This window comes from Nocardioides sp. NPDC101246, assembly GCF_044767415.1.
Lineage (GTDB): Bacteria > Actinomycetota > Actinomycetes > Propionibacteriales > Nocardioidaceae > Nocardioides.
On sequence record NZ_JBIWNX010000003.1, the window covers coordinates 54,679 to 109,474 of the forward strand.

The 54,796-nt window shown below is 69.6% G+C and carries 58 protein-coding genes, 1 other RNA gene, 2 pseudogenes and 1 riboswitch (1 of these 62 cut by a window edge); of the genes and pseudogenes, 21 read left to right on the top strand and 40 right to left on the bottom strand.

Annotation, left to right across the window (positions count from 1 at the left end; translation table 11 throughout):
• Positions 1-101: 101 nt before the first annotated feature.
• Positions 102-408 (bottom strand): annotated as a pseudogene (cas2e, locus tag ACIRON_RS05670) (type I-E CRISPR-associated endoribonuclease Cas2e).
• Between the two features lie 68 nt (positions 409-476).
• Between cas2e and ACIRON_RS05675 the strand changes: the two are divergent.
• On the top strand, positions 477-689 hold the full coding sequence (locus ACIRON_RS05675) for a hypothetical protein (protein ID WP_402990092.1): 213 nt from the start codon (positions 477-479) through the stop codon (positions 687-689).
• A 29-nt stretch (positions 690-718) separates the two neighbouring features.
• Here the strand turns inward: ACIRON_RS05675 and cas1e are convergent.
• The 8 genes and pseudogenes from cas1e to ACIRON_RS05715 all read right to left on the bottom strand — a co-directional run.
• Positions 719-1,258, bottom strand: a pseudogene (cas1e, locus tag ACIRON_RS05680) (type I-E CRISPR-associated endonuclease Cas1e); the annotation flags it as partial.
• A 93-nt stretch (positions 1,259-1,351) separates the two neighbouring features.
• Entirely contained in the window at positions 1,352-2,008 is a 657-nt protein-coding gene (cas6e, locus tag ACIRON_RS05685; RefSeq protein WP_402990095.1) for a type I-E CRISPR-associated protein Cas6/Cse3/CasE, read from the bottom strand.
• Positions 2,008-2,709 (bottom strand): type I-E CRISPR-associated protein Cas5/CasD, encoded by a 702-nt coding sequence (cas5e, locus tag ACIRON_RS05690; protein ID WP_402990098.1) that lies wholly within the window; start codon positions 2,707-2,709, stop codon positions 2,008-2,010. Before cas5e ends, cas6e begins: the two co-directional genes overlap by 1 nt.
• Positions 2,706-3,842 carry a type I-E CRISPR-associated protein Cas7/Cse4/CasC gene (gene cas7e, locus ACIRON_RS05695; RefSeq protein WP_402990101.1) on the bottom strand — a complete coding sequence of 379 codons (1,137 nt, stop codon included), beginning with the start codon at positions 3,840-3,842 and terminating at the stop codon, positions 2,706-2,708. The genes cas5e and cas7e overlap by 4 nt, the downstream gene beginning before the upstream one ends.
• Entirely contained in the window at positions 3,839-4,483 is a 645-nt protein-coding gene (gene casB / locus ACIRON_RS05700) for a type I-E CRISPR-associated protein Cse2/CasB (protein WP_402990104.1), read from the bottom strand. Before casB ends, cas7e begins: the two co-directional genes overlap by 4 nt.
• Positions 4,480-6,072 (bottom strand): type I-E CRISPR-associated protein Cse1/CasA, encoded by a 1,593-nt coding sequence (gene casA / locus ACIRON_RS05705; RefSeq protein WP_402990107.1) that lies wholly within the window; start codon positions 6,070-6,072, stop codon positions 4,480-4,482. Before casA ends, casB begins: the two co-directional genes overlap by 4 nt.
• The gene (cas3, locus tag ACIRON_RS05710) at positions 6,065-8,833 is read right to left on the bottom strand and encodes a CRISPR-associated helicase Cas3' (RefSeq protein ID WP_402990110.1); all 2,769 of its coding nucleotides are present in this window, start codon (positions 8,831-8,833) and stop codon (positions 6,065-6,067) included. The genes casA and cas3 overlap by 8 nt, the downstream gene beginning before the upstream one ends.
• A 103-nt stretch (positions 8,834-8,936) precedes the next feature.
• Positions 8,937-9,884 (bottom strand): PLP-dependent cysteine synthase family protein, encoded by a 948-nt coding sequence (locus ACIRON_RS05715; RefSeq protein ID WP_402990113.1) that lies wholly within the window; start codon positions 9,882-9,884, stop codon positions 8,937-8,939.
• Between the two features lie 90 nt (positions 9,885-9,974).
• Here ACIRON_RS05715 and ACIRON_RS05720 point away from each other — a divergent pair, with 90 nt between their 5' ends.
• The 4 genes from ACIRON_RS05720 (at position 9,975) to ACIRON_RS05735 (ending at position 13,590) form a co-directional block, all read left to right on the top strand.
• Positions 9,975-10,919, top strand: coding sequence for an ABC transporter ATP-binding protein (locus ACIRON_RS05720; RefSeq protein WP_402990116.1), 945 nt, complete (start codon positions 9,975-9,977; stop codon positions 10,917-10,919).
• On the top strand, positions 10,916-11,659 hold the full coding sequence (locus ACIRON_RS05725) for an ABC transporter permease (RefSeq protein WP_402990119.1): 744 nt from the start codon (positions 10,916-10,918) through the stop codon (positions 11,657-11,659). The genes ACIRON_RS05720 and ACIRON_RS05725 overlap by 4 nt, the downstream gene beginning before the upstream one ends.
• Before the next feature lie 13 nt (positions 11,660-11,672).
• Complete coding sequence (locus tag ACIRON_RS05730; protein WP_402990122.1) at positions 11,673-12,887, top strand: sensor histidine kinase; 1,215 nt, start codon at positions 11,673-11,675, stop codon at positions 12,885-12,887.
• A gap of 79 nt (positions 12,888-12,966) precedes the next feature.
• Entirely contained in the window at positions 12,967-13,590 is a 624-nt protein-coding gene (locus tag ACIRON_RS05735; RefSeq protein ID WP_402990125.1) for a response regulator, read from the top strand.
• 110 nt (positions 13,591-13,700) lie between these two features.
• On the opposite strand, the gene ACIRON_RS05740 is transcribed toward ACIRON_RS05735, so the two are convergent.
• From ACIRON_RS05740 to ACIRON_RS05750, 3 genes are all read right to left on the bottom strand, one after another.
• On the bottom strand, positions 13,701-13,976 hold the full coding sequence (locus ACIRON_RS05740; protein WP_008358635.1) for a MoaD family protein: 276 nt from the start codon (positions 13,974-13,976) through the stop codon (positions 13,701-13,703).
• Between the two features lie 32 nt (positions 13,977-14,008).
• Entirely contained in the window at positions 14,009-14,437 is a 429-nt protein-coding gene (locus ACIRON_RS05745; protein ID WP_402990128.1) for a Mov34/MPN/PAD-1 family protein, read from the bottom strand.
• A gap of 82 nt (positions 14,438-14,519) precedes the next feature.
• Complete coding sequence (locus ACIRON_RS05750; protein WP_402990131.1) at positions 14,520-16,352, bottom strand: ABC transporter ATP-binding protein; 1,833 nt, start codon at positions 16,350-16,352, stop codon at positions 14,520-14,522.
• 73 nt (positions 16,353-16,425) lie between these two features.
• Here ACIRON_RS05750 and ACIRON_RS05755 point away from each other — a divergent pair, with 73 nt between their 5' ends.
• Positions 16,426-16,848: a MarR family winged helix-turn-helix transcriptional regulator gene (locus ACIRON_RS05755; protein WP_402990134.1), complete on the top strand. Its 423-nt coding sequence runs from the start codon at positions 16,426-16,428 to the stop codon at positions 16,846-16,848.
• A 10-nt stretch (positions 16,849-16,858) separates the two neighbouring features.
• On the opposite strand, the gene ACIRON_RS05760 is transcribed toward ACIRON_RS05755, so the two are convergent.
• Positions 16,859-17,449: a DUF2017 domain-containing protein gene (locus ACIRON_RS05760; RefSeq protein ID WP_402990137.1), complete on the bottom strand. Its 591-nt coding sequence runs from the start codon at positions 17,447-17,449 to the stop codon at positions 16,859-16,861.
• Positions 17,449-17,742 (bottom strand): ATP-dependent Clp protease adapter ClpS, encoded by a 294-nt coding sequence (clpS, locus tag ACIRON_RS05765; RefSeq protein WP_091049192.1) that lies wholly within the window; start codon positions 17,740-17,742, stop codon positions 17,449-17,451. The genes ACIRON_RS05760 and clpS overlap by 1 nt, the downstream gene beginning before the upstream one ends.
• Positions 17,743-17,768: 26 nt before the next feature.
• Here clpS and ACIRON_RS05770 point away from each other — a divergent pair, with 26 nt between their 5' ends.
• From ACIRON_RS05770 to ACIRON_RS05780, 3 genes are all read left to right on the top strand, one after another.
• Complete coding sequence (locus ACIRON_RS05770) at positions 17,769-19,073, top strand: nicotinate phosphoribosyltransferase (protein ID WP_402990140.1); 1,305 nt, start codon at positions 17,769-17,771, stop codon at positions 19,071-19,073.
• 184 nt (positions 19,074-19,257) lie between these two features.
• Positions 19,258-19,833 (top strand): nicotinamidase, encoded by a 576-nt coding sequence (locus tag ACIRON_RS05775; RefSeq protein WP_402990142.1) that lies wholly within the window; start codon positions 19,258-19,260, stop codon positions 19,831-19,833.
• A gap of 55 nt (positions 19,834-19,888) precedes the next feature.
• Positions 19,889-21,133 (top strand): MFS transporter, encoded by a 1,245-nt coding sequence (locus ACIRON_RS05780; protein WP_402990145.1) that lies wholly within the window; start codon positions 19,889-19,891, stop codon positions 21,131-21,133.
• Between the two features lie 10 nt (positions 21,134-21,143).
• On the opposite strand, the gene ACIRON_RS05785 is transcribed toward ACIRON_RS05780, so the two are convergent.
• Positions 21,144-21,746 carry a TetR/AcrR family transcriptional regulator gene (locus ACIRON_RS05785; RefSeq protein WP_402990148.1) on the bottom strand — a complete coding sequence of 201 codons (603 nt, stop codon included), beginning with the start codon at positions 21,744-21,746 and terminating at the stop codon, positions 21,144-21,146.
• Positions 21,747-21,805: 59 nt separating this feature from the next.
• Here ACIRON_RS05785 and ACIRON_RS05790 point away from each other — a divergent pair, with 59 nt between their 5' ends.
• From ACIRON_RS05790 to ACIRON_RS05800, 3 genes are read left to right on the top strand one after another with little or no spacing between them, the layout of a single operon-like run.
• On the top strand, positions 21,806-22,744 hold the full coding sequence (locus tag ACIRON_RS05790; RefSeq protein ID WP_402990149.1) for a patatin-like phospholipase family protein: 939 nt from the start codon (positions 21,806-21,808) through the stop codon (positions 22,742-22,744).
• A complete protein-coding gene (locus ACIRON_RS05795; protein ID WP_402990151.1) occupies positions 22,741-24,222 on the top strand; it encodes a flavin-containing monooxygenase in 1,482 nt (493 codons plus the stop codon). The genes ACIRON_RS05790 and ACIRON_RS05795 overlap by 4 nt, the downstream gene beginning before the upstream one ends.
• Entirely contained in the window at positions 24,219-25,058 is an 840-nt protein-coding gene (locus tag ACIRON_RS05800) for an SDR family oxidoreductase (protein WP_402990153.1), read from the top strand. Before ACIRON_RS05795 ends, ACIRON_RS05800 begins: the two co-directional genes overlap by 4 nt.
• Before the next feature lie 3 nt (positions 25,059-25,061).
• Here the strand turns inward: ACIRON_RS05800 and ACIRON_RS05805 are convergent, their stop codons facing one another.
• The gene (locus ACIRON_RS05805) at positions 25,062-25,601 is read right to left on the bottom strand and encodes a DUF1697 domain-containing protein (RefSeq protein ID WP_402990155.1); all 540 of its coding nucleotides are present in this window, start codon (positions 25,599-25,601) and stop codon (positions 25,062-25,064) included.
• Between the two features lie 58 nt (positions 25,602-25,659).
• Here ACIRON_RS05805 and ACIRON_RS05810 point away from each other — a divergent pair, with 58 nt between their 5' ends.
• Positions 25,660-26,103 carry a MarR family winged helix-turn-helix transcriptional regulator gene (locus tag ACIRON_RS05810; RefSeq protein WP_402990158.1) on the top strand — a complete coding sequence of 148 codons (444 nt, stop codon included), beginning with the start codon at positions 25,660-25,662 and terminating at the stop codon, positions 26,101-26,103.
• Between the two features lie 2 nt (positions 26,104-26,105).
• Here the strand turns inward: ACIRON_RS05810 and ACIRON_RS05815 are convergent, their stop codons facing one another.
• From ACIRON_RS05815 to ACIRON_RS05835, 5 genes are all read right to left on the bottom strand, one after another.
• Positions 26,106-26,840, bottom strand: a complete 735-nt coding sequence (locus ACIRON_RS05815) for a copper homeostasis protein CutC (RefSeq protein WP_402990161.1) — start codon at positions 26,838-26,840, stop codon at positions 26,106-26,108.
• A 28-nt stretch (positions 26,841-26,868) separates the two neighbouring features.
• The gene (locus ACIRON_RS05820; protein ID WP_402990164.1) at positions 26,869-28,650 is read right to left on the bottom strand and encodes a DEAD/DEAH box helicase; all 1,782 of its coding nucleotides are present in this window, start codon (positions 28,648-28,650) and stop codon (positions 26,869-26,871) included.
• On the bottom strand, positions 28,647-28,925 hold the full coding sequence (locus tag ACIRON_RS05825; RefSeq protein WP_091049166.1) for a DUF3039 domain-containing protein: 279 nt from the start codon (positions 28,923-28,925) through the stop codon (positions 28,647-28,649). Before ACIRON_RS05825 ends, ACIRON_RS05820 begins: the two co-directional genes overlap by 4 nt.
• A gap of 21 nt (positions 28,926-28,946) precedes the next feature.
• Positions 28,947-29,513, bottom strand: a complete 567-nt coding sequence (locus ACIRON_RS05830) for a YqgE/AlgH family protein (protein ID WP_402990167.1) — start codon at positions 29,511-29,513, stop codon at positions 28,947-28,949.
• Between the two features lie 153 nt (positions 29,514-29,666).
• Positions 29,667-30,197 (bottom strand): hypothetical protein, encoded by a 531-nt coding sequence (locus ACIRON_RS05835; RefSeq protein ID WP_402990170.1) that lies wholly within the window; start codon positions 30,195-30,197, stop codon positions 29,667-29,669.
• 125 nt (positions 30,198-30,322) lie between these two features.
• Between ACIRON_RS05835 and ACIRON_RS05840 the strand changes: the two genes are divergently transcribed.
• A complete protein-coding gene (locus ACIRON_RS05840; RefSeq protein WP_256328676.1) occupies positions 30,323-31,012 on the top strand; it encodes a TetR/AcrR family transcriptional regulator in 690 nt (229 codons plus the stop codon).
• A gap of 9 nt (positions 31,013-31,021) precedes the next feature.
• Here ACIRON_RS05840 and ACIRON_RS05845 read toward each other — a convergent pair whose 3' ends face one another.
• From ACIRON_RS05845 to ftsE, 13 genes are all read right to left on the bottom strand, one after another.
• On the bottom strand, positions 31,022-32,062 hold the full coding sequence (locus tag ACIRON_RS05845; RefSeq protein ID WP_402990173.1) for a DUF3048 domain-containing protein: 1,041 nt from the start codon (positions 32,060-32,062) through the stop codon (positions 31,022-31,024).
• A 99-nt stretch (positions 32,063-32,161) separates the two neighbouring features.
• Positions 32,162-32,929 carry an SDR family NAD(P)-dependent oxidoreductase gene (locus ACIRON_RS05850; protein ID WP_091049154.1) on the bottom strand — a complete coding sequence of 256 codons (768 nt, stop codon included), beginning with the start codon at positions 32,927-32,929 and terminating at the stop codon, positions 32,162-32,164.
• Between the two features lie 107 nt (positions 32,930-33,036).
• Complete coding sequence (locus ACIRON_RS05855; protein ID WP_402990176.1) at positions 33,037-34,188, bottom strand: glycerophosphodiester phosphodiesterase; 1,152 nt, start codon at positions 34,186-34,188, stop codon at positions 33,037-33,039.
• 76 nt (positions 34,189-34,264) lie between these two features.
• Positions 34,265-35,176, bottom strand: coding sequence for a glycerophosphodiester phosphodiesterase (locus tag ACIRON_RS05860; protein ID WP_402990179.1), 912 nt, complete (start codon positions 35,174-35,176; stop codon positions 34,265-34,267).
• A 115-nt stretch (positions 35,177-35,291) separates the two neighbouring features.
• Entirely contained in the window at positions 35,292-35,699 is a 408-nt protein-coding gene (locus ACIRON_RS05865) for an HIT family protein (protein ID WP_402990181.1), read from the bottom strand.
• A complete protein-coding gene (locus ACIRON_RS05870; protein ID WP_402990184.1) occupies positions 35,696-36,523 on the bottom strand; it encodes a hypothetical protein in 828 nt (275 codons plus the stop codon). Before ACIRON_RS05870 ends, ACIRON_RS05865 begins: the two co-directional genes overlap by 4 nt.
• A 37-nt stretch (positions 36,524-36,560) precedes the next feature.
• A complete protein-coding gene (locus ACIRON_RS05875) occupies positions 36,561-37,442 on the bottom strand; it encodes a phenylalanine 4-monooxygenase (protein WP_176884048.1) in 882 nt (293 codons plus the stop codon).
• 325 nt (positions 37,443-37,767) lie between these two features.
• Positions 37,768-38,139: a transfer-messenger RNA gene (ssrA, locus tag ACIRON_RS05880) on the bottom strand.
• A gap of 73 nt (positions 38,140-38,212) precedes the next feature.
• Positions 38,213-38,692 (bottom strand): SsrA-binding protein SmpB, encoded by a 480-nt coding sequence (gene smpB, locus ACIRON_RS05885; RefSeq protein WP_091049138.1) that lies wholly within the window; start codon positions 38,690-38,692, stop codon positions 38,213-38,215.
• Between the two features lie 53 nt (positions 38,693-38,745).
• Positions 38,746-40,017: a peptidoglycan DD-metalloendopeptidase family protein gene (locus tag ACIRON_RS05890; RefSeq protein ID WP_402990188.1), complete on the bottom strand. Its 1,272-nt coding sequence runs from the start codon at positions 40,015-40,017 to the stop codon at positions 38,746-38,748.
• A gap of 102 nt (positions 40,018-40,119) precedes the next feature.
• A complete protein-coding gene (locus tag ACIRON_RS05895; protein ID WP_402990191.1) occupies positions 40,120-41,385 on the bottom strand; it encodes a murein hydrolase activator EnvC family protein in 1,266 nt (421 codons plus the stop codon).
• A gap of 24 nt (positions 41,386-41,409) precedes the next feature.
• Positions 41,410-42,318, bottom strand: coding sequence for a permease-like cell division protein FtsX (gene ftsX, locus ACIRON_RS05900; RefSeq protein ID WP_402990194.1), 909 nt, complete (start codon positions 42,316-42,318; stop codon positions 41,410-41,412).
• Positions 42,319-42,373: 55 nt separating this feature from the next.
• Positions 42,374-43,063: a cell division ATP-binding protein FtsE gene (gene ftsE / locus ACIRON_RS05905; RefSeq protein ID WP_008358693.1), complete on the bottom strand. Its 690-nt coding sequence runs from the start codon at positions 43,061-43,063 to the stop codon at positions 42,374-42,376.
• A 74-nt stretch (positions 43,064-43,137) separates the two neighbouring features.
• Between ftsE and ACIRON_RS05910 the strand changes: the two genes are divergently transcribed.
• Complete coding sequence (locus tag ACIRON_RS05910; protein WP_402990197.1) at positions 43,138-43,755, top strand: hypothetical protein; 618 nt, start codon at positions 43,138-43,140, stop codon at positions 43,753-43,755.
• A gap of 231 nt (positions 43,756-43,986) precedes the next feature.
• On the opposite strand, the gene ACIRON_RS05915 is transcribed toward ACIRON_RS05910, so the two are convergent.
• The 6 genes from ACIRON_RS05915 to ACIRON_RS05940 all read right to left on the bottom strand — a co-directional run bounded on the left by ACIRON_RS05915 (position 43,987) and on the right by ACIRON_RS05940 (position 49,739).
• Positions 43,987-44,688: an alpha/beta fold hydrolase gene (locus tag ACIRON_RS05915; protein WP_402990200.1), complete on the bottom strand. Its 702-nt coding sequence runs from the start codon at positions 44,686-44,688 to the stop codon at positions 43,987-43,989.
• 4 nt (positions 44,689-44,692) lie between these two features.
• Positions 44,693-45,811: a peptide chain release factor 2 gene (gene prfB, locus ACIRON_RS05920; RefSeq protein ID WP_091049124.1), complete on the bottom strand. Its 1,119-nt coding sequence runs from the start codon at positions 45,809-45,811 to the stop codon at positions 44,693-44,695.
• 152 nt (positions 45,812-45,963) lie between these two features.
• On the bottom strand, positions 45,964-46,767 hold the full coding sequence (locus tag ACIRON_RS05925; RefSeq protein ID WP_402990203.1) for a C40 family peptidase: 804 nt from the start codon (positions 46,765-46,767) through the stop codon (positions 45,964-45,966).
• A 5-nt stretch (positions 46,768-46,772) separates the two neighbouring features.
• A riboswitch (cyclic di-AMP (ydaO/yuaA leader) is annotated at positions 46,773-46,945 on the bottom strand.
• Between the two features lie 213 nt (positions 46,946-47,158).
• Positions 47,159-47,839 (bottom strand): response regulator transcription factor, encoded by a 681-nt coding sequence (locus ACIRON_RS05930; RefSeq protein ID WP_176884042.1) that lies wholly within the window; start codon positions 47,837-47,839, stop codon positions 47,159-47,161.
• 14 nt (positions 47,840-47,853) lie between these two features.
• Positions 47,854-48,771, bottom strand: a complete 918-nt coding sequence (ligD, locus tag ACIRON_RS05935) for a non-homologous end-joining DNA ligase (protein WP_402990206.1) — start codon at positions 48,769-48,771, stop codon at positions 47,854-47,856.
• On the bottom strand, positions 48,771-49,739 hold the full coding sequence (locus ACIRON_RS05940) for a DNA ligase (RefSeq protein WP_402990209.1): 969 nt from the start codon (positions 49,737-49,739) through the stop codon (positions 48,771-48,773). The genes ligD and ACIRON_RS05940 overlap by 1 nt, the downstream gene beginning before the upstream one ends.
• 294 nt (positions 49,740-50,033) lie before the next feature.
• Here ACIRON_RS05940 and ACIRON_RS05945 point away from each other — a divergent pair, with 294 nt between their 5' ends.
• The 6 genes from ACIRON_RS05945 to kynB all read left to right on the top strand — a co-directional run.
• Positions 50,034-50,282, top strand: a complete 249-nt coding sequence (locus ACIRON_RS05945; protein WP_402990212.1) for a hypothetical protein — start codon at positions 50,034-50,036, stop codon at positions 50,280-50,282.
• 239 nt (positions 50,283-50,521) lie between these two features.
• The gene (locus tag ACIRON_RS05950; RefSeq protein ID WP_091049112.1) at positions 50,522-51,364 is read left to right on the top strand and encodes a Ku protein; all 843 of its coding nucleotides are present in this window, start codon (positions 50,522-50,524) and stop codon (positions 51,362-51,364) included.
• A gap of 119 nt (positions 51,365-51,483) precedes the next feature.
• Entirely contained in the window at positions 51,484-51,843 is a 360-nt protein-coding gene (locus ACIRON_RS05955; protein WP_402990215.1) for a YciI family protein, read from the top strand.
• The gene (locus ACIRON_RS05960) at positions 51,840-53,114 is read left to right on the top strand and encodes an RNA polymerase sigma factor (protein ID WP_402990218.1); all 1,275 of its coding nucleotides are present in this window, start codon (positions 51,840-51,842) and stop codon (positions 53,112-53,114) included. The genes ACIRON_RS05955 and ACIRON_RS05960 overlap by 4 nt, the downstream gene beginning before the upstream one ends.
• A 30-nt stretch (positions 53,115-53,144) precedes the next feature.
• The gene (locus ACIRON_RS05965) at positions 53,145-53,960 is read left to right on the top strand and encodes an alpha/beta fold hydrolase (RefSeq protein WP_402990221.1); all 816 of its coding nucleotides are present in this window, start codon (positions 53,145-53,147) and stop codon (positions 53,958-53,960) included.
• A gap of 221 nt (positions 53,961-54,181) precedes the next feature.
• Positions 54,182-54,796, top strand: partial view of an arylformamidase gene (gene kynB, locus ACIRON_RS05970; RefSeq protein WP_402990224.1) — the 5' portion only. Its footprint extends 33 nt past the window's final position; 615 of the gene's 648 nt are visible here — the first part of the coding sequence; its start codon is at positions 54,182-54,184; its stop codon lies off the right edge, out of view.

Genomic DNA, 54,796 nt, shown 5'->3' on the forward strand with positions numbered 1-54,796 from the left:
CGCGGGGAGCACACTTGATGACCTGGGAGAATAGCGCAGCGGTGGGGTGAACAGAGTTACTTTCGCCCCCGAGCCCGACGCATGCGGCCCACGCTGCTCCATCATTTCCGCAGCGCTGGCGGACGGTCACCTTCTTCCTGGGGGCGCCGCATGAGCATGAGGCCGTCGTGGTCCTCCGGGACCCAGTCATGACGGTGGACCTTGAAAGCTCAGGCCCTGCTCGTTGTCTCCGGAGTAGATCAGGATCGCGCGGCCGCCCTTGCAGAGCTCGAGGACGCGAAGCCACATCAGCTCCCGCACCCGCGCGGAGATCCGACCGACGAACACACCTGGACTGATCTCCAGGAGCCATCGGCTCAGATGGCCGCGGAGTCCGGCGGGGCACGCGGTGACCACGAGGACTACCACGGCATGTCTTCGACATCGTCGCCGTAGGAGACCCCGCCGGCGACCGTTCGGTCGCCGCCGTCCCAGAGGTGAACCACGTTCCACTCCTGCTCGGCATCGTCGGAGTCGGGCAGGAGGAGCCGCCGGATGTCCCGTACGCAACGCTCGAGCAGGCGACCGTCGCGGAGCTTGTCTCGGACCCGGTGCCGGGTCTCGCTGGCAACGTCTTCGGGGTTGTCGGCGGCGACGTCGAACGCGACCGGGATCGCGATCTCTGCCTTGAGAGGTCGGCGAAGTCATAGACGAACGACCGGGCGTGACCCGTGTGCACGAAGCCGGGGCCCGGGGAGCATCCGAGAGCGACGATCACCGCATGCGTGACACCGTAGAGGCAGGTCGTAGCGGCCGAGAGTGCTTGGTTGACGGGTGTGCCGGTGTCGAACTCTTCACGGTCGTACTCCCGTCGCGTCCACTTCACTCCCGTCCGTTCCGCGTGTGCCTTGTAGAGGCGGCGCACCCGGGCTCCTTCACGGCCACGAAGCTGCTGCATCGTCGACGTGCCGACGTCCTCCTCAGGAAACCGCAACGCGTACATCTCGCGGGCCACCCGCAGCCGTGCCGACTGGTTCGAGACGGCCATCGCCTGCGCCTCGAGCAGGTGCGAGGACTGCGACAGGCCACGCCCGTGGGCGTAGTACCTCACACCGCGCTCACCGACCCAGCTCGCCGATGCACCGCTCTCGACGAGCAGCGCCATCGCTTGATGACTGACGGCGGCCCCGGGGCCGAAGAGGAGAGCTCCGATCGTCGCCGCGGGGATGTGGACGACTCCCCCGCTGATCGGCAGCAGTGATCGCGTTGTCCTTCCGATGTACGACGCACCGCTCCAGGTAGATGAAGCTCAACCGGTCCTGCGCACGAACCAGCTCGGAGATGTCCACCGGCGCCGGACCGGGGAACTCCTTCATCGGGCCGGCGCCAATGTCATCAGGCCGCAGCCGTATCCCTTGGCCCGGCCAGCACCGCTGACCAGCATCGCGCGCAGCGCGTCGGGATCGGTGACCCGCAACAAACCGTCGAACGTCGCCGTCGCGAGGGTGACCGACCGAGAGCGGTCGCCCGTACGCCGCTCGAAGCTGAGGTGGCGTCGGTTGGTGACCGAGACGGCAAGGGTGTCGAAACCCCAGCCGGCGCTGCGCGAACGCAGCCACTCCTCCTGCTGCCCGACGGTGACATGCCCGTAGCGCTTGCCGCGGCCACCGTTCGGCGCCGGCTCGCTGCGCACCGGGTTGGCGGTGAGCCGGAAGACCCACTGCTGCTCCTTCTCGAGCCGCCCCAGGAACGCACCGGTGGCGACGGTCCGCCAGCCGGCCGCGGCCGCCGCCGGCCATCCCGCCTGCTCGACCAGATGGGTGAGCTCCGGCTCGTGCGGGCTGCTGATGAACAGCGTGCAGGTCGTCTCGTGTCGATCCACCCGCCACAGCACCCGACCGGCGTCGGAGGCGGCCGCGGTTCCCGGGACGAAGGCCGACATCACGGCCGCATGCATCCGTTGTGGGGAGGCGAGCAGGTGCCGCGTACCTCGGCGGGCGGGGTTGAGGTGCATCTGGGTCAGATACATCAGGCACCTCCGTACGCAGCGAAGAAGTCGGGCTCCGCCCGGCCCTCGGGGTTCGAGACGATGACGGGTTGCGGTCGCACCACGCTGCGCCAGCCGTACTCCCGTCTCACCGGGTCGAAGCTGACCGGGACGTCTCGCTGGGTCTCGGCGAGCGGGGCGGTCGCATCCCCGTCCAGGACGAGCTCCAGATAGACGTTCTCGCCCTGCTGCCGCCGATACCAGGCCGCGGCCTGCCACTCGACCTCTCGGAGGACCTGATCCAGATCGCCCTCGTGCACCCCCATGCTGATCTCCCCCGTCGGCACGCACGAACGCCGGCCGAGGTAGAGCGGGAACCGAGGCGCGCGAACGGCCTCGTGGAGTCCCTCGAGCAGCATCCGGTCACCGGCCACCGCTGCGACGAAGACCGCATCCGTGAGGTAGTAGCGGTGCGAGAGCGGCATCGGATCCAGCCGTGTTCCGGTGCGCCGGATCGCCGTATGGAAGTCCCGTTCGATGCGTCCCCGCTGATCGACCCGGACACCGAATTCCAGACCGGCGAGATCCTCGATGGCGTCGGTACGCCGCCTCCCTTCCGCTGCCGCGAGCAGGCCGATCACGCCGCTCTTCGTCGGTTCCGTGCGGGTGCTCCGCCTGGTGAACCGGCTGGCGTCGCCCCAGGCCTGCAGCGGTCCGGCCAGGTGGAGGAGCAGGACACTCACACCCGCTCCAGGAGCGCCTCGACCGTTCGCTCGCCCACCTGCTCGACGAGCCCGGCGAGGTCGACCCGCTCGCCGCAGCCCGCGAAGACGTCGCCGACGTCGGAGCCGCGAGCCACGACGTACGCCGCGGACGGCTCCGTCCCGTAGGCGGCGTCGGTCTCCCGCGCGACCCGGGCGAGCTCGGCGGCCGACTGCAAGGAGATGGACGAACCGGGCTTGGCGGCGACCGGCGTCTCGAAGGCACCGACCAGGTTCACCGGACGACGGGTGCGCACCTGGGCGAGCACGGCGTCGGGCAAGGTGTTGTTCGCGAACGTGTTGAGCTTCCCGGTCGGCATGCTGACGACGAACGAGCGTACGAACGCCTTGACGGCACGCGCGGTGTTCTCCGCGTCGCCGACGTTCTCGAGGAACTGGTCGAGGTTGATCGTCGCGTAGCGGTAGAGCGTGCTCGAGTTGAACTCGATGACGCCGATCATCCCGGCGCCGGCGTCATCCTCGTCGGGCTTGGCGTCGTCTACGGCGGTGAAGTAGTCGTACTCGGTCTCCACCGCGTGGGTGCTGATCGCGTGGGCGACCTGGACCGCGGCATCGACGTTGTAGCTGGTGTCGTCTGCCACCATCCGACCGAAGAGGGCGACCTCGATGCCGTTGCCGCCCTTGAGAGCCGCCTTCGCCGCGGCCTTGTCGATGTCGCCCCCGCGACCGTCGACCGCGACCCTGGCGAGGGCATCGAGCTGCTGGTTGCTGGCGAAGACCAGATAGCCGCTCAGATCCATGTCGATCCTGCCGTCGTCCTCCCCCTTCTTGCGGGTGGGCTTGGCGAGCTTGATCCCCGACGGGGCGAACGCCTTCCGAGCCAGCTCCAGGGCCTCCTCGGTGCTGATGGTGTCGTCGATGCCCTTGATCCGCTTGACCAGATCCTCGGCGATGTGACGGGTGCGGACGCCCCGATCGGAATCCTCGAGGTAGGCCTCGAAGTCCCTCCGGGTCGCGCGCTTCCACGCCTGAGAGCTCACCCGGGCCCGCTTGACGCCTCCGAAGGTGGCGCTCTTGGGGCTGCCCGTGTCGTCTCGGTTGAGGTTGCTGGACGGCACGGTCTGGAGCACGTGAACGTCGATGAAGGTGGTCACTGCTGGTCTCCTGTCTCGGTGGGTGTGTCGGCCTGGTCGCCGATCGGTCGATGGAAGTCGCGGGTCCAGCGCAGGCGCACGCCGGGCAGCCCGTCGGGCAGCTGGATCAGATACAGGTCCTTGGCGAGCCCGGCGTAGTCGAGCGGGATCCGCTCCCCTCGCAGCTGAGGAATCAACCCACGCAGATACTGGAGGGTGGCGTCGATGTCGTTGGCCCGGACCAGCGCCCGGAACCGGCGCTCGACGCCCGCAGACCTCGTGACGTACGCCAGCCGCGCGATCGAGCGGCCGAGAGCGAATCGGTGGCCGGGCTGATGCATCCCGGCATCGCGCCGCGACTGCTGGTGGGTGGCGAAGAAGGAGAGCGCCGCGATGGCGGCCAGCTCGGCCCGGCCGATCGCGTCACCTCTCCCCATGATCTGCTCGGGCATGCCGCCGAAGGCCTCCCAGGCGTCCAGTCCCAGGGAACCGCTGGTCGGGGTCACTCGGCGGAACCGGGCGAGCGTTGCCACCGCGGCCGGCGAGTCGTTCTGGTAGGCGCTCTGCAGGCCGGTCACTCGTCGGCCGACGTACTCGGTCAGCAGTTCCGTCGTGGTTCGGTTCGTGGCCTCGACCGGCTCAGCGGGTGGGATCGCGGTCATTCGGCTGCTCCTTTCTGAGGGGCGTACAGGTCTGGGAAACTCACGCGTATCTGTTTCTGGAACCGGCGCTCGGCGATGGCCGCGTCGAGATAGACGGTCTTCGCCGAGGGTCCGGACCCCCGGCTGACCTCCCGGCCGGTCACCGCCGCCGGCGTCGCGCCGTCGACGAGCTCTCGGGCAAGAGTCCGTACGTGCCTGGTCACCGTCCGGCGCCAGGCCAGCCGTGCCTCGTCGATGTCGGTGTCGGCGGTCAGGCTTCGCAGCCACATCCGGTACGGATGGTCGAGCGCGGCGTAGCCGGCTTCTCGGGCGATGGACTGGCGCGCCCCCGGGATGTCCCCCGATGCACCGCCTGCCTCGGCAAGCTCCTTCGCCAGGTCGCCGAGACTGCGCGCCCCACGGTCGGCGTCGCCCACCGCTGACACAGCAAGCGCACGCAAGACCGGGGATGCCACCACATCCGCTTCGAGCGCGAGACCATCATCGAAGCCTTCTTGGATCGACCCGCCGTTGGAGTCGAATTGGACGCCGACAATCCGCAGACCCACCAGTTGACCGGCCCCCAGCTGCTCATCCTCCCGCAAGCTGCTCAGCCACTGGCGCCACCGTCCGGGATGGAGTGAATCGTCGCCCACCTCGGCCAACAATGCGGGGAGACCCCTCCAGATGGTTCTCCCCGGCAAGTGCGTACGCGGCCGCAGAACGAGGCCCCCTGTTTTCTCTGAACGTCGCGACCAGTTCGTCATGAACTCCACGTGGTGCCTGTTATCGAGCGTGAGTGGCCGGCCCGGGCCGACGATGCACCTCATGACGCGGTCACCTTCATGCACGAGGCGTACCGTCCGGCTCTGCCACGTCAGCACGTCAACAGGACCCCGGGGGACGGCCCCCTGCTCGTCCTCTACGAGACCCGCCTCCCACGCAGCCGCGTCTCGACTCGGGTCTGAGTCCTTGGATGCGATCGGCAGATTGAGCAGCAACGTGTGAAAAAGGGTCTCCCCTTGGATCACGACCATTCCAAGCCCCCCGCACCAAGCAATCCGGGCAGAGCGCGACCGGTTCGGTCCGGCGGCAACAGACTTCGTCCCGCCTGAGTCGAACGCATGAAGGTGAAGCAGCCACCTCGCCGATTCAGCGAACCCCATGGTGTCCAGTGCCGCCCCGGTACGGGTCGTGAACAAACCCCGTCCTTCGCGCGGCTGGTCAGCGATCAGATTGGCGATGCCCTTGGTTCCGCTCTTCGGAGGCTGTAGCGACGCGACCTGATAGAACGGCGCAACCGGATGCAGGAGATCGAACCGGTCGGCCCAGCGGTCGAGGTACTCCTCGATCTGCGTGGGGTCGAGGTGCCCGCGGCGCCAGAGTCTCCCCCAGGCCGCAGTGCCGCGCTCCCCGGGGAGGCTGCGGCGCAGGATCGCCAGCAGCAGGCGCAGGACGGCGACATCCTGCGTCGGAAGCTCTCCGGCGATCATGGTGACCTCGTGGGCCCGGGCGAAGAGGTCTCGGAGGGAGAGCTCCGCCAAGGAACCGTCGAGGAGGCGTACGCGGATCCACGGCTGTGTCGTCAGGTCGAACGACGGGTCAGACATCGATGTCCTTTCGGATGACGACCAGTCCGTCGGCCTGGTCGTAGTGAAGGTCAAACTCACCGACGGTCGCGTTCCAGTCGGTATCGAGGTGGAGGACGAGCTGGCCGGCGAGCCAGCGAGAGCTCTGCCAGCCCTCGTGTCCCTGTGCTTCGAGCGCGTCGAGCGTGGCCTCGAAGGCGTACGGGGCCGTCATCTGGATCGGCAGCCTGACCGTGACCGCGGCCAGGGATCGCGCGATCCGGTCTTCGGGCGAGTCCCCCAGATCCACGGGCAGGACCCTCCCGGCGTGCTCGCTTCCGTCTGCGATGAAACGGACGACGCCGTCGTCGCGCTGGACCACGATCACTTCGAGGCCGTCCTCGGTGTCGCGCACCCGCGGCGCGCACCGAGGATCCTCTGCGTCGGCCGACGAATCCTCCAGCAGACCGACGAGGTGACCCTCGAGCTCGGGTAGGGATCGGAGCCGGAAGCCATCAGCTCGGACCCGGGCGTCGCGAGTCTTCTTCTCGTGCCGGTCGTCCGCCGCCCGCACCCGCTCGGCCCACCCGGGCGGCGCCTCGAACACGGCCGCGTAGGCCGCCTCGACCTTCGGTCGGACCTCGTCAGGAAGGGTCAGCGTCGAGACGGTCGCGGGTGCCAGGCCCATGACGGCCGCGGCACGGAGCAGGCGGCTGTCGCCGTAGACCACGGTTGCTCCACGAGCCGGCACCGGACCGTCCTCCGACCACTCTTGGACACCTCGGATAGCGGCCCGGGGAACGGCCAACCGCTCCGGGCGTCGTCGAACGTGTCGGTGGAGGCGGCCGAGCCGCTGGAGCACCAGGTCGGTCGGGGCGAGATCGGTGACCATCGCATCGAAGTCGACGTCGAGCGACTGCTCCAGGACCTGGGTGCCGACGACGATGCGCCGCAAGGGTCGCCGGGCACCGTCTCGGCCGAGCTCGGCCCGCAGCTCCGCCTCACGTTCGGCACGATGCGTGGCGATGAAGCGGGAGTGCACGAGAACGACGTCGCTGCCGTATCGCTCACGCAACGCCTTCGCAGCCTCCTGCGCCCGGCCGACGGTGTTGCAGATGACACCGACGCAGCCGCCGTCGACGAGCCACTCCTCGAGCAGCGCAACGAGGTCACCGGTGTCGTCCTCGATGCAGCGGAGCTCGACGCGGGTGGGCGTCGTCGCGGCGTCGACGGTGTGGAACTCGGTGCCCGACGTACTGACGCTGGTGATCATCGGGTAGGCCATAGGGGCGGCGAGACGTTGAGCGGTGAGCCCCAGACCGGCGCGGTAGCCGTTCACCAGCTCCTCACGCTGACTGCTCGGCAGCGTCGCGGAGAGGAGGACCACCGGAACCTCGTACGCAGCAAGCCACTCCAACGCCCGGCACAGGTACATCCGCATGTAGTCGTCGGCGGCGTGGACCTCGTCGACGATCACGACCTTGCCGGCCAGGCCGAGGTGGCGAAGCGTCACGTGCTTGGCCTGCAGCGCCATGAAGAGCAGCTGGTCGACGGTGCCCACGACCATCGAGGCGAGCACCTTCTTCTTCCGACCGGTGAGCCACGCCTGAACTTCGGCACGCACCCGAGCGGGCGGGTGGTCCTCGTCGTGGATATCGGCCAGCCTCCGCCGATGAAGGCTCTGGTAGTCGTCGTTGAGATCGGACTTGCCATGGGCCAGGTTGATGCTGGTGGCCCCGTCGCCGTCGAGGTGCCCGATCCAGTCGACGATGCGCGCGAAAATGCCGTCGGCGGTCGCCATGGTGGGCAGCCCAAGAAAGAGTCCCCCGGCTCCGAACCGCTCGGCCAGGACCTCGGCAGCCATCAACGCCGCCTCGGTCTTCCCGGAACCCATCGTCGACTCGACGATCACGAGCGGGGCCGTCGCGGCTCCTCGGGCCACCTCGACCGCCAACTGCTGGACCGGGCGGGTGGTGGCACCGAGGTGTGGGAACCGAGCAGTCAGATGGTCGTCCGGCCGGAGCGGCGGTGCCGCTGGAGACCAGTGATCCGGGAGACCGAGCTCCTTCCAGGCGAGCTCGGCGCGGGCAGCCCCCGCGGAGGAGTCGAACGGGAAGAGGTCGACGTTCGAGGCCAACCAGTCCGAGACGATGACCCCGCCGGTGAGCAGCGCCTGCGCGGTGGGAGTCAGTGCGCTGCCGGCCCATGCCGCGAGGTGTCGATCCGCGCCGGTGTAGGCAGCCATCCCGTCGAGGATCTCGACCTGCGCCCGACGCCATTCCCCGTCACCGAGCAGATGCGGGCGGTCCTTCAGCCAGGTCACCTTCTCGCTTGTCGGCGGCACGCCGTGATGGCCGCCCACGATGACCGCGTAGGTGCGCGCGACCCGGGCACCGGCGTCGTACATCTCCTTTAGCCATCGCTGCAGGAGGACATGCCCGACGAGTCCGTGGGTGGCCCGGCCGAAGTCTGCGGTGCTGACCGGAAGAACCAGTCCGTGGTCCCGCATCCGAGCGGCCAGGACCGGCATCTTCGCCGCGAACGGCGGCGAGCACTTCCCGACGTCGTGAACGCCGGCGAGCCAGCGGAGCAGCGTGCGACCGTCTCGGCCGGTCTCCGGAAGGTCTTTCTCGATGGCCTGCCGGACGTTCGGCGGCAGCCAGCCCCAGACGAGACCGGCGACGTCAGCCGAGTCGGTCAGGTGCTGGACCAGCGGCAGCCATGCCTGCGCTTCCCTGTCGGACGACTTGCCCCAGACCGACAGGACTGTGTCACTCCACCCCGATGATGTGCCGTAGACCACACCGGCACGTTAGGGGTGCCTCCGCCCGGAACCGCCCAGACCGTGACTTTCAATACCCGGGATACCCGATACCGGGGAGGGCCGGGCAGACCGGCGGGGTCGCTCAGGCCCAGAGCTGGCCCTCGAGACCTTCCTCGGCCTCGTCGATGGTGCCTTCGTACGCCCCGGTGGAGAGGTACTTCCAACCCCCGTCGGCGACGACGAAGGCGATGTCGGCCTTCTCGCCGGCCTTGAGGGACTTGGCGGCCTGGGCGAGGGCGGCGTGGAGGATGGCGCCGGTGGAGATGCCGGCGAAGATGCCTTCCAGCTCCAACAGCTCGCGCACCCGTCGGACCGCGTCGCGCGGACCCACCGAGAAGCGGGCATCGATGAGGGAGGCGTCGTAAAGCTCGGGGACGAAGCCCTCGTCCAGGTTGCGCAGGCCGTAGACGAGCTCGCCGTAGCGGGGCTCGGCGGCGACGATGCGTACCTCCGGCTTGGCGGAGCGGAAGTAGCGGCCGACGCCCATCAGGGTCCCGGTCGTGCCGAGCCCGGCGACGAAGTGGGTGATCGCGGGGAGGTCGGCGAGGAGCTCGGGGCCGGTGCCCTCCTCGTGGGCGAGGGCGTTGGAGGAGTTGCCGTACTGGTAGAGCATCACCCAGTCGGGGTGCTCGGCGGCGAGGCGCTTGGCGACGCGGACGGCCTCGTTGGAGCCGCCGGCGGCGGGCGAGGAGACGATCTCGGCGCCCCACATCCGCAGCAGCTGGCGCCGCTCCTCGGAGGTGTTCTCGGGCATCACGCAGACGATCCGGTAGCCCTTGAGCTTGGCCGCCATGGCCAGCGAGATCCCGGTGTTGCCGGACGTCGGCTCCAGGATCGTGCAGCCCGGGCGGAGCCTGCCGTCCTTCTCGGCCTCCTCGACCATGCGAAGAGCCGGGCGGTCCTTGATCGAGCCGGTGGGGTTCCGGTCCTCGAGCTTGGCCCACAGACGTACGTCGGGAGAGGGCGAGAGGCGGGGAAGCCCCACCAACGGGGTGCCCCCGACCGACGCCAGCAGGTTGTCGTAGCGCATGGGGTCCATCGTCGCATCAACCGATCGACTGATGCCCACTCGCGCCGATCGCCCGATCCGTGAGATCGCGTCACCGGCCACGCTGAAGGTATGCATCAGGAGCGAGAACCAGCGGTCGTCGTGGACGGCCTGCGCAAGACATTCGGCGAGAAGGTGGCGGTCGACGAGATCAGCCTGACCGTCCACGAGGGCGAGATCTTCGGCATCCTCGGCCCGAACGGAGCTGGCAAGAGCACGACCGTCGAGTCGATCGCGGGCCTGCGGGTCGGCGACCGCGGCCGGATCCGGGTCCACGGGATCGACCCGTGGACCGACCGCGCCGCGGTGACGGAGGTGCTCGGCGTACAGCTCCAGGAGGCGAAGCTGCAGCCGAGGATCACCGTTCAGGAAGCCCTGGAGCTGTGGAGCGCCATCTACCCCGACCCGGAGCCGTGGGCGCCGCTGGCCGAGCGGCTCGGTCTCGGGGCCAATCTGCGGCAGCGGTTCGAGAACCTCTCCGGCGGACAGCAGCAGCGGCTCTCGATCGCGCTTGCGCTGATCGGCCGGCCGCGGGTCGTTGTGCTCGACGAGCTCACCACCGGCCTGGACCCACGGGCGCGTCGCGAGGTGTGGGACCTGGTGCGCGACGTACGCGACCGGGGTGTGACCGTCCTGCTGGTCACCCACTCGATGGAGGAGGCGCAGACCCTCTGCGACCGGATCGCCATCGTCGACGCCGGCCGGATCCGGGCGCTGGACACCCCGGCGGGGCTCATCGACTCCGCCTCCGCGGCCACGATCACCACCTTCGAGACCTCGGTCGCGATCGACCTGGCCTCCCTGCGCGAGCTCGACGGCGTCACCGCCGCGCGAAGCGAGAACGGCACCGTCACCGTCGAAGGCGCCGAGGGGGTCGCGCTCGCGGTCGTCGAGGCGCTGCGTACGCAGGGTGTGGTGCCGCAGCGGCTCCGGATCGCCGCGGGGAGCCTCGACGCCGCCTACCTCGATCTCACCGACACCTCGCCCGAGACCGACGCCATGGAGGCGCTCCGATGACCAGCCCGACCGTTGCCGTGATCCGTACGGAGTCCCGGCTCTCCGCCCGCGATCGGCTCTCGCTCTTCTGGGTCGTACTGTTCCCGAGCCTGCTGCTGGGGGTGCTCGGGGCGATCCCGAGCTTCCGCGAGAACAGTGCCGACCTCGGCGGCCGGAGCCTGCTCGACGTCTACGTGCCGGTCACCGTGCTGTTCTCCATGATCGCCGCCTCGATCATGACGATGCCACCGACGCTGACCAGCTACCGAGAGACCGGGGTGCTGCGGCGGCTCGGCACCACACCGGCCCGCCCCTCCACGATCCTGCTCGCCCAGGTGCTGATCAATGCCATCTTGGTGACCGCATCCTCGGTGATCGTCATCGTGCTCGCCCAGGTCGTGTTCGGGACGCCGCTGCCGGAATCGCTCGTCGGGTACGTGGTGGCCTACGTCCTCGCCCTGGTCGTCTCGCTCGGGATCGGGGCCGTCATCACGGCCGTCTCTCCCAACGCCAAGACCGGGCAGGTCGTGAGCATGGTGTTCTTCTTCCCGAGCATGTTCACCGCAGGTGTCTATGTCCCGATCGAGACCTTCGGGGGCACGGCTCGAGACATCATCTCGCTCACGCCCTACGGAGCTGCCTCCAACGCGCTCAACGACGCTGCCGGCGGTACCTTCCCGCACCTGGTGGATCTGGCGGTGATGGGCGGCTGGGCGGTCGTCCTCTACCTGATTGCCGTGCGCACCTTCCGCTGGGAATGAGAGGGTCCTACCCATGACTTCGGCCGTCGAGCTCGAGCAGCAGTGGGACCGCAACCTGAAGGTGCTGCCCTTCGTGCTGCTCGCGCTCGCCACCGTCATCTGTGTCGCGACCTTCCCCGCGATGGGGCCGGTCACCGTCGAGACGCGGATCGCCTTCGCCGTGCTCGTGGCCGCGACCGCGGTGTGGACCTGGCGGTGGACCTATGTCTACGCCCGTCCACATCCGGTCGCCTACATCGGACGGACGCTCCTGGTCGCCGCCCTCACCGTGCTTCATCCGCTGTTCTGCATCTTCGCCTGGATCGGGTTCCTGGACGCCTTCGACTCGTTCCGGGGCCGGTGGCGGTGGGTGGCGATGGCGGCCACCGCGTTGATCATGGCCACCGGGCAGGTCGGCGGGCCGCCGCCGTACGACGAGAAGTGGCAGGCCGCACTGTGGCCGGTGCTGTTCGTCGTCAACTTCGGGCTGGCCTCGCTGATGGGTCGCTACAGCATCCACCTCGACACCGTCAGCCAGGAGCGGGCCGACACCATCACCCGGCTGGAGCGCGCGCTCGCCGAGAACGCGGAGCTGCAGGAGCAGCTGCTCGCGCAGTCACGGCAGACCGGCGTACGCGACGAGCGCGAGCGCCTCGCCCGCGAGATCCACGACACCATCGCCCAGTCGCTCGCCGGCGTCGTCGCCCAGCTCCAGGCCGCCCAGGGGTCCGACGACGCCGAGGACGTACGCCGCCGGGTGGCCCGGGCCACCGAGATGGCCCGCACCGCGCTGGTCGAGGCCCGGCGCTCCGTGCAGGACCTGACCCCCGCCGAGCTGGCCGACGCCGGGCTCGTCGACGCGTTGTCGGCACTGGTCGCGAGCTGGCGCGACGACCACGGGACCGAGGCTTCGTTCGTCGTCGTCGGCGATGCCGTCGCCCTGCACTCCGAGGTCGAGGCGACCCTGTTGCGGATCGCCCAGGAGGCCCTCGCCAACGTCGCCAAGCACGCTTCTGCGCAACGGGTCGGCGTCACGCTCACCTTCGACGCGGCCGAGGTCATCCTCGACGTCCGCGACGACGGCTCCGGCTTCGACCCCACCGCTCCGGTCCGCGGCAGCTCCTTCGGCCTGGGCGTCATGCGCGACCGCGCCCGGCGCCTGACCGGCAGCTTCACCGTCGAGTCCGCACCCGGCGACGGCACCGCCGTCTCCGCCCGCATCCCCGCCCTCCCCCGAGGACCCGCCTGATGCCGAGACGTCACTTACGCAGATCGAGACGTCAGTTGTGGAGATCGAGACGTCAGTTCCGACGAACCGAGGAGGCCGCATGATCCGGATCGTGGTCGCCGACGACCATCCAGTCGTACGTGACGGAGTGGCCGGAGCGCTGCAGACCGAGTCGGACTTCGACGTCGTCGGCCAGGCCGGCGACGGGGCCCAGGCGCTCGCTCTGGTGGATTCACTGGCGCCGGACGTACTCGTCCTCGACCTGCGGATGCCCGGCACGGGCGGGGTCGAGGTGATCGAGCGGCTCCGCGCGCAGGAGTCCGGGGTCGGCGTACTCGTGCTGACCACCTTCGACACCGACTCCGACGTCGTCGCGGCCATCGAAGCCGGCGCCACGGGCTATCTCCTCAAGGACGCACCGACCGCCGACCTGGTCGCGGCGGTCCGCGCGACCGCGGCGGGCGAGACCGTCCTCTCCCCCGCGGTCGCGACCCGGCTGGCCTCACGCCTTCGCTCGCCCGGCCCGTCCGCGCAGCTCAGCCCACGCGAGCGCGAGGTGCTCACCCTCGTCGCCCGCGGCACGACCAACCGCGCCATCGCGGCGTCGCTCTTCGTCAGCGAGGCGACGGTCAAGACCCACCTGGGCCACATCTTCGACAAGCTCGGGGTCACAGACAGAGCAGCCGCGGTCGCACGAGCGTACGACCGCGGCATTATGGGGTGAACAACTGCCGGATGCTGACCGAGGTAACTCGGTCTGGAGTCACTGCCCTCGCGGAACTCCACGAAGGAAGTGAGTGCTCACCGAGTTACCTCGGTGAGCATCCGCACAGCTCAGCAGCCACCGGCGACGGCGGGCAGCACGACGACCTGGTCGCCGTCCTTGAGCTCGGCGTCGAGACCGCCGATGAAACGTACGTCCTCGTCGTTGATGTAGACGTTGACGAAGCGGCGCAGGTCGCCGTTGTCGATGAGGCGCTCCTTGATGCCGGAGTGGTTCGCCTCGAGGTCGTCGATGAGCGCACTCAGGGTCTTGCCCTCGGCGCTGACTGCCTTCTCACCGGCGGTGTAGGTGCGGAGGATGGTCGGGATCTTGACCTCGATGGCCATGGGTTCGTTCTCCTAGATGTAGGTGGTGCGCGTCACGACAACGTCGCGACGATGCTGATTTCTTCCTCGGTGACGTTGCCGTCGACGATCCGATAGGACCGGAACTCGACCGGGCCCGTCTCATTTCCGTGCTCGCGGGTGCTGACCAGCACGTAGTGCGCGTTCGGCTCCATCGCCAGCCCGATGTCGGTGCGCGAGGGGTAGGCCTCGGTCGCCGTGTGGGAGTGGTAGACCACCACCGGCTCCTCGTCGTTCGCGTCCATCTCCTTGTAGAGCTGGAGCAGATCGGTCGAGTCGAACTCGTAGAAGGTCGGCGAGCCCGCGGCGTTGATCATCTCGATGAACCGCTCGGGCCGATCCGAGCCCTCGGGCCCCGCGACGATCCCGCACGCCTCGTCGGGATGGTCGCGCTTCGCGTGGGCGACGATCGCGTCGTACGTCGCCTGGTCGATGGTCAGCACGGGATCAGCCTAGGCGGACCCGAACCGGATCCTGAACGTGACCGACCCTCGGACTCCGGCCGGCAGCCACCCACCGACCGTGCTAGGCGGCCGCGGTGAGGCCACCGCGGACGAGGTCGGCGTAGGCGCCACCCCGCAGCAGCAGCTCCTCGTGCGTGCCGACCTCGACGACGCGGCCGTGGTCGAGCACGGCGATCTGGTCGGCGTCGCGGACGGTGGAGAGGCGGTGGGCGATCGTGATCGTCGTACGCCCCTCGGCCAGCCGGTCCAGGGCCGCCTGGACCTCGCGCTCGGTGGTGTTGTCGAGCGCGGAGGTGGCCTCGTCGAGCACGAGCACACGGGGGTCGCGCAGCAGCGTGCGAGCGATCGCCAGGCGCTGCTGCTCACCGCCGGAGAAGCGGTGGCCGCGGGAGCCGACGAGGGTGTCGTAGCCCTCGGGGAGCCCGACGATCAGGTCGTGGATCCGGGCCGCCCGAGCAGCCGCCTCGATCTCGGCGTCGCTCGCGTCGGGGCGGGCGTGGCGCAGGTTGTCGCGCACGCTCGCGTGGAGCAGGTAGGTCTCCTGGGTGACCATGCCGACGTTGGCGGCCAGGTCGGCCAGGGTCAGGTCGCGCAGGTCGACCCCGTCGAGCAGGACCCGGCCGGAGGTCGGGTCGTGCAGCCGCGCGACCATCCCCGCCAGCGTCGACTTGCCCGATCCGGTGGCCCCGACCAGCGCCAGCGAGCCGCCCGCGGGCACCCGCAGCGAGATGTGGTCGAGGACGGGTTGCGCGCCGTCGTAGGAGAACCCGACGTCGTCGAGGACGACCTCACCGCGAGCCTCTCCCAACGGCACCGGGGAGACCGGGTCGTCGATCTCGACAGGCAGGTCGAGGTATTCGAAGATGCGCGAGAAGAGCGCCAGCGAGGAGGTCACGTCGACCCCGACGTTGAGCAGCCCCATCAGCGGCCGGAACAGCGAGCCCTGCAGCGAGACGAAGGCGACCAGGGTCCCGATGGTCAACGCACCGGAGGTCGCCGGGAACCCCGCGGCGAGGTAGAGCGCGGCCGGCACCGCGGCGAAGACGACCTGCATGGTCGCCATCCGCCACCTCCCGGCGAGCTGGCTGCGTACCTCCAGACCGACGAGGTCGTGGGAGGTCTGCTCGAAACGGGAGGCCAGGGCCGGCGCGGCACCGAGGGTCTTGGTCAGCAGGATGCCGCTGACCGAGAGCCCCTCCTCGACCTGCACGTGCAGGTCGACCATCTTCGCCTGGCGCTGCGTCGTCACCGCGTAGCGCATCTGTGCCACCTTGCGGGTGGTCCACACCGCCGGCGGCAGCACCACCAGCGAGATCAGCGCGAGCCGCCAGTTGAGCGCCATCATCGCGACCACGGTGCCGGCCACCACCGTGACGTTGGCCGCGATCGAGGTCGCGGTGGAGGTGACCACCGACTGCATCGATCCGATGTCGTTGACCATCCGCGACTGCACCTCGCCACCACGCGTACGGGTGAAGAAGTCGAGCGACTGGCGCTGCAGGTGTCCGAAGAGATCGGTACGCAGCCGGTGCATGACCCGCTGGCCGATCTCGGTCGAGATCAGCGTCTGGGCCACCCCGAGGGCGGCGGACGCGATGGCCACGAGCACCATCGCGGCGACGCATAGCACGAGCAGCGTGGTGTCACCCTCGGGCAGGGCGGTGTCGATGACGTGCTTGACCAGGAACGGCTGCGCCAGCCCGATCACCGAGCTGATCACGATCAGCGCCACGACGAGAAGCAGGCGCCCGCGGTAGGGCGCGAAGAGGCGCGCGATCCGCCGCAGCGAGACCGGCTGGGCCTCGAGCTGGGCGCGATCGGCGCGCTTGGTGCGTGGGTCACGGCCGGAGCGGCCGGGTCCACCGGAAGACTTGTACGGGTGCGGGTCACTCATCCGAACACCTCGATCCTATTTACTGAGGTTGACTCACAATGAGGCTAACGCGCGATGGGTTAGGGTTATTCCTGTGGACGAGACCGCCGACCTGCTGATGGCGGCAGCGCGCGCCCTTCGCCGCCGCTTCGGCGAGGCAACCGCCCGTTGGGGGATCACCCCCTCGCAGGGCCGAGCCCTGCGGATCGTGCTCGCCGCCGACGAACCGATCCGGCTCTCGGCACTCGCGGAGCGACTCCGCATCGTCCCGAGGTCGGCCACCGAGGTTGTCGACGGCCTCGAGGGCCACGGCCTGGTCGCGCGCCGGCCCGATCCGGCCGACCGCCGGGCGGTCTGCGTGGTCGCGACCGAGGAGGGCGTACGCCTGGGACGGCTGATCGAGGATGCCCGTCAGCAGGCCGCCGACGAGCTCCTGCGGCCTCTGCCGGAGGAGGACCGGGCGACGCTCACCCGCATCCTGGTCACCCTGCTGGACGGTCGTACGGCCGGACGCTAGGGCGCCTCGGTCAGGACGCCGCCCACAGCGCCTCGACCATGGTCTCCTGCAGGATCCCGACCCACTGGTAGATCCCGTAGACCTGGCCGGCGGGGTCGTCGTCGGTCAGCGAGTCCCAGAAGTCCTCGTCACCCTCCTCGACTCCGAGCCGGGTCGCGAGCGCGAGCCGGATGTCGGTGAAGGAGCGCATCCACGCCTCGGCGTCGGGGATCGGGAGCTCGACGTCGATGACCAGCCCGTCCTCGTCGAGCTCGGGCGGGAGCCCGGCCTCCTCGAGGGAGTCGATGATCGTGGAGGCGGCCCTCGCCTTGCCATCGCGCAGCCCACCCTCGGTGAACCGCCGAAACTCCCCGGCGGCCTCTTCGTCGTTGCCGTAGGCGGAGGGGAAGAGCCGCTTCAGCACCGGGTCCTCGGGCTCGGTGGTCGGCCCCGAGAAGTCGAGCAGTGCCTCGAGGGGGTCATCGCTCTCGGCCGGGGCGGCGACCTCGTTGCGCAACAGCTCGACGAGCTGCGAGGCCAGCGAACGGAGCAGGTCGGCCTCGAACCCGGAGAAGGTCGCGATGATCTGCTTGCTGCGGCGGTGGTAGCTGAACCCGCCCATCAATCCTGCTTCTCCAGGGTCGCCCACAGCCCGTATTCGTGCATCGCCTGCACGTCGCGCTCCATCTCCTCGCGACTGCCCGCGGAGACCGCCGACTTGCCGTCGTTGTGCACCTCCATCATCAGCTTCTCCGACTTCTTCTTGGAGTAGCCGAAGTACTTCTGGAAGACGAAGGTGACGTACGACATCAGGTTGACCGGGTCGTTCCAGACGATGGTCACCCACGGCGTCGCGGGCGCGACGAGGTCGTCGACCTCGGGCTCGTCGAGCTCCACAGGGCTTGGCGCGCTCATGGCATCCATCGTGCCACGATGTGCCCGTGGACTCGACAGCGGACTCGACCGCGCTCCTGACAGATCACTACGAGCTGACCATGCTCCAGGCCGCCCTGAAGGCGGGCACGGCGGAGCGTCGCTCCGTCTTCGAGCTGTTCCCCCGGCGCCTGGCCGGTGGGCGGCGCTACGGCGTGGTGGCCGGGGTCGGGCGCGCGCTCGACGCGCTCGAGGCGTTCCGCTTCGGCTCGGAGCAGCTGGCGATCCTGGAGGGCGTCGTCGACGGCCCGACCCTGGAGTGGCTGGCCGGCTACCGCTTCACCGGCGACATCTGGGGGTACGCCGAGGGCGAGACCTTCTTCCCGCACTCGCCCCTGCTCGTGGTCGAGGCCAGCTTCGCCGAGGCGGTCGTCCTGGAGACGGTGCTGCTCTCGATCTACAACCACGACTCGGCCATCGCCACCGCGGCCTCCCGGATGACGATGGCGGCCGGTGAGCGCCCGTGCATCGAGATGGGCTCGCGCCGCACCCACGAGGCGGCCGCGATCGCCGCCGCCCGAGCGGCCTACGTCGCCGGCTTCACCGCCACCTCCAACCTCGCCGCCCGTGCCCGCTTCGGCGTGCCCACGACCGGCACCTCCGCACACGCCTTCACCCTCCTGCACGACACCGAGGAGCAGGCCTTCCAGGCGCAGGTCGCCTCCCTCGGCAGGGGCACCACGCTGCTGGTGGACACCTACGACATCGCCGAGGCGGTGACCAAGGCGGTCGAGATCGCCGGTCCCGAGCTCGGTGCGGTGCGGATCGACTCCGGTGACCTGGGGCTCCTCGCCCATGACGTACGCCACCAGCTGGACGGCCTCGGCGCGACCGAGACGAAGATCATCGTCACCAGCGACCTGGACGAGTACGCCATCGCCGGCCTCGCGGCCGCCCCGGTCGACGGCTACGGCGTCGGCACCCAGCTGGTCACCGGCTCCGGCCACCCGACCGCCGGGTTCGTCTACAAGCTGGTCGCCCGCGAAGGCGCCTCCGGCGACCTGGAGCCGGTCGCCAAGAAGAGCGCGTCGAAGGCGTCGATCGGCGGCCGGAAGTACGCCCTGCGCCGCCGCAACCGCAGGGCCACAGGAATAGACACGGCGGACGCCGAGGTGATCGGCATCGGCACCGCACCCGAGGGCGACGGCAACGACCGTCCGCTCCTGACCCAGCTGGTCCACAAGGGCGAGGTCGTCGGCCGCGAGCCCCTCGACGCCGCGCGCGACCGCCACCGGGCCTCGGTCGCCGAGCTCCCGGTCATCGCCCACTCGCTCCTGAAGGGCGACCCCGCGATCCCGACGCTCTTCCAGTAGAGCCGGTCTAGTGGTGCGTCCCCGAAGTTCCTGGGCGCTTCGCGCCGCCATGGCACGCACCTCGCCGCGTTGGCGCCGCTCGAAAGACCCCGGTATGACTTCGCGACGCCGCCTTGCGATGCACGCACCCTGACGGACGCCAAACGCTCAGGAACTTCCCGGACGCACCACTAGGCTGACGACCATGACGCGTGCACTGATCGTGGTCGACGTACAGAACGACTTCTGCGAGGGCGGCTCCCTGCCGGTCGACGGCGGGGCCCGGGTGGCCTACGACATCGGTCAGCTGCTGCGGGAGCGGGCGGCGAGCAAGGAGCCGGAGCAGACGTACGGGCTGGTCGTGGCGACCAAGGACCACCACATCGACCCGGGCGACCACTTCGGCAACCCGCCGGACTACGTCAACTCCTGGCCCGCTCACTGCGTGGTCGGCACCGACGGCGAGGCCTTCCACCCCAACCTCGACCCGGTCACCTTCGACGAGATCTTCCGCAAGGGTGAGTACGCAGCCGCCTACTCCGGCTTCGAGGGCGCGGCCACCGGCGGCGCCACCCTGACCGACTGGCTCCGGGCCCACGGGGTGGAGGAGGTCGACGTGTGCGGGCTGGCGACCGACTACTGCGTACGTGCCACCGCACTCGACGCCCGAGCCGCCGGTTTCCGCACCACGCTGCTCGCTGATCTGGCTGCCGGCGTGGCTCCGGCGAGCACCTCAGCCGCGATCGAGGAGATGCGCTCGGCCGGGATAACGGTCTCGTGACAGAATTGGGATTTTTCGGGAGATAGAAATCACCTGACGGTCTATTCTCTCTCGAATGGCTCGGATCTCGGCGACAGCCCCACTTCACGAACCCCACTTCCGCTGGTTCTTCGCTTCTCGATCGATCAATCTGGTGGGCAACTTCATGGCGCCCGTCGCCCTGGCCTTCGCGGTCATGGAGGTCAGTGACGCGCCGATCGCGATCGGCGCCGTCCTCGCGGCCCGCACCATCCCGATGATCATCTTCATGCTCATCGGCGGCGTGCTCGCCGACCGGATGGGCCGAGCCCGGATCCTGTTCGCCTCCAACCTGGTCTCGGGGCTGAGCCAGGCGGTCGTGGCCGTCCTCGTCATCGCCGGTGTCGCCGAGCTGTGGCACCTGATCGCACTCTCCGCGCTCAACGGCATCGTCTCCGCCGCCGGCCTGCCCGCCCAGCAGGGGATCATCCCGCTCGTGGTGCCTCGCACCATGCTGCAGGAAGCCAACGTGCTGTTGTCGCTGACCCGGGCGGTCGTCGCGGTCGCCGGTCCGGGCACCGCCGGCCTGCTCGTCCTCAGTGTCGGTGCGGGCTGGGCGCTCGCACTCGACGCCGCCACCTGGATCATCGCGGCGCTGCTGTTGCTGCCGGTCAAGCTCAGCGGCACGGTCGGCAAGGCCTCGCTCATCGGCGATCTGCGCACGGGGTGGGACTACTTCCGCTCGACGAGCTGGCTGTGGCTCTGCGTCGGCGCCGCGACCATGCTCAACGCGCTCTACGAGGGCGGGCTGCTCACGCTGGGCCCGCAGCGGGCCGAGAGCTCGGCGCTGGGCGCCGGCGGCTGGGGCCTGATCCTGACCTTCCAGGGGATCGGCGTGCTCGCCGCGACCCTCGTGCTGATGAAGGTCCGGCTCGAGCGGCCGCTGTTCTACGGCATGATCGGCATGGCCCTGTTCGGGCTGCCGATCGCCGCTCTCGGCTTCTCCACCGAGCTCGCCGTGCTCCTCCCCGCAGCCGCCCTCTCCGGCGCCGGCATCCAGGTCTTCAGCCTCGGCTGGCAGCTGTCGATGCAGGAGAACGTCCCCGCCGATCTGCTCTCCCGGGCGTCCTCCTACGACCAGCTCGGCACCTACATCGCCATCCCTGTCGGACAGCTGGCCATGGGGCCGCTGGCTGCTGCGTACGGGATCGAGAACATGCTCGCGATCGCCGGCATCGCCTACGTGGTGATCTCCCTCGCGACACTGCTGAGCCCGGCCGTACGCAAACTGAACCGGGTCTCCTTCCCGGCCCCGGAGCGCAACGGCGCCCCGGCCCACTAGGTTTCGCGCACTACGACGCAGGCGTCGCGCTCTCCAGGAGCGAACGCAGCAGGTCGACCAGGCTGGTGACCGAGAGATCGGGGTCGAACGCACGCTGGACGCCGAGCCCGATGCCGAGGGAGAGCAGCTGGACAGCGGCGTCCTCGGCCGGTGAGGCGAGGCTCAGGCCGAGGTCGGCGGCCTGCTGCTCGATGAGTCCGGCGATGGCCGCGGTGAGCTCACGGCGCCGGCCGGCGAGCTGCTGACTCACCCCCGGGACGCGGCGGGTGCTGGTCGCGAACTCGACCTCGAGCGCGGTCCAGCCGACGTCGCCGATGTTGGCCTCGGCCCACGCCGCGAAGGCGTCGATCCGGCCCTCGACGGTGTCGACGCCGCTGACGGCGACCGCCAGGGACTCTGCCCGCTCCCGGTGGATCACGTCGAGCACGGCGAGGCCGAGCTCGTGCTTGGTGGAGAAGTTCGAGTAGACCGCGCCCTTCGAGAAGCCCGCCGTGGTGGCGACCTTGTCGAGCGAGGTCGCGTTGTAGCCGTCCGAGAGGAACAGCCGGTGAGCGGTCGCGACGAGCCGCTCACGCGTCTGCGCGTGCGACTCCTTGCGCGTGATCCGGCCCACGGGCCAAACCTTACCAGTTCGGGCTACCGCCGGTATTCAAATACCGTTAGTATCCCAATATGACTCGACGACGCGCACTCGCCATCGGCTGCGGCGGCACCCTCGGTTTCGCCTGGACGGCCGTGGCCCTCCGCGTGCTGGAGGAGGCACTGGACTGGGACGTCCGCACGGCCGATGTCCTCGTCGGCACGTCCGCGGGCTCGGAGATCGTCGCGGCCCTCGGGTCCGGCCGTACGCCGCAGCACCTCCTCGACGCGCTCGACGAGGCACCGGGCGCCGACCCGGTCCTGGCGGCCCACGTCGCCGTCCATCCCGGCACGGCGCCACCGGTGCCGGCACCCGCGCTGCCCGCGCTCGGCCTGGTACGTCCCGGCCTCGCCCGCCGCTCGCCCTACACCGCACTGGCCGGCCTGCTCCCCCGCGGCCGCGGCGACGCCACCTGGCTGCGGACGTACGGCGAGGCGCTGGCCGGACCCGACGGCTGGGTCGACCACCCCGCGACCTGGCTGGTCGCGGTGGACGCGGCCACCGGCACTCGGGTGGCGTTCGGCTCCGCCGGCGCCCCCTCGGCCACCCTGGGCGCGGCGGTCGCGGCTTCCTGGGCGATCCCCGGCTGGTTCCCGCCGGTCGAGATCGCGGGCCGTCGCTACCTCGACGGCGGTGCGGTCTCCTCCGTCTCGGCCGACCTCCTCCTCGGCCAGGCGGTCGACGAGGTCGTCGTGGTCGCCCCGATGACCACCGAGGGCGGCGTTCCCGCCCGTGGCCTCGACCGGATCGAGCGCCTGCTGCGCTCCCAGATGACCGCCGTGCTCGACCGTGAGGTCGCGCGGCTGCGGGACGCCGGCGTCCGCGTCGTCCGGGTCGAGCCCGGGCCTGCGGAGCTGGCCGCGATGGGCCCGAACTTCATGGACCTCGGGCGCCGCGAGGCCACCCTCGCCGCGGCCCGCCGACACCTCCCCGGCCGCGTCGCGGCCGCACTCGAAGGAGCAATCGCATGAGTACGCATCACGAGGTCGTCGTCATCGGCGCCGGCATCTCCGGCATCGCGGCCGCGATCAAGCTGCGCGAAGCGGGCGTCGAGGACGTCATCATCCTCGAGAAGGCCGACACCTACGGTGGCACCTGGCGGGCCAACACCTATCCGGGGTGCGCGTGCGACGTACCGTCCAACCTCTACTCGTTCTCGTTCGCGCCCAACAGCGACTGGTCGCGGGTCTACGGCAACCAGCCGGAGATCCTCGCCTACATCGACGGCGTGGCTCGCGAGCGCGGCCTCGAGGACGTCACCCGGTTCGGGGTCGAGGTCCGCGGCGCGGCCTGGGACGCGGAGACCGCGACGTGGCTGCTCGACACCAGCGACGGCGAGGTCACCGCCCGCTTCCTGGTCGCCGCCGCCGGCCCGTGGAACGAGCCGAAGATCCCGGACCTGCCCGGTCTGGCCGACTTCCCCGGCGAGGTCTGGCACTCGGCCCGGTGGAACCACGACCTCGACCTCGACGGCAAACGGGTGGCCGTGATCGGCACCGGGGCGTCGGCGGTCCAGTTCGTACCCGAGGTCCAGAAGCAGGTCGCCGGCCTGCACCTCTTCCAGCGCACCGCCCACTGGGTGCTGCCGAAGGTCGACCATCCGGTGCCGGACGCGGAGAAGTGGGTCAAGCACAACGTGCCCTTCTTCGAGAAAGCGCTCGGCGCAGTCGAGTACGCCGCCATGGAGGCCGTCGGCATCGCCTTCCGTCGCCCGCAGCCGCTGATGCGGGGACTGCAGCAGGTCGGCCGCGCCTACCTGCGCGCCGCGGTCCGGGACAGGGAGCTACGGGCGAAGCTGACGCCCGACTACCTGCTCGGCTGCAAGCGGATCCTGTTCTCGAACAACTACCTCCAGTCGCTGACGAAGCCGAACGTCGAGGTCCACGCGACCGCCGTCGAGCGGGTCGAGGGCGCGCGCGTGATCGGCGCCGACGGAAGCACGGCGGAGGTCGACGCGATCATCCTCGGCACCGGCTTCCACATCCTCGACATGCCGGTCGCCGACCTGATCCGCGGCGCCGACGGCCGTACGCTCGCAGAGCACTGGGCCGGCTCCCCCGAGGCCTACCAGGGCACCTCGGTCACCGGTTTCCCGAACGCGTTCGTGGTGCTCGGCCCGAGTCTCGGCACCGGTCACGGCTCTGCCTTCGCCGTCGCCGAGTCGCAGGTGGCGATGATCACCGAGGCCATCACGACCGCCCGCGCCCAGGGCTGGGCGAAGCTCGACGTCAGTCCGCAGGCCCAGGCCGCGTACGTCGAGGACGTGCAGGCCGCACTCGCCGGCACCGCCTACAGCGGCGCGTCCTGCCACAGCTACTTCATCGACGCCAACGGTCGCAACAGCTTCTCCTGGCCGTGGTCCACCGGCGAGCTGGTCCGCCGGATCAGCCGCTTCGACCCGGCTGACTTCGCGATCACGGTCCACGAGGCGGAGGAGGTCAGCGCATGACCCGCTACCCCAGGATCGACCTCGACGGCGCTCTCGTCGTCATCACCGGCGCCGCCCGCGGCATCGGCCTCGCCACGGCGACAGCGTTCGTCGCGGCCGGCGCGCGGGTCGCCCTCGGCGACCTCGAGGACACCCTGGCACGGGAGGCGGCGGCAGGTCTCGGCGAGAGCGCCAGCGGCCACCGGCTCGACGTCAGCGACAAGCAGTCCTACGCCGACTTCCTCGCCGCCGCGGAGGAGGCGCACGGCCGGCAGGTTGGCGTCCTGGTCAACAACGCCGGCGTGATGCCCAACGGCTCCTTCCTCGACCAGGAAGACCGGATGGACCGGCTGACGATGGACGTCAACGTCCACGGCGTCATCCACGGCATGCGCCTCTCGCTGCCCCGGATGATCGCCCGCGGCCACGGCCACGTCGTCAACGTCGCCTCGCTGGCGGGCAAGTTCCCGCTCAAGGGCCTGGCGGTCTACAACGCCAGCAAGTACGCCGTCGTCGGCCTCAGCGCCGCCACCCGGCTCGAGCTCGAGGGCACCGGGGTCTCCCTCACCACCGTGCTGCCGAGCGCCGTACGCACCGAGCTCTCCTCCGGCATCGACCTCGGTGTTCTCCCGGCGGTCGATCCCGAGGACATCGCGGCCGCGGTGGTGAGATCGGTCCGCAGCCGGGCGGCCGAGATCGCCGTTCCGTCCTACGTCGGCCTGGCCGCCAACGGCGCCCCGCTCGTCCCCGAGCGGGTGATGCGGCTGATCCGACGTGCCGTCCACGACGATGCCGCGATCACCCGCGTCGACGGTGACGTACGCCGGGCCTACCTCGACCGCATCGAGGCGCAGTAGGCCTCACGCCCACTTGTCGGCGAGCGTGCGGATCACGTTGATGTTGCGGTTGGTGCTGATGGCGATGTGGCGCTCGACCACGGCGTTGGTGATCTTCGTCTGCTGGAAGCTCTCGGTGAGCAGGTGCACGGCGCGGCCGATGACATAGACCCGCTCGCCCTCCCCCGCCCGGGCGACCAGCGCGTCCCGGGAGCTGGAGTCGGTGAGCTCCTTGCACAGGAACACGAACTGCTTGCCCTCGTGCCCCATCCCCACCGCGGCGGCGTCGTTGGCGATCACCTTCAGCTCAGCGGGCGTCACGCAGATCGTCGGCACCTCGAAGAAGCGGTCGGCCGCGAAGGCCTCCTCCAAGATCGCCTCCATCTCGACCCGGTCGCCGACCGGGTGGTCGAAACGTACGTTGCCTGTGTTGATGTAGGTCTCGACGTCGGTCCCGCCCGCCCTCACCACGGCGGCGGAGATCGCCTGTTTCGGGAATTTCCGGTTCGCGCCGAGGTTGATGGCGCGCAGGAACGCGATCCAGGTGTGCCGTTCCGTAGTCATTCTCAGATAGTCTCCACCCGTTCACCGCGCCGCAACCCCCAACTCTGGATTCCGATCGATGCCTTCACCGCAGCTGCTTCCCTCGGAAGCGACACTGGACCTCTCCAGCGACCTCGTCGTCTACGCGGCGCGGCTCATGCGCCTGGTCCGCCGAGAGCTCGACCTTCCGGCCAGCGTCCGGGTCCTCACGATCCTCGACGCCATCGGACCGCTCGGCATCACCGACCTGGCCCGCGCCGACGGCTGCTCGCAGCCGACGATGTCGGCCCAGATCGCCCAGCTGGTGGAGACCGGTCTGGTCAGCAAGGAGCCCAACCCCGCCGACGCCCGCGCGAGCCTGGTGACGCTGACCGACGCCGGCCGCGCAGACCTCGCCGACGTACGTGAGCGCATCTCCCACCTCATCGCCGAGCGGCTGGAGTCGCGTCACCGCACCCAGGCCGATCTGGAGAGCGCCGTGGCGGTGCTGCGCGACCTGGTCGAGGGCGACTCCCCCGCCTAGGTTCACCCTGCCAGCGCCGCTGCCGCGGCGGCGACCACATCGGGATCGGTCACCCAGTGACCACCGTCGTCGGCGACCCCCAGCGCCACCCGGCCGCTGGTGAGGACCCGTCGCTTGGCGGAGAGATGTACGCCCTCGACGCCGAGCGCCGCGAGCGCGCCGATCGCCTCGACGCTCACGCCACCTCCGGCCAGTACGTCCGGTCCGCCGACCGCGACCATCTCGGCGATCCTCGCGGCACCCGCGGCGGCGGCCGGCGCGCCTCCCGAGGTCAGCACCCGGTCGACCACGCCGTCCAGTGCCCGGATCGCCGCGACCGGGTCCACACTGAGGTCGATCGCCCGGTGGAACGTCACCGTCGCCCCGTACGCAGCGGCAGCATCCGCCAGCTCCCGGACCAGCGCCAGGTCGGGCTCACCGTGCGGGGTGAGCGCGCCGATCACGATCCCGTCGGCTCCTGCCTCCAGCACCGTCTCGACCTCGCGGCCCAGGAGGAGGCGCTCCTCGGCGGAGTAGCCGAACCCGCCCGGCCGAGGCCGGACGAGCACGTGCACGCCCTGCCAGCCCTCACCCGCGTCGACGCCGCCGACCTCGTCGAGGACTCCCTCGACCAGCCCCTGCGACGGGGTCACCCCACCGACCTCGAGGGCGGAGCAGAGCTCGACCCGGGTCGCTCCGGCCGCACGCGCGACGAGCGCGCCGGCCACCGACGTCACGGCGATCTCGAGCGCTGTCATCGTCTCTCCCACCCGCGACAGTGTGCCCTCAGGCCGAGCCCTTTGCAGCCCAGTCGCGCAAGGTGTCGATGCGGGCCTTGAGCTGGTCGGCGTTGGCGACCGCGGCCGGCGGGCCGCCGCACTCCTTGCGGAGCCGGTTGTGGGTGACGCCGTGGGGCGCCTTGGTGCGGTGGTGCCAGGCGGCGACCAGGCCGTTGAGCTCGCGGCGGAGCACGGCGAGCTGCTCGTGGGCGGCTACCGCGGCGACGGGCTCGTCGGCGGCTACCGGGGCAGAGGCGGACTTCTGCTTGCGCGCCCGGTCGCTCTGCCGCTGCTGAAGGACAGTGCGCATCTGGTCGGCGTCGAGCAGCCCCGGGATGCCGAGGAAGTCCATCTCCTCCTCCGAGCCGACGTGCACCTCGCCGGAGTGGCCGAACTCGCCACCGTCGAAGAGCACCCGGTCGAAGCGCGCCTCCGACCCCATGGCCTCCCAGGCTCCCAGCTCCTCCTCGGAGGCGCCCTCCTCGGCGTTGGCCGCGGCCATCAGCGCGTCCTCGGCGGCGAAGATGTCGTCCTCGCTGGTGACCTTCTTGCCGAGGACGTGGTCGCGCTGCAGCTCCAGCTCGGAGGCGAAGCCGAGCAGGTTCGGGACCGAGGGCAGAAAGACGGAGGCGGTCTCGCCCCTCGTACGAGCACGTACGAAGCGCCCCACCGCCTGCGCGAAGAAGAGCGGCGTCGAGGTGGTGGTCGCGTAGACCCCGACCGCGAGCCGGGGCACGTCGACGCCCTCGGAGACCATTCGGACCGCGACCATCCAGCGGTCCTCGGACTCGGAGAACTTGGCGATCTTCTTCGAGCCGGCCTTCTCGTCCGAGAGCACCACGGTGGCGCTCTGCCCCGTGATCTCGCGCAGCGTCTTGGCGTAGGAGCGCGCCGAGTCCTGGTCGGTCGCGATGACCAGGCCGCCCGCGTCCGGGACGTGGCGCCGCACCTCGGTCAGGCGCTTGTCGGCTGCTGCCAGCACCGACGGGATCCACGATCCGGCCGGGTCGAGCGCGGTCCGCAGCGCCTGCGAGGTCAGGTCCTTGGTCAGCGGCTCGCCGAGATGGGCGGCGATCTCGTCGCCGGCCCGGGTGCGCCACTGCATCTGTCCCGAGTAGGCCATGAACAGCACCGGCCGGACGACGTGGTCGCGCAGCGCCTCGGCGTAGCCGTAGGTGTAGTCGGCCGCCGAGCGCGGGATGCCGTCCTCGCCCGGTGCGTAGGTGACGAACGGGATCGGGTTGGTGTCGGAGCGGAACGGCGTGCCGGTCAGCGCCAGCCGGCGCGCGGCCGGCTCGAAGGCCTCCCGGACGCCCTCGCCCCACGAGAGCGCGTCGCCGGCGTGGTGGACCTCGTCGAGGATCACCAGCGTCTTGAACCGCTCGGTGCGGATCCGCATCGCGAGCGGGTTGACCGCGACACCCGCGTACGTCACCGCGATCCCGACGTAGTCGGCCGAGGTCTTTCCCTGCCCGGCCGAGTAGGTCGGGTCGATCGGGATACCGGCCCTCGCGGCCGCCTCGGCCCACTGGACCTTGAGGTGCTCGGTGGGCGCGACGATCGTGATCCTGTCGACGAGACGGCGCCCGAGGAGCTCGGCGGCGACGGTCAGCGCGAAGGTCGTCTTCCCGGCGCCGGGGGTCGCGACGGCGAGGTAGTCACGGGGCTGTTCGGAGAGGTATCGAGACAGCGCCTCCTGCTGCCAAGCACGCAGCTTGGTCGCAGTTCCCCACGCGGCCTTGTTGGGCCACGCGGGGGTGAGTGCGCCGGGCAGATCGGCGCGATTCACTCGTCGTCGCCCTCGCCACCGCCTGGCGGCATCCCCTCGAAGATCTCCTTGCAGTCGGGGCAGACCGGGAACTTGGACCCGTCACGGCTCGGCACCCACACCTTGCCGCACAGCGCGACCACGGGCGTACCCATGACCATCGCCTCGGTCAGCTTGTCCTTCTCCACGTAGTGGGAGTAGCGGTCGTGGTCACCCTCCTCGGTGGGGACATCCTGCTCGCGGATGTCCTCCCGTTCCTTGACGGCTTCTTTCGTGCCGAATCCCAGGATGCCCATGCCGCCCAGTCTACTGGTCCTCTAGTTGAGTTCCGGATCGGGCGGTCGCGTGGCGTGGAAGGCCAGCTCACCGGGCTGACGACGGAGCACCGCGGCCCACATCGAGCTCACGTCGTCGAGGAAGGAGTCGTACGGCTCGCTGTCGACGACATACCAGGACCCCTCCTCCACCTCGCCCTGGAGCTGGGCAGCGCCCCAGCCCGCGTATCCGGCGAAGATGCGCAGCCGCGCCAAGGTGCCGTCGACCAGCTCGACGGGCGTGTCGAGGTCGAGCAGCCCGAGGCGCCCGACGACCGGCCTGAATCCCAACGGCGGGTCGTCGGAGTCGACCAGGAGCGCGACCGCGATCGCGGCGTCCTTGCTCACCGGGCCGCCCTGGAAGAGGACGTCGGGATCGGCGACGGAGGTCGCCCACGGGTGCAGCACCTCGGCGACCGGCACGGGCGATGGACGGTTCAGCACCACGCCCAGCGCACCCTCGTCGTTGACCTCGATCAAGAGCACGACGGTGTCGACGAAGTTGGGGTCGCGAAGCTCCGGGGTGGCTACCAGCAGCCGCCCGGCGCGTACGTCCTTCTGCTCCGTCATGACGCCATGATCGCACCACCTGGGTCACGTCAGCCGCAACAAGAAACCAACAAAGCCCGCCGATCGGATCGAGACGGGAAAAGGACCCGGGGCCGGCACTTAGGGAGGTGCGGAGGGAGTCCGCGGAGGGAGCGCACCGGCACCCGGGCCTGGTCAGGCTGCCGAGCGGACCGCTCGGAGCATGTCGACGAGGCCTGCGAAGGGCCCACGCTCGGCGACCTCGACGGCCGGTACGTACTCGGCACGGGCACGCGCCTCGATCATCGAGCCGAGACGGACGCACTCGGCGTCGGCGAACGCGCCGCGGCCGGCCATGACCGCGAGGGTCAGGTGCTCCTTGGCCTGCGACTTGGCCAGCGCGGTGGCCATCGCCTCGTCGACAGGCAGGGCGTGGTAGCGGTCGAGGACCGTGCGGACGCCGGGCAGGTCGTCGGCAGCGCCGTGCCAGGCCCGGACGACGGCGTCCTCCAGGTCCATCGGCTGGTTGGCGAGCTCGGACTCGATGCGGCCGGACAGGCGGGTGTGCCAGCGCAGCTGCAGGGCGGCGAGCAGGTCGAGCTCGTCGGTGAAGGTCTCGGTGACGCCGGGGAGATCCATGGGCAGCAGGCCGTCTCGACGCTCGTCGATGACGGCGACCACGCCGCGAAGGATCTCTCCGCGCTTGTGATGGCTGGTCCAGCTCATTAGTCGGCTCCTTGCGGAAGGTGGGCACTCACATACCGTGAGTACGTACCTATAGTACGGGACATACCGACAGTATGGCCAACACCTGGGACGGTGATTCCGGACACGGCCGTTAGAGTGGACGGGTGGCAAAGTCGTCCGTGAGCAAGCTCGTCCCCAAGGTTCCTCCGCTTCCGTCGGTGCCGGGGATGTCACGGAGGCAGCAGTTCTCCGCCTCGACCAAGAAGACGCTCGTCGAGGTCGCCGAGAGACTCTTCACCGAGCACGGCTACGCGAGCACCTCACTGGACGCCATCGTGGCCGGGGCCGAGGTCACCAAGGGCGCGCTCTACCACCACTTCAGCGGCAAGCAGGCGCTCTACGAGGTCGTCTTCGAGAAGGTCGAGGCCGCCACCGCGCAGAGCATCGACGCCGCCATGCGCGAGTCGAAGGACCCCTGGGAGCAGGCCCGGGCCGGGCTGCGTACGTTCCTGGAGGCCGTCCAGCAGCCCACCTACCGCCGCATCGTCGTGCAGGAGGGGCCTGCGGTCCTGGGCTACCAGCGCTACCGCGAGCAGGAGGAGCGCTCCACGTTCACCGTCGTCGAGGACATCGTCGCCGCCGTCCTGCGCGCCGGCGACCGGAACGTCGACGACGAGATGGTCGCGACCTTCGCCCGGCTCTTCTTCGGGGCGATGTCGGCGGCCGGCGAGTCCGTCACCGAGGCCAGCGACCCCGAGGACGCGGCCGAGCGCATCGAGCTGGCAGTGACCTACCTGCTGACCGGGGTGCAGACCCTGGCCAAGCAGGGCGTCAAGGTCGAGGACATGCGCTGACCCGTCCGGCTACTTGACGGTGACGCCGCCGGGCTCGACCTGGCCGTTGCCCTCCGGGATCAGGTCCAGCCAGACCTTGCCCGGTGGGATCTCGATCGCGGCACCGCTGGCATCGGTGAAGGTCACCGCACCCTTCTCGCCCTTCTTCACCCAGGTCGCCTCGACGATCTGGCCGGCGCGCATGATCCACGCCTTGCCGCGGCCGGTGAAGTGGGAGACCGGAACGATCGCGCCGCCCGGGTCCTTGTAGGGGGCGATGGTGGTCTTGGTCTGCGCGACCACGACGGTGTCGGCGAGGAACTGGCCGCTCTTGGACATGTAGTTGTTCTGCAGGCGGTACTTGCCGCCCCTGAAGACCCAGTTGTCCGTGCGCGCCGGGGAGAACTTCACGTCCACGGCCTTGGCGGGCTTGCCGCCGGCCAGCGTGGTGGTCTCATCGCCCCAGGGCATGAAGTCGGCCGGCCGCTTGGCCTTGCCGTCCTTCGCGGCGGCCTTGCCGGCCTTGGCGACCTTGCCGACCACGCTGTGCAGGAAGTCGTGGGGCTTGCTGGTGTCGCGTACGACGTAGGGGGTCTCCATGTCGATCCAGGAGATGTTGTGCTTCTTCAGCTGCGCGAACGTGTAGGGAGCAGCGCCGCTGGTCATGATCTTGGCACCGATCGGCGCGGCGATCCCGGCGTCGGTGGCCCGCATCGAGCGGACCGGCCCGGCCTCCTTCGGAAGCTGGGAGTAGTACGCGACGGCCAACCGGGTCACACCACCCTCGACCAGCTCCTGGACGACCAGGTCGGCCTTGGCGAGACCGTACTGCGGGTCGCTGGCCGAGGTGTTGTCGATCTTGACGATGAAGGCCGGGTGCTTGCGCGCAGCGGTCTGCCCCTCGGGGAGCTCGACGCCCGTCAGCGGTTCGTGGTCGGGCTCAGCGGGCGCGGACGGCGACGGCTTCGTGTCCGTCGGCTCCTCCGTGGAGCCACAGCCGGTCAGGACCAGACCCGCGGCGGCCAGCGTCGCCGCTGCTCGCAGGAGGAACCCCGGGCGGGACGTACGCATCATCGATCTCCATCTGCATCGGCTCAAATACCAAGACGAGTGACAGACGGTAATCGTTGCGCCCAACGAGGCCGCGCCCGGGGTTCTTCCTCGAAGGACTCAGGCGACCGTGGCGCCGCCGTCGACGTAGAGGGTCTGGCCGGTGATGTAGGAGGACTCGTCGCTGGCCAGGAAGGCGGCCGCGGCGGCGATGTCGGCGGGCTCGCCGACGCGCTTGACCGGGTTGGCGTCGGCCGAGAGCCTGCGGAACTCGTCGACGTCGAGCCCGAGGCGGGCCGCGGTCTGGTCGGTCATCTCGGTGGCGATGAACCCCGGCGCGATCGCGTTCACGTTGACGCCGAACGGGCCGAGCTCGAGCGCGAGGGTGCGGGTGAAGCCCTGCACGCCGGCCTTGGCCGCGGAGTAGTTGGCCTGACCGCGGTTGCCGGTCGCCGAGGTGGAGGAGACGTTGATGATCTTGCCGTACTTCTGCTTCACGAAGACGCTCTGCGCGGCCTTCGACATCAGGAAGTGACCCTTGAGGTGGACGTTCATGACCAGGTCCCAGTCGTCCTCGGTCATCTTGAAGAGCAGGTTGTCCCGGGTGATGCCGGCGTTGTTCATCAGGATGTGCAGGCCGCCGAGCTCCTCGACGACGCGGGCGACCGCGGCCTCGGTGTCCTCGGCCTTGGCGACGTTGGCGCCGATGCCGACCGACTTGGCGCCCTCGGCCAGCGGAAGCTTGGCGGCGGCCTCAGCGGCGGCCGCCTCGTCGAGGTCGATGATCGCGACCGAGGCACCCTCCTCGGCGAAACGCGTGGCGACTCCGAAACCGATCCCGCGCGCTGCCCCGGTGATGACTGCTACGCGTCCGTCGAAACGACCCATGACCCAAACTCCTTCGTATGTGGCTGAGGCCGACGTCACGTACGGCCCCCGCCGACAATAGCGAGGGCCGTAGGTGATGTCGCGAGGTGTCTACTGATTGGTAGGTTCTACCGATTCGCCAGCCAGGCGTCGCGCGCGGCGACGCCCAGGTCGGGCTGGTCGGTGAAGAACGCGTCGACGCCGGCGTCGAGGTAGGCGCCGACCTCGCAGGCCAGGTCACCGATCGCGATCGGGTCGGTGCCCTTGCGGCACTCGACCGGGAGGTTCTTGTTCTCGGCGCGCATGGTCCAGATGACGGTCGGCAGCCCGACGCGTTCGGCCCGCGGGGCGAGGTCGGTGGGCTCGCCGAGCGTGTTGTCGGCGGTGCGCGGGATGAAGTAGTACTTGTAGGGCGCCACCTGGTCGGCGTACCTCTTGATGCTGCGCAGGCCCTTGTCGGTGACCAGGTAGTCGTTGGTCACGCCGGTCCCGGCCACCACCTGGTCGTAGGGAGCGCCGCCGAAGTCGACCAGCTGCACCAGCTTGGTGTCGACCATGCGGTTGAGGTCCTTGAGGTTGCTGACCTCGAAGGACTGGATGACCGCCGCGGCGCGCTTGCCGCCGAGGCCGTGACGCTTGAGGCTCTTCGCGAGCGGCTCCTCCAGCGAGAGACCGATGGAGTCGAAGTACGTCGGGTGCTTCGTCTCCGGGGCGACGCCGATGGTGCGGCCGGTCTCGGCCTCCTTCCTCTCGACCAGCGTCAGGACCTCCTCGAAGGTCGGGATCTGGAAGAGGCCGTCGTAGGCGGTGTTCGCCGGGCGGTCACCCGGGATCCGCTCCTTGGCGCGCAGCGTCTTCAGCTCGGCGAGGGTGAAGTCCTCGGTGAACCAGCCGGTCAGCGCCTTGCCGTCGATGATCTTGGTGGTCTTCCGGCCCGCGAACTCGGGGTGGGCGGCGACGTCGGTCGTGCCGGAGATCTCGTTCTCGTGCCGGGCGACGAGCACGCCGTCCTTGGTCGAGACCACGTCGGGCTCGATGAAGTCGGCACCCTGCTCGATGGCCAGGGCGTACGCCGCCAGAGTGTGCTCGGGCCGGTAGCCCGAGGCGCCGCGGTGTCCGAAGACGAGCGGGTCGGCGTGCTTGTGCTTGGCCGCCTGGACGGAGGTCGTGGTGGTGGCCGTCGCGGAGTCGGGGTGCGAGACCAGAACGGTCCCGACGGCGAGCGCCGCGGCGGCGGCCAGCGCGAGAGTACGCATGCATGTGGGGTTCAGCGTGGTCATGCCCAGATCACACCGGCCCCGGGAGTCTCTGGGGCCGGTGTGTGGTGAACGTGGCGTGACGATCTGCCGAAGCGCCTCAGGCGGCATCAGCCAAGTCTAGGGAAGAGGTACGCCGCCCACCGATCACTTCGCGCAGCACGTCCGGGTTGTTGGTGATGATGCCGTCGACACCGCGGTCCAGGACCGCGCCCATGGTCTCGGCGTCGTCGACCGTCCAGGAGTGGATGTGCATCCCGAGCGCGTGCACCCGGGCGACGTAGCCGGCGTCGAAGGAGCCGAAGTGCGGGTTGATCTGGTCGGCCCAGGTGTAGCTGTCCAGGTCGGCGTAGGCCGGGGTGCCGAGCAGGCCGACCGGCATCTCGGGCTGGGCGCGCTTGTAGGTCTTCATCGAGTCGAAGTCGAAGCTCTGCACGCCGAGCCTCCCGGCACGGACCGCGGAGCGTACGTAGCCGGGGAACGAGTCGAACTCGGCCGCGACCTGCTTCTCGATGCCCGGGTAGAGCTCGGGCGACTTCAGCTCCATCAGGATCCCGGACCGCGTCGGCCGCACCAGCCGGACCATCTCCTTCAGCGTCGGCACCTTCTCGCCCGCGTACTCCTCACTGAACCACGAACCCGCGTCCAGCGTCTTGATCTCGGCGAGGGTGAAGTCCTTGACGTTCCACGGCGAGCGGCCGGGGAAGCGCTGCTCGACGTCGGTGGTGCGCGCCAAGGTGGTGTCGTGCATCAGCACGAGCTCGCCGTCCTCGGTGGCCTGCACGTCCGACTCGATCCAGTCGGCGCGCTGCTCGATGCCGAGGGCGAAGGCGGCGAGGGTGTTCTCCGGGGCGTACGCGCTCGCGCCGCGGTGGGCGGTGATGGTGATGTTCTTGGCCCGGTGGGCCTCGACGGCGTTGACCGCCACCGGAACGATCATCGTGCCTGCGGCCAGCGCCACGCCGGCCAGTGCTGAGGTGAAGGTCTTGGACGCGACGGACGACAGCGACATTGCGCACTCCCGAGATCAGTGGATGACGACTGACCTCGAGTGAATCGACCTCCGCCGACCTCACCCCGACCCCTCGATGGCCGAAGCCGTACGCCTCGGTGAACTCGGCCCGGAATCAGCTCAGCACGGCGCGCAACCGGTCGGCGTACTCCTTCTGCTCACCCTCGCCGTACTTGTGGCGGGGCCAGAAGAAGCCCTTGAGGCCGTCGCCGCGGGTGCGGGGGACGACGTGCAGGTGGAGGTGGGGGACGGACTGGCTGACCACGTTGTTGACCGCCACGAAGCTGCCCTGGGCACCGAGCCCGTCGACGACCGCGGCGGCCAGGCGCTGGGCGTTCGCGACGAAGCGTTCGTGCAGGTCAGGAGGTAGATCGAGCAGCGTGTCCAGATGCTGCCTGGGCACCATCAGGATGTGGCCCTTCTGCACCGGGCGATGGTCGAGGAAGGCCAGGAAGCCCTCGTCCTCGAAGACCACCTCGGCGGCCAGATCACCGGCTACGACGGCGCAGAAGACGCAGCTCACTGCTCGTCTCCCCACGACAGCGTCGCGATCACGAGGTCGACGGTCGGCAGCGCGAGGTCGGCGAGGTCGGGGTGCGGGAAGGAGTAGATCAGCCGCGACTCGTAGAGCCGGTCGGGCGAGGCCACCCACCGCTCCCCCACCGTCGTGGTCTCGGCCTGCAGCGGGTGCCGCACCATGCCGAACGGAGCCGGCCGGCTCAGCGCGACCGCCATCGCGGCCGGGCGCCGTCCGACCCGCTGCAGCCAGTAGGCCAGGAACGCCGCGTTCTGCTCGGCGGCCGCGTCCTTGGCGGCAGCCATCCACCGTGCCCAGTCGGGCTGTTCGACCCTGGATCGCTGCACCTTCGGGAGGACCTTCGCGGTCAGGTCGGCGAGCTGGTAGTCGCGTACGTCCTCGTCGGACATGTCCACGACGTACCACTCCTGCGCCTTCGGCAGCCGTAGGTCGACGTGCGGCTTGGGGCCGAGCGTCTTGAGCACGTCCTTGATGCCCGCCCGGTAGCGGTTCGGCCCGGCCGGGTCGAAGGTGACGTACGCGATCTCCTCGATGTTGGCGGTGAGGAACTCACGCAGCCCGTCGGCGTTGCGCAGCTGCGCACGCCGGCGGGTGTCCTCGGCGAGGAAGGTCTCCAGCGCCTCGTGAGAGGAGAAGATCATCGCCTCGTACGGTGGCCGGTTGCCGCGATCCCCGGGAAAGACCCTGATCCGGGCCTCGTCGAGCTGGGGAACGACAACCTGCCCCGTACGCAGCGCGGCTCCGACCGCGTCGGCGTCGGCGGCGGCGAGCGCCACCTCCAGCGCGCGGTTGCGGTAGCCGTCGTCCATCTTCCGAGGCTAACGCCTCGGACCTGGCCGAATCGGCCTAGACGGCGCCGAGGCGCTGTGGCGTGTCGTCGTCGCAGGTCGCGAAGAAGTTTCCGACCTCGTCGACCATGTGGCTGAACGACTCCGCGGCGAAGAGCACCGGCTGGTAGTGGGTGATGTCGTAGTCGACCGTCGCCATCTGGGCGAAGTCGATCGGCCGCACCTCCACCTCGTGCATCTCCTCGATCTCGCCGTAGGAGGAGAGCAACCCGGCCCCGTAAGCCTTGATGTCACCGTCCTCGTGGAGCACGCCGAACTCGATCGTGAACCAGAAGACGTCGGCCACGACCTGGAGCGCCTCCCTGGTCTCGACGCGACGCGCGGCGGCACCGGCGAGACGCTTGACCTCGGCGACCTGAGGATCGGCGAGGAGGTTCCCGTGGCCGATCACCTCGTGGATGATGTCAGGCTCCGGGGTGTAGAGCGGCACGGCGTGGTGACGCAGGTACTGCGTCGAGTGGAACTGCCCGTCGGCCAGGCTCCCGTAGAACTCCTCCAGCGGGACGATTCCCGCGGCCGGGACGTACTCGAACCCGGTCAGCGGCTTCAATCCGGCGCTGACCTCGTCGAGCTGTGGCACCCGGTCCTGCGGGAGGTTGAGGGCCTCCACGGCCGCGATGAAGTTGCGGCAGGCGTACTTCGCGTGCAGCGGTGCGATCTCGCGGCACACCGTGCGCCAGATCTCGTTCTCCGTCTCGGTGTAGTCGATCCGGGGCACCGTCTCCCCCGGCTTCCAACCCAGCGCCGCGGCAGCGATCTCGCTCCGCCGTGCCCGGTAGTCCTGGTCTGCGAACCCGGGGTGGTTGTCCCCCAGATGCACCTCGACCTGCCCATCCTCGCCCACGGTGACGGGTGAGTAGAGCTGTCCTTCCTCGAACATCCTTACCTCCATGTGACGTACGCCTCACAACCCTATCGCGCACGCAAGAGAAGTCATCTCGCCAGGGAGATGAACAACAGGAAGTCTTCCGCCCCGCGCGGGCACAGCGAGGAACACCAGCCACCCGGAACCAAAGGGCACACCAGCGGCGAACACGGCCAAAGGGGTGCGGGTGGCGAAGCCCCCGCCTCCGCGCGAAGCGACAACATCAGCCACGCGCAACCAAGGGGGTGCGGGGGATCTCCCCCGCCGCGACGCGGAGCGTCGCCTATAAATGACGAACCGACGTGGCCCTCCATCTGGAGGGCACACGTCGGCCAAAGGTTCGTGGAGCTGCGGGGAATCGAACCCCGGTCCTCGAGCGCCGTGCCAGGTCTTCTCCGGGTGCAGTCTGTGGGTGGCGTTCTCTCATCCCCGGGGCTCGACGCAGACACGTCCCCGACAGGCTCAGCCGACTAGATGTCCCTCATGCCCCGTCGGCATGTGCATGAGGTGGAGTCTTCTAGATGACGCCTGGGTCCGAGCCGAAGACGGATACTCGGTCAGACGCTTCGATCACCGCGTCAGGCGGCGAGAGCGAAGGAACTGCGCTTAGCGTTGGCAGTTATTGGTTTCCAGCGATCGTTTACGAGATGACGCTGGCTCCTCGACCCGCTTCCCCTGGGAGCAACGTCCCAAGTCGAAACCGATCAGCCCCTTTTGAATTGTCAATGCCCGTGGTGCAGGCAGTAAGAGAACACTACAGCCCCGGCCGGGCATTCCCCACTCGGTTATCCGGTCATGCCCTTGAGCTTGCGACCGACCTCGACCTCGGCCTCCCGCTTGGCCGTACGCTCGGCGATGGTGTTGCGCTTGTCCCACGACTTCTTGCCCTTGGCGACGCCGATCTCGACCTTGGCGCGACCGTTGAGGAAGTAGAGCGCCAACGGCACCACGGTGAGGCCCTTCTCGGAGACCTTGCGCTCGATCTTGTCGATCTCGGCACGGTGCAGGAGCAGCTTGCGCTTGCGGCGGGCGGCGTGGTTGGTCCAGGTGCCGTTGAGGTATTCGGGGATGTGGATCCCGTGGATCCAGGCCTCGCCACGGTCGATGTCGACGAAGCCGTCGACCAGGGAGGCGCGACCCTCACGCAGCGACTTCACCTCGGTGCCCTGCAGGACCATGCCGGCCTCGTAGGTGTCCTCGATGTGGTAGTCGTGTCGCGCCTTCTTGTTCTGCGCGATCATCTTGCGCCCCTGCTCCTTCGCCATTCCACCATTCTCTCAGGCGCACGGTCATGACCGCGAAACGTTTAGCGCCCGAGTCACAGTCCCAGCAGAGGCATCGGGTCGATGATCTCGCCGTCCTTCAGGATCATGAAGTGCAGATGGCACCCGGTGGACCAGCCGGTGGTGCCGGCGAGCCCGATGACGTCGCCTCGCGCGACGGTGTCGTCGACCTCGCTACGGTAGGCCGAGAGGTGGTTGTAGACGGCCGTGTAGGAGTGCCCGTTGATCTTGCCGAGGAAGAGGTGCAGGCGGTTCCCGTACGCGTCGTTCCACTCCTGCGCGATGACCGTGCCCGACTCGGCGGCCAGCAGCGGCGTGCCGCAGGGGGCGTGCAGGTCGACGCCGTCGTGCAGCTTGTACTCACCCGTGGTGGGGTGGGTCCGCATCCCGTACGGAGAGGTCACGTAGGAGTCGGCAACCGGCATCTTCAGCATGCCCGCGAGCGTCTCGACGGTCCGGTTCCGCGCGCCCTCGGCGAGCGCGGCGATCTTCTCCTCGATCGCCGCGTCCTGCTTCTCGAGCTCGGCGAGGACCTTGCGGTCCTCCTCGGCCAGGGCGGCGGCCCTCTTCTTCGCGGCGGCGGTCCGAGTCACCAGCGCGGCGATCTCGTCTCGGGCTCTGGTCGCGCGGACCCGGAGCCGTTCGACCTCCGCGACCTTCCGGGCGGCGGTCCGCTCGGTGGCCGCGACGGCGGCGGTGGCCCGGCGCTGGCCACGCTCGCGCCGGGCGACCAGCCGCTCCCCGGCTTCGAGCCGCTCCATGGTGCCGGCCTTCGAGGAGGTCACCGCGTCGGTGTAGTTGCGCCGCCGCATGAGCTCCTCCAGCGTCGCTCCCTCGAGCAGCGCCGAGAACTCCTCCAGCCGTGGGTCGCCGATGGCGGTGAACTCCTCCAGGATCGTGTCGCGCAGATCCTGTCGCGACTCGGTCGCCCGCTTCCGGGCGGTCCGGAGGTCCGTACGCGCCGCCTCGAGCACCGCCTGCTGCCGCTCCAGGGACGCCTCGGCACGTCGGTGCGCGCGGGAGGCGGCCCGCAGGCGTACGTCGGTCTTCGTCAGCCGGTTCCGGGCGCCGGCCAGCTTCTTCTGCGCGGTGGCGAGGGTGGTGGTGGCTCGCCGAAGGGCGTCGCTGGAGTGCTCGACGGCGTTCTCCGCCGCCTCCTTCTCCTTCTCGATCTGCTCCTGCTGGTCCTCGAGCGAGTCGTCGGCTCGGGCGAGCGGGGTGATCAGGGTCCCGGCGAGCACGCAGCCGACGAGCAGCGCGAGGAAGGGACGGCTCAGACGGGTGGCGCCGAGTCGCGCGGGGTGCAACGGATTGCCTCCGGTGGCAGTGGGGGATGACCGGACGAGCAGGAGACGATACCCCCACGGGCTCCCGCGTCAACCCCGCAGGGCGACTCGGCCTGGCCGAGATCAGCCCAGCAGTGGTGCCGGGTCGACCGGAGTGCCGTCGCGCAGGATCGTGAAGTGCAGATGGCAGCCCGTGGACCAGCCGGTGGTCCCTGCGTACGCCACGGTCTCACCGCGCCCGACGGATCCCGAGGTCCTCGCGTAGCTCGAGATGTGGTTGTAGACCGCGGTGTAGGAGTGCCCGTTGACCTTGCCGAGATACAGGTGCAGGCGGTTTCCCCACACGCTGGAGTAGGAGGTCGAGATGATCTGCCCCGAGTCGACGGCACGGAGCGGGCGGCCACAGGGCGCGTGGAAGTCGGTGCCGTTGTGCAGCGAGACGTAGCCGTAGATCGGGTGCTTGCGGATGCCGTAGGGCGAGGTGACATAGGTGTCGGTCACCGGCGGCCCGAAGAGCCCGCCGACCGAGCCGACGTTGCGCTCGGTGCCGGAGCCTGCCGAGGCGAGCGACCGAATCTTCGTACGCAGCGCCGACTCCTGGGCCTCGAGCTCGCGCAGCTCGGCGGCGTCCGCCGCCCTGGCCGACTCGGCCGACCGCTTCGCGGTGGCCGCCTGGGCGGCCAGCGTGGACATCTCGGCGTGGGCAGCGGCGGCCTGGTCGCGGAGCGAGTCGACCTCGGCGACCAGCTCCCGGGCCTTCTTCTCCTTGGCGGCGATCGCGTCGGTCGCCTCCTGGACCTCGCCCTCGCGGACGACGAGCATCGTCTCGGTCGCCTCCATCCGCTGGAGGGTGGCGTCCTGGCCCGCGGAGGCCGCGTCGACGTACGTCTGCTGGCGCATCAGGTCCTCGAGGGAGCCTCCGGAGAGCAGGGCCGCCGCCTGGGCGAGCCGCGGGTCTCCCCCGGTGAACCGGGTCAGGATCGCGTCGCGCATCTCCTCGCGCTGCGCCTTCACCTCGGCCTTGCCAGCGGCGAGCTCCCGCTTCGCCTCGGCGAGCAGCAGCTTCTGCTCGGCGAGCTCGGCCTCGAGCTCGGTGTGGGCCGCCTGCGCCTCGGCGAGCCTGGTGTTGAGCTCGTCGAGACGGGTCTGGGCCTGGTCGAGTCTCTTCTGCGCCGCGGCGTACGACGCCGACGCCTTGCGCAGCCCGGCGCTGGAGTGCTCGAGATCCTCGGCGGCGGCCTTCTGGTCCTGCTGGACCTCACGCTGCTCCTGCTCGAGGCGGTCCCTCTCGTCGGCGGAGGAGGGAAGGGTGGGCGAGAGCAGCACGGCGGCCACCACGGCGCAGCTGAGCGCAGCGGCAAGCGAACCGGCACGGGGGAAGACGTGCACGGCTCCGACGGTAGGGGATCCGGGTCAGACCTTGATGTATTTGCGGGTGAGCAGGAGTGTCGGGACGAGGGTGAGCAGGATGCCGAGGACGGCGACGATCGCGAAGGAGCTGAAGAACTCCTCCCAGCCGACCCACTGGGTCACCGCGGTCGAGGAGAGCCGCTGCTCGACGCCGAAGTACATCACCGCGGCCAGCGCTATCCCGGAGAGCCCGATCCCGACCAGGGCCACCACGAGCGACTCCAGGAGGAACGGCAGCGCGATGTAGAGGGTCGAGGCGCCCACCAGTCGCATGATCCCGATCTCACGACGGCGGGCGAAGGCTGCCAGCCGGATGGTGTTGGCGACCAGCAGCAGCGCCGCGATCACCAGCACGATCGCGCCGACCAGGGCCGCACTCTGCAGCCCGTCGACGGCGGCGAGGATGGGCCCGGTGACCTCGTGGACGTCGCCGACGTGGTCGATGCCGTCCAGGCCGGCGACCGCCTCGATGATCTCGGCGGAGTGGTGCGGGTCGGTCATCGTGACCCAGTAGGACTCCCACATGTCGCTGGACTTCACCACCGGGTCGGGACCGCTGACGCCTTCGACGTCGAGAGCCTGCAGCCGCTCGTAGGCCTGCTCCTGGCTCTCCTCCTCGATCTTGTCGACGTACCTGTTGTCGTCGAGGGCGTCGGTGATGACCTTCTTCTGGCTGTCGTCGACCGCCCCGGCGCACTGCGGGTTGCGGTCGTTGGCGCCGTTGCACATGTAGAAGGTGATCTGCAGCTCGTCGCCCCAGACCTCCTCGGTCAGCTGGGCCTGCTCACGCAGCAGCAGGCCGACGCCGGCGAGGGTGAGCGAGACGAGCAGGGTCAGCGCGACCGCGACGTGCATCGACAGGTTGCGGCGTAGCCCCTGGCGGAGCTCGGTGAATACATAACGCAGCTGCATGGCGGGTCTACGAAACTTTCGTGTCGGGAGGTCGAGGGGTCCGGCTCAGAAGCCCTCAGAACTGGGCGCCGTAGCCGCCCTGGACCTGGTCGCGTACGAGGTGGCCGTGCTCGAGCTCGATGACGCGCTTGCGCATCTGGTCGACCATCTGGACGTCGTGGGTCGCCATCACGATGGTGGTGCCGGACCGGTTGATCCGGTCGAGCAGGCGCATGATGCCGACGGTGTTGCCGGGGTCGAGGTTACCGGTCGGCTCGTCGGCGATCAGGATCATCGGCCGGTTGATGAACGCGCGGGCGACGGCCACCCGCTGCTGCTCACCGCCGGAGAGCTCGTCGGGCATCCGGTCGCCCTTGCCGTCGAGACCGACCAGCTCGAGCGTCTCCGGGACGCGCTCGCGGATCTCACGGTTGGAGTGACCGGTCACCTGCATCGCGAAGGCGACGTTCTCGGCGACGTTCTTGTTGGCCAGGAGGCGGAAGTCCTGGAAGATCGTGCCGACCTGGCGGCGCAGCCGCGGCACCTTCCAGCCAGCGAGCCGGTTGATCTCCTTGCCGGCGACGTAGACCCGGCCGGTGGTCGGGCGCTGCTCACGCAGCATCAGCTTGAGCGCCGTCGACTTCCCCGAGCCCGATTGGCCCACGAGGAAGACGAACTCCCCCTTCTGGATGTCGATCGAAAGGCTGTTGAGGGCGGGTCGCGCCTGCCCTGGGTAGGCCTTGCTGACCTTCTCGAAGCGGATCACCGCACCGAGGGTAGTGCAACGGTGGTGGGCTCAGCACTTCGGCTCGGAGATACCTGCCCCTGTACTCTGACGGCGTGCGCTCTGCAGTCCGGATCCTCATCGGTGCCGTAGTCCTCACCGCGGTCGCGGTCGGGGTCGGCGTACTCACCCTGAAAGACGACGAGCCCGAGGTCGCCGAGGTGAAGGGCGATCTCAGCACCGCGGACACCACCACGATGCAGGTACGCCGCGGCGCGTTCTGCGACCGCGTCCCGGCCGAGGACGCGACCGAGGCCCTCGGCGGCGCCGCCACCGAGAAGAAGGCCTACGGCGACGGCGACCAGACCGCCATCTCGGGCGAGGTCAACGACGTCTCTCAGGAGTACGGCTGCATCTGGACCGGGCCGGAGGGCTCGGCCACCTCGGCCCGCGCCTGGGTCTTCGCCCCGCCGGTCACCCTGGACTGGGCCACGCAGATGACCAAGAGCGTGCCCAAGGGCTGCAAGGCGGCATCGACCCCTGCGTACGGGAAGCCGTCGGTCGCCCTCACCTGCACCGACGCGAAGAAGCAGACGAAGGTGGTCCACCGCGGCCTCTTCGGCGACGCCTGGCTCTCCTGCGAGCTCACCGGCAAGGCCGGCGAGGCGCCCGCGGCGGTCCAGAAGCGCGCCTCCCGCTGGTGCCTGGTGACCGCCACCGCGGCCTCCGCCTGACCTCTGTCGTCCTCGACCGGACTCCGATCCTGGCGCGTCGTTTGCATCGACCCAAAGTCGAGTGCTTTAATCGACTTAGTCGCTCGGGTCGGGTAGGCACCTCACCGGGCGGCGCGCGCCGCCGCGGGCACTGAGTCAGAGCAGAGCCGGTCGGCGAGAGCGGGTGGGGTCCTTAGGGATGGGGATCCCACCCGCGACGCGGGACGCGTCGCATTCAGTATCGCGACGCATTCAGCACCGCGACGCGAGCCAGGCCAGGACGGTGTCGGCGAACTCGGCGGGCTGGTTGCGATGCACGAAGTGACCGACGTCGAAGTGGACGAGGTCGGCCGCAGGGATCCGCTGGGCGACCTTCTCCAGGTCCGACGGCGGGATGTGGCTGTTGCCACCACCGGCCACGATCAGGGTCGGCATCGGCAGCAGCTCGAGCTGCTCCCACATCCACGCGTCGTACATCGTCGCCTCGACCAGCAGGGACGCGATGCACTCCCAGTCGTGGGGCATCGGCCTGGCTGCGCGCCCGGGCGACCTGCGCTCGCGCGGCGCGGGTGGCACCACGTCCTCGATGATCAGCCGGGAGACCAGGTCGGGGCGGTGCATCGCGACCAGGAGGGCGACGTTGCCGCCGGTCGAGTGCCCGACGACCACGGCACCCGAGATCCCGAGCGCGTCCATCGCCGCGATGACGTCGTCGGCGATGAGCCGGTGGGAGTACTCCGCGGCCCAGTCCGAGTCCCCGTGCCCACGCATGTCGAAGGCATGCACCCGGTGGTCGACCGCGAACGGCGGCACCACACCCTGCCACCTCTTCGCACTGCCTCCGAGCTCGTGCAACAGCACCATCGGCACCCCGTCCTCGGGGCCGTAGGCGTCATAGACGTACGCCGCCCCGCGGCCCGGGAGTGGAAGCCTGGTGCGCGTCAGCGCAACCATCAGGTCAGTTCTGTTCGGCCTTCTCGGCGCCACGGCGCCACCGGATGCCGGCCTCGAGGAACCCGTCGATGTCGCCATCGAAGACCGCCTGCGGGTTGCCGACCTCGAAGGTCGTACGCAGGTCCTTGACGATCTGGTAGGGGTTGAGGACGTAGTTGCGCATCTGGTCGCCCCAGGAGGCGGCGACGTCGCCCTTGAGCTCCTTGAGGTGCGCCTCCTCCTCGGCCTTCTTCAGCGCGAGGAGCTTGGCCTTGAGGACGATCATCGCGGCGGCCTTGTTCTGCAGCTGCGACTTCTCGTTCTGGCAGGAGACCACGGTGCCGGTGGGGATGTGGGTCAGCCGGACCGCCGAGTCGGTGGTGTTGACCGACTGGCCACCGGGGCCCGAGGAGCGGTAGACGTCGACCTTGATGTCGTTCTCGTCGAGCTCGATCTCGTCGGTCTGCTCCAGCACGGGCACGACCTCGACCGCGGCGAAGGAGGTCTGGCGGCGACCCTGGTTGTCGAACGGGCTGATCCGCACCAGGCGGTGGGTGCCGGCCTCGACGGAGAGGGTGCCGTAGGCGTAGGGAGCGTGGATCGCGAAGGTGGCGGACTTGATCCCGGCCTCCTCGGCGTAGGAGGTGTCGAAGACCTCCACCGGGTACTTGTTGCGCTCGGCCCAGCGGACGTACATCCGCATCAGCATCTCGGCGAAGTCGGCGGCGTCGACGCCACCGGCGCCGGAGCGGATCGTGACCAGGGCCTCGCGGGCGTCGTACTCCCCCGAGAGCAGGGTGCGGATCTCCAGGCTCTCGACAGCCTTCTTCACCCGGCCCAGCTCGGCCTCGGACTCGGCGAGCGAGTCGGCGTCGCCCTCCTCCTGGGCCATCTCGACCATCAGGCCGAGGTCTTCGATGCGGGTGTTGAGCTCGGTGAACTTGTTGAGCTCGCCCTGCAGCAGGGAGAGACGGCCGGTGACGCGGGTGGCGTTGTCCTGATCGTCCCAGAGGTCGGGCGCGGCGACCTGCTCGCCGAGGTCGGCGATCTCCTTGCGCATCGCGTCCAGGTCCAGCACCTGGCCGATGGTCTGCATCGTTGCCTGGAGCTGCTTGATCTCGGTGTCGAATTCGGGGCCTGCCACGTCTTACAGGTTACTTGACGCGTGGTGCTGCACCGATTCGCCGGCCCCCAAATATGCGCTCGCCCTCCGGCATGGGGAACCGGAGGGCGAGCGCCAGGGGGATGTGTGGGGGTGTGCCCGCCGAAACGGGCCCCGAGACGGGGGTGAAGAGGTCAGGCCTGGTGGGTCGAGCCGGCGAACCAGCCGTCCCAGGCAGCCTCCTCGCGAACGCTGGCGCCCGGCTTGGGGGCGTGCAGCATGATCGCCTGGCCGTTCTCCCAGCGCAGGAAGATACCCACGTGGTAGACGGGGCTGCCCCAGAACATCAGGTCGCCGCGCTGGATCTGGTCGTTCGGGACCGTCGGCAGCGAAGCGGCCTGGTCCCGCGAGACCCGGGGAAGCTCGATGCCGGCGGCGCTGAAGGCGTACTGCGTCAGACCGGAGCAGTCGAACGAGCTCGGACCGGTGGCACCCCAGACGTACGGGTCACCGATCTGCTCGCTGGCGACGCTGATCGCCCGATCGATCTTGCCCTGCCGGCTGGCGGCGTAGGCCCTCGCCTCCGCCTCGGCCTTCTTCTTCGCCTCGGCGGCCTTCTTGGCGGCGATCGCTGCCTTGCGCTTCGCCTCAGCGGCCTTGCGGGCTGCCTCTGCCTTGCGCTCCTGCACCTCGACAGCCCTCTCGAGCTGCTTGATGTCGGTGAGCATCGCCGTGGGGGTGGCCGAGGCCTCCAGGGTCGGAGCCTCCACCACCTTGGCCGGCTCGACGGTGGTGGTCTCGTGGGAGACCGGGGCGGCGTTGGCGGCGGGCACCGCCACCAGGGCACCGGCGGCGATGCCGCTGGCGAGGGTGACACGACCGACGAACTTGCCGTGGGCCCTGAGAGATCCTGCGATCGTCCGGGCGATCGACACGTTCGGCGACCGGAACGGCCGGGGCGCGCCTCGATGGGCAGGATGAGATACGGACTTGGACATGCGTGAGTTCCTTCCCACGCCTGCGAGGTGAGCTGTCGGGTTCGGGCTAGAAGGTTGCCCGGCCATCCTGCGATGGCTTCACCCCAAGCGACCGTCCGAGTTAGTCGCGTGGAACTTGGGTCCCCCGCTCCTGTCCCATACGTACTGCTGAGTGTGAGGGTAAAGGGGGTTCAGTAGTCGGGGCCGGCGTCCGGAGGGACAGGATTCGGCGTGTACCGGGGCCGGTCGTGCGTTGTGCACAGCCCAACCAAGGTGACATGCCAACCAAGCCGGTTCCAAGCCCGAACGGCCGAATCTGGAGCACAAACCGCGTATTCACGCGTGACTTTGCCGTCGTTTGTGAAACATCTCACGCACTGAACACGCATACGACACCGTGTCGAACTTGCGTTTACTCCGCTGCTTCGAGCCGGAAACCGACGCCGCGGACCGCTACGACCTTCTCCTGCACACCGGCCGCCTCGAGCTTCTGGCGCAGGCGCCCGACGGTGACGTCGAGGGTCTTGGTCGAGCCGTACCAGTTCTCGTCCCAGACCTCGGCCATCAGCCGGTCGCGGGAGACGACCTTGTCGCGGGAGGCGGCCAGAACGGCCAGGAGCGCGAACTCCTTGCCGGTCAGGGTCACCTCACGCTCACCGGCGTAGACCCGGTGGGCGGCCACGTCGATGCGCAGGGCGTCGTCGTCGGCACCGGGCTCGACCGGACCCGAGCGGCGCAGGAGGGCGCGGACCCGCGCCTGGAGGACGGCCAGCGCGAACGGCTTGGCCAGGTAGTCGTCGGCACCGGCGTCGAGACCGACGACCAGGTCGATCTCGGCGTCGCGGGCGGTCAGGATCATGATCCCGCCCTCGTAGCCGTTGTCGCGAGCGGCCTTGCAGACCTCGAGCCCGTCCATGTCCGGGAGGCCCAGGTCGAGCAGCACCAGCTCGGCGTCGTACGGAGGCGCCAGCAGCTCCAGCGCCTTCTTGCCGGAGTCGACCCAGGTGACGTCATAACCCTCACGCTGGAGCGTGCGCACCAGGGGAGCAGCGATGTCCTCTTGGTCTTCTACGACAAGCACGGAGTTCGACATGAAGAGAACAATAGTTACAGCCCCGTAGGGCTTGTGAAGAGATCCCCCCTTTCAGATAAGCGCGTGATCACATTGTTAGGTCCGAGCTGGTCGATACCGAGCGGATCCTCGGCCCCCTCCGTGACCTCGTCCCAGGTCACCGGGGCCGCGACCGTGGGGATCTCCTTGCCTCGCAGCGAGTAGGGACAGATCGTCGTCTTCGACCCCGAGTTCTGCGACCAGTCCAGGAAAACCTTGCCTGACCTGCGACTCTTGGTCATCGTCGCGGTCACCTTGCTCGGGTGGGCCTTCTGGAGGTCCTCGGCGATCTCCTTGGCCAGCGCCGTGGCGACCTCCGGTTCGACGGGTTCTGGCAGGGCGGCGTACAGGTGCAGACCCTTGCTCCCGCTGAGCACCGGTGTCGCGGCGAGGTCACGGGCGCCCAGCGCCTCGCGCACCAGCAGCGCCACCTCGCAGCACTCCTGCAGGCCGGCCGGCTCGCCGGGGTCGAGGTCGATCACAATCCGGTTCGCCCCGGCCGGGGTGCCGTCGGCGCCGACGGTCCACTGATGGACGTGCAACTCCAGCGCGGAGAGGTTCGCGGCCCAGGTGAGCGCGGCGAGGCTGTCGAGGATCGGAAAGGTGAGTGTTCCCTCTCTGTGGTCCGCGGTTCGGGATCCCGTTGTCGGAACGGTGACGGTGCGTACCCAGCTGGGTGTGCCGGCCGGTGCGTTCTTCTCGAAGAACGACATGTCGCCGATGCCGTGCGGCCAGCGGATCCTCGTCACGGCGCGGTCCTGGAGCTGCGAGAGCAGCGCCGGCGCGACCTGGGCGTAGTAGTTGAGCACCTCGCCCTTCGTCATGCCCGTACGCGGATAGAGCACCTTGCTGAGGCTGGTCAGGGTCAGCACCCGGCCGTCGACCTCGACGCGTACCTCTTCTCGTTCGACCATCACAGATCCTCCGGCTCGATGTCCTCGCGGATGCCGATGAAGCTCGGCTGCCGCAGCCGGCCCTTGTAGCTCGCCGCCGCGACGGCGCTGCCGTGGGTCTCCACCTCGACGACGAGGAGCGGCTCGACCCAGTGGGTGCCCTTGGCGTCCACGGCCGGCACTCCCCCGTCGGGATCGACATCGGGCCCGGCGAACGGGCTGCGCCCCGTCTCGCGGAGCAGCTCCCCGAGTCGCTGCCCGCGCTTGCCGGTGATGCCGCTGCCGACTCGCCCTCGGTAGATCAGCCCGTCGGGTGTCGGCTGACCGACGAGCACAGCGCCCAGACGCTCGGTCCCACCCTCGGTGCCCACCTCCGGCCGCCAGCCGCCGACCACGAGCGAGGCCCGGTAGCGGTGGGCCAGCTTCACCCACTCCTTGCTCCGCTCACCGGGTCGGTAGCGGCTGCCGCGACGCTTGGACACGATCCCCTCCAGCCCCTGCGCCCGCGTCACCTCGTGGAGCATCCGGCCGTCGTCGTACGTCGGAGGCACCTGCCAGCTCGACAGCTCACCGCTCTCGTAGAGACCCTCCAGGATCTGGCGCCGCTCGGTCCACGGCTTCTCGATGAGCAACCCTCCGTCGAGACGGAGAAGGTCGAAGACCATGTACGTCGCCGGGATCCGTTCCGCGAACCGCGCCGCCCGGCGGACGTCGCGGTTGTGCATCCGGTCCATCAGCACCCGGAAGTCAGGCAGGCCGGCGTCGTTGAGCGCGATCACCTCGCCGTCGACGACGATGTCACGCTCCGGTCCGGTCGCGATCTCGGGCCAGGCGGGGGTGGCGTCGTTGCCGTTGCGCGTGGCGAGCCGGGTCTGCGTACGGCCTTGCTCCGATTCTCCGACGAGTCGGATGCCGTCCCACTTGACCTCGTGCACCCACTCCTCCCCTGGGGGAACGTGGGCGCCTGGCGTGGCCAGCATGGGACGCATGCGTCCATCTTGCCTCCACCGCGTCCCTGCGCCAGGGAGATCTGGCCCAATCCTTCACGGCCGGTCGACGTCGACACGGCATGCCCGAGGGGCCGCGCCCTCGGGTGGCTTGCCCGGGGCGGACCGTCTCTGAGGCGCTACGCCAGATCGGGTACCTCGGACGTTGGTCGTCTGCCGTGCTGCATCAGGCAGGCCTAGCGTCTGGGTCACGGACCCGTAGGCCTGCTCCGTCGGGTCGGCGGACGTGGTCCGTTTCCGCTTCGCCCCAACCGGGTAGAGAGGGGGCCAACACCCATGGTCATCAATCTGCGTGTGCTGTTCGTCTTTGCGGCGCTGATCGCCGCCGCCGTCGCCGCCTACATCGGGCTCATGCCCCTCGATGCACCATCGTGCGGGACCGGGCTGCGGCCCGAGGACATGTGCTTCTGGACCACTCCCGAGGAGCGCCGCCCGGAGGCACTCGCGTGGCTCGCAGGCTCGGTCGGCCTGGTTCTGGCGGCGTTTCTCGTCGGCCGCTACCGCTGGAGCGGCCGCGACCTGTGACCATTGGCGCCGCCGTCGCGTGAACCTACCGTGGATTCCGGAGAGGGCTGCGACTTCCACACATGTGCGTGGAAGTGGCTGGGTACGCCCAGGCAGGCGACGTCAGATCCACGCATTTGCACCGATGTTGCAAGCCGCACAAGCCGCTCCCTGTGTGACGCGTGGGGTTAAGGGGTACCGGGAAGCCGCGATCCGGCAGATACTGGGGTCGTTGTTGCCTTGTGCGGAGGGAGTTCGGCATGCGTGCGATCTGGAAGGGCGCGGTCTCGTTCGGGCTGGTCAGCGTGCCTGTGAAGCTCTATTCGGCGACGGAGTCGCACGACGTCTCGTTCCGTCAGGTGCACCAGTCCGACGGTGGCCGGATCCGCTATCAGCGGATCTGCTCGATCGACGGCGAGGAGGTGCCCTACTCCGAGATCGCGAAGGGCTATGAGACCGAGGACGGCGAGATGGTCGTGCTCACCGACGACGACTTCGCCAACCTGCCGACGACGTCCTCGCGCGAGATCGCGGTGGAGAAGTTCGTGCCGAGCGACCAGATCGACCCGATGCTGTTCGAGAAGAGCTACTACCTGGAGCCTGAGAACACCGGGGTCAAGCCCTACGCGCTGTTGCGCCAGGCGCTGCTCGACGCCGACCGGGTGGCGCTGGTGACCGTCGCGCTGCGGCAGCGCACCACGGTCGCGGCGCTGCGGGTGCGGCCGACCGACAACGGTGACGTGATCGTGCTGCAGACGATGATGTGGCCCGACGAGATCCGGGTGCCCGACTTCAAGGTCGAGGCCGGCGAGATCAAGGACTCCGAGATCAAGATGGCCAACATGCTCGTCGAGACGCTCGCGGGCGACTTCCATCCCGAGGAGTTCTCCGACGACTACGCCGATGCCGTCGAGGAGATGGTGAAGGCCAAGATCGAGGGCGGCGAGGTCGAGCGGACCCCCACCTCCACCAAGACCTCCGGCGAGGTCGTCGACCTGCTCGCGGCGCTACAGCGCTCCGTCGCGGCCGCGAAGAAGTCGCGTGGCGAGGAGGTCCCCGAGGAGGCCGAGGAGAAGAAGACGAAGAAGTCGAAGGCGTCCTAGGCGACCGCGGCGACACGTACGGAAATATTCTGGTGTGGCCGTGTCGAAAGCGGGAGGCTCTTCTCGACGCGTAGGCGACGACGCGCAACGGACGCGCCGCCGACCGCAAGGAGAAGCAGATGCGCTACATGATGTTCGTGAAGATGGACCCGGACGCCGGGCCGCCGCCGGCCGCGCTGATCGAGGCGGTGGAGTCCGAGATCAAGCAGCAGTACGCCGACGGCATCCTGCTCGACGCCGACGGGCTCGGTCCCGCGGTGGAGATCCGGCTGACCGCCGGAGAGGTGACCCACGTCGACGGGCCCTTCGCGGAGGCCAAGGAGGTCGCCGGTGGGTTCTCGCTCTTCGAGGTCCGCTCGGCCGACGAGGCCATCGAGCTCGGCCGCCGGATGATCCAGCTCCACGAGGAGCTGTGGCCGGGGCAGGACGTGGCGGTGGAGATGCGGCCGCTGTTCGGTCCGCCGACCCCTGCTGAATGAGCTCGCCCACCGAGGACGCGATCGTCGCGGTCTGGCGCAACGAGTCCGTACGCCTCCTCGCCGGTCTGGCGCGGATGACGCACGACCTCGACCTGGCCGAGGACCTCGCTCAGGATGCCCTCGTCGCGGCACTGGAGCAGTGGCCGCACGAGGGCATCCCTCGCAACCCCGGCGCGTGGTTGATGTCGATCGCGAAGCGGCGCGCGATCGACGGGTTCCGCCGGGACGAGGTGCTGCGCCGCAAGGTCGCCCTGCTGGGCCACGAACTGGAGGAGGGTGAGATGCCTGACCTGGCTGCCGCGGTGGACCACATCGAGGACGATGTGCTGCGGCTGATGTTCCTCTCCTGCCATCCGGCGCTGGCTCCCGACTCCCGCACGGTGCTGACGCTGCGGCTCGTGGGCGGGCTGACGACCGCCGAGATCGCCCGGGCCTACTTCGCCAAGGAGTCGGCCGTCGGCCAGCGGATCTCGCGGGCGAAACGCACCCTGGCCGAGGTCGGGGCCTCGTTCGAGCTGCCGGTGGGTGCGGAGCGGTCGGCTCGTCTGCGCGATGTGATGCAGACGATCTACCTGGTCTTCAACGAGGGATACGCGGCGACCTCGGGACCGTCGTGGACCCGGCCCGAGCTGTGCCTGGAGGGGATGCGGCTGGCCCGCATGCTGGCCGCGCACGCCCCGGGCGATCCCGACGCGCAGGCGTTGCAAGGGCTGCTGGAGATCCAGGGGTCGCGGCTCGCGGCGCGGGCGGACGCAGAGGGTCACCCGGTGCTGCTCGAGGACCAGGACCGGACCCGCTGGGACCAGCTGCTGCTGCGGCGCGGCCTGGCCGCTGTCGACCGGGCGACAGCGCTCGCCTCCGCCGGCACCCCCGGCGGGAGCTATCTGGTGCAGGCGATGATCGCCGCGTGCCACGGCCGCGCCCGGCGGGCCGAGGAGACCGACTGGGCCGAGATCGCCCGCCTCTACGACATGCTCGCGACCGGCGTCCCCGGTCCCGTCATCGAGGTCAACCGGGCGGTGGCGCACGGGCGTGCCTTCGGTCCCGAGGCCGGGCTGGCAATCCTGGCGGCACTCCCCGAGGGAGCGCTTCCGGGGTCACATCTGCCCGCCGGCGTACGCGGTGACCTGCTGCACCGCGCCGGGCGGCACCTCGAGGCCGCGGCGGCGTTCGACGAGGCAGCCTCGTTGACCACCAACGCCGGGGAACAGGAGCTTCTCGAGAGACGTGCGGCCGCGTGTCGAAGCGACGAGGTCTCGTCCGACGGGTAAGTATCAACCGGATCTTTCGAGGAGTGAACCATGACCACAACCACCACCTCCGCCGACGGCACCACGATCGCCTACGACGTCGTCGGCACCGGCCCGGCGCTCGTCCTGGTCGACGGGGCCATGTGCTACCGCGGCTTCGGGCCGTCGAAGGAGCTGGCCGACGCGTTCTCGGACCGGTTCACCGTCTACCGCTACGACCGTCGCGGCCGCGGCGACAGCGACATCGCCAAGCCGGCGGCCGCCGGCACCATGGAGGCGGTCGAGCAGGAGGTCGCCGACCTGGGCGCGGTGATCGAGGCGGCCGGCGGGCACGCCCACCTGCTGGGCCTGAGCTCGGGCGCGTTCCTCGCCCTGGAGGCCGCTCGGGCCGGGCTGCCGATCGACAAGATCGTCGCCTACGAGGCGCCGCTCATCCTCGACGACACCCACAGCCCCAACGACGCCGACCTGGCCCAGCAGGTCGAGGCCCTGGTGGAGAAGGGCAAGCGCGCCGCTGCTGTCGAGCGGTTCATGCGAGTGGTCGGCATGCCGCTGGTCGCGGTCAAGATCATGCGGCTGACCCCGGCCTTCAAGAAGCTCACCCCGATCGCCCACACGCTCGTCTACGACCTGGGCATGTGCGTGCCGTTCCAGCAGGGTCTGCCCCTGCCGGGCGGCTACTTCAAGAACGTGTCGGTGCCCGTGCTGTCGGTGGCGGGCAGCAAGAGCCCGACCTACATGACCAATGCCCAGCAGGCCATCGCCAAGGCCGTTCCCGAGGGCCGCTACGTCGTCCTCGACGGGCAGAACCACATGGTCAAGGCGTCGGCGCTGGCTCCGGTGGCGACGGAGTTCTTCACCGCCTGAAGCGCCGAGCCGGCTCGTCCTCACCAACTCCCGCGCCGAGTCGGCTCGTCCTCACCAACTCCCGCGCCGAGTCGGCTCGTCCTCACCAACTCCCGCGCCGAGTCGGCTCGTCCTCACGCGCCGACTCGGCGGGATTATCGGTCACGATGCGCCGACTCGACAGGATGACCTGTCACGACGCGCCGAGTCGACGGAAAATCGGGTCGTCTAGGCTGCGGAACATGGCGCAGCTGTGGGACATCTCACCACCCGTTCACGTCGACTCGCCGGTCTTTCCCGGCGACCACGCGACCGAGGTCGACTGGACGTTCCGGATCGGCCCCGGGTGCCCGGTCAACGTCGCCGAGATCTCGGTCTCGGCGCATGTCGGCGCACACGCGGACGCGCCGCTGCACTTCACCGACGGCGGCACCCCGGCCGGCGAGATGCCGCTGGAGCCGTTCCTCGGTCCGTGCCGTGTGGTCGACGTGTCCGGGGTGCGTCCGCTGGTCACCGTCGACGACATCGGCGACATCGACCTCACCGACCTGCCGCCGCGCGTGCTGTTCCGGACGTACGCCACCCAGCCGACGACCTGGGACGACTCGTTCTGTGCGCTGGATCCCGCGCTGATCGACCTGCTCGCCGCCCACGGGGTGCGGCTGGTCGGCACCGACGCGGCCAGCCTGGACCCGGCCTCCTCCAAGGATCTGCCGGCCCACTTCGCGACCCATCGTCATGACGTACGCATCCTGGAGAACCTGCTGCTCGACGAGGTGCCCGCGGGCGACTACGAGCTGATCGCGCTCCCCCTCAAGCTCACCACCGCCGACGCCGCGCCCGTGCGGGCCGTGCTC

Coding starts and splice junctions, on each gene's coding strand:
- cas6e (WP_402990095.1), bottom strand. CDS start 2,008: ATGTATCTGACCCAGATGCACCTCAACCCCGCCCGCCGAGGTACGCGG.
- casB (WP_402990104.1), bottom strand. CDS start 4,483: ATGACCGCGATCCCACCCGCTGAGCCGGTCGAGGCCACGAACCGAACC.
- casA (WP_402990107.1), bottom strand. CDS start 6,072: ATGTCTGACCCGTCGTTCGACCTGACGACACAGCCGTGGATCCGCGTA.
- ACIRON_RS05715 (WP_402990113.1), bottom strand. CDS start 9,884: ATGCGCTACGACAACCTGCTGGCGTCGGTCGGGGGCACCCCGTTGGTG.
- ACIRON_RS05720 (WP_402990116.1), top strand. CDS start 9,975: ATGCATCAGGAGCGAGAACCAGCGGTCGTCGTGGACGGCCTGCGCAAG.
- ACIRON_RS05725 (WP_402990119.1), top strand. CDS start 10,916: ATGACCAGCCCGACCGTTGCCGTGATCCGTACGGAGTCCCGGCTCTCC.
- ACIRON_RS05730 (WP_402990122.1), top strand. CDS start 11,673: ATGACTTCGGCCGTCGAGCTCGAGCAGCAGTGGGACCGCAACCTGAAG.
- ACIRON_RS05735 (WP_402990125.1), top strand. CDS start 12,967: ATGATCCGGATCGTGGTCGCCGACGACCATCCAGTCGTACGTGACGGA.
- ACIRON_RS05740 (WP_008358635.1), bottom strand. CDS start 13,976: ATGGCCATCGAGGTCAAGATCCCGACCATCCTCCGCACCTACACCGCC.
- ACIRON_RS05750 (WP_402990131.1), bottom strand. CDS start 16,352: ATGAGTGACCCGCACCCGTACAAGTCTTCCGGTGGACCCGGCCGCTCC.
- ACIRON_RS05760 (WP_402990137.1), bottom strand. CDS start 17,449: ATGGGCGGGTTCAGCTACCACCGCCGCAGCAAGCAGATCATCGCGACC.
- clpS (WP_091049192.1), bottom strand. CDS start 17,742: ATGAGCGCGCCAAGCCCTGTGGAGCTCGACGAGCCCGAGGTCGACGAC.
- ACIRON_RS05775 (WP_402990142.1), top strand. CDS start 19,258: ATGACGCGTGCACTGATCGTGGTCGACGTACAGAACGACTTCTGCGAG.
- ACIRON_RS05780 (WP_402990145.1), top strand. CDS start 19,889: ATGGCTCGGATCTCGGCGACAGCCCCACTTCACGAACCCCACTTCCGC.
- ACIRON_RS05790 (WP_402990149.1), top strand. CDS start 21,806: ATGACTCGACGACGCGCACTCGCCATCGGCTGCGGCGGCACCCTCGGT.
- ACIRON_RS05795 (WP_402990151.1), top strand. CDS start 22,741: ATGAGTACGCATCACGAGGTCGTCGTCATCGGCGCCGGCATCTCCGGC.
- ACIRON_RS05800 (WP_402990153.1), top strand. CDS start 24,219: ATGACCCGCTACCCCAGGATCGACCTCGACGGCGCTCTCGTCGTCATC.
- ACIRON_RS05805 (WP_402990155.1), bottom strand. CDS start 25,601: ATGACTACGGAACGGCACACCTGGATCGCGTTCCTGCGCGCCATCAAC.
- ACIRON_RS05810 (WP_402990158.1), top strand. CDS start 25,660: ATGCCTTCACCGCAGCTGCTTCCCTCGGAAGCGACACTGGACCTCTCC.
- ACIRON_RS05815 (WP_402990161.1), bottom strand. CDS start 26,840: ATGACAGCGCTCGAGATCGCCGTGACGTCGGTGGCCGGCGCGCTCGTC.
- ACIRON_RS05825 (WP_091049166.1), bottom strand. CDS start 28,925: ATGGGCATCCTGGGATTCGGCACGAAAGAAGCCGTCAAGGAACGGGAG.
- ACIRON_RS05830 (WP_402990167.1), bottom strand. CDS start 29,513: ATGACGGAGCAGAAGGACGTACGCGCCGGGCGGCTGCTGGTAGCCACC.
- ACIRON_RS05835 (WP_402990170.1), bottom strand. CDS start 30,197: ATGAGCTGGACCAGCCATCACAAGCGCGGAGAGATCCTTCGCGGCGTG.
- ACIRON_RS05845 (WP_402990173.1), bottom strand. CDS start 32,062: ATGCGTACGTCCCGCCCGGGGTTCCTCCTGCGAGCAGCGGCGACGCTG.
- ACIRON_RS05850 (WP_091049154.1), bottom strand. CDS start 32,929: ATGGGTCGTTTCGACGGACGCGTAGCAGTCATCACCGGGGCAGCGCGC.
- ACIRON_RS05855 (WP_402990176.1), bottom strand. CDS start 34,188: ATGACCACGCTGAACCCCACATGCATGCGTACTCTCGCGCTGGCCGCC.
- ACIRON_RS05860 (WP_402990179.1), bottom strand. CDS start 35,176: ATGTCGCTGTCGTCCGTCGCGTCCAAGACCTTCACCTCAGCACTGGCC.
- ACIRON_RS05870 (WP_402990184.1), bottom strand. CDS start 36,523: ATGGACGACGGCTACCGCAACCGCGCGCTGGAGGTGGCGCTCGCCGCC.
- ACIRON_RS05875 (WP_176884048.1), bottom strand. CDS start 37,442: ATGTTCGAGGAAGGACAGCTCTACTCACCCGTCACCGTGGGCGAGGAT.
- smpB (WP_091049138.1), bottom strand. CDS start 38,692: ATGGCGAAGGAGCAGGGGCGCAAGATGATCGCGCAGAACAAGAAGGCG.
- ftsX (WP_402990194.1), bottom strand. CDS start 42,318: ATGCAGCTGCGTTATGTATTCACCGAGCTCCGCCAGGGGCTACGCCGC.
- ACIRON_RS05915 (WP_402990200.1), bottom strand. CDS start 44,688: ATGGTTGCGCTGACGCGCACCAGGCTTCCACTCCCGGGCCGCGGGGCG.
- ACIRON_RS05925 (WP_402990203.1), bottom strand. CDS start 46,767: ATGTCCAAGTCCGTATCTCATCCTGCCCATCGAGGCGCGCCCCGGCCG.
- ACIRON_RS05930 (WP_176884042.1), bottom strand. CDS start 47,839: ATGTCGAACTCCGTGCTTGTCGTAGAAGACCAAGAGGACATCGCTGCT.
- ligD (WP_402990206.1), bottom strand. CDS start 48,771: ATGGTCGAACGAGAAGAGGTACGCGTCGAGGTCGACGGCCGGGTGCTG.
- ACIRON_RS05940 (WP_402990209.1), bottom strand. CDS start 49,739: ATGCGTCCCATGCTGGCCACGCCAGGCGCCCACGTTCCCCCAGGGGAG.
- ACIRON_RS05945 (WP_402990212.1), top strand. CDS start 50,034: ATGGTCATCAATCTGCGTGTGCTGTTCGTCTTTGCGGCGCTGATCGCC.
- ACIRON_RS05950 (WP_091049112.1), top strand. CDS start 50,522: ATGCGTGCGATCTGGAAGGGCGCGGTCTCGTTCGGGCTGGTCAGCGTG.
- ACIRON_RS05955 (WP_402990215.1), top strand. CDS start 51,484: ATGCGCTACATGATGTTCGTGAAGATGGACCCGGACGCCGGGCCGCCG.
- ACIRON_RS05960 (WP_402990218.1), top strand. CDS start 51,840: ATGAGCTCGCCCACCGAGGACGCGATCGTCGCGGTCTGGCGCAACGAG.
- ACIRON_RS05965 (WP_402990221.1), top strand. CDS start 53,145: ATGACCACAACCACCACCTCCGCCGACGGCACCACGATCGCCTACGAC.